The organism is Alphaproteobacteria bacterium, from assembly GCA_040905865.1.
Taxonomy (GTDB): Bacteria; Pseudomonadota; Alphaproteobacteria; order UBA8366.
Window position 1 is genome coordinate 1 of the sequence record JBBDQU010000051.1, and the last position, 57,671, is coordinate 57,671.

A 57,671-nucleotide genomic window follows, 5' to 3' on the forward strand; every position below is an offset into this window, starting at 1 on the left:
CCCGGCTCGTCGATCATGCCGGGCAAGGTCAACCCGACCCAGGCCGAGGCGCTGACGATGCTCTGCGCCCAGGTCATGGGCAACAATGTGACCATCACCATCGCCGGGGCGAGCGGCCACCTGGAACTGAACGTCTTCAAACCGGTGATGATATACAATCTGCTGCAATCGGTCGGGCTGCTGGCCGATGGCTGCCGCAGTTTCGCCGATAACCTGGTCGCCGGGATCGAACCGGACCGGGCGCGCATCGCGGCGCTGGTGGATGAATCGCTGATGCTGGTAACCGCGCTCAGCCCCCATATCGGCTATGACAGCGCCGCGAAAATCGCGAAGAAGGCGCAGGCCGACGGCACCTCGCTGCGTGACGCCGCGCTGGCGCTGGGCCTCGTGACCGAGGAACAGTTCGCGCAATGGGTCGTGCCGGCCGACATGACCCGCCCCGACGGCTCCTAGTTTCCAGCGATAACATCGCGCTGCGGAGACCGGAAACGCGCATACAGCCGACCGAAATCGCCCTGCACCCGGATCAGCGCCGGCACGACGAACAGCACCAGCAGGGTCGTCACCATCAGCCCGAAGACGAGCGTCACCGCCATCGGGATCAGGAATTGCGCCTGCAGGCTGCGTTCGAACAGCAGCGGCGTCAGCCCGCCCATGGTCGTGGCCGAGGTCAGGATCACCGCCCGCAACCGGTCCCGCGTGCCGGCCACGATGGCGTGCTCCATATCGTCGCCATCCGCGATGCGTTCGTCGATGCGGCTGACCAGGATGATCGAATCGTTGATGACGATGCCGGACAACCCGACCAGCGCCATCATGCTGAGGATCGTGAGGTCGTAGTCCAGCAGCCAGTGTCCCAGCGTCGCGCCGACAAAGCCCAGCGGAATGATCGCCAGCACCGCCAGCGGCCGGAAGTAACTGGAAAACACCCAGGCGAGGATGATGTAGATGCCGATCAGCCCGACAATCGCCCCGGCGCGCATGTCGCCCAGGGTTTGCGCCTGTTCCTCCGCCTTGCCGGCGAAACTGACCGCCACCCCATGGCGCGCGGCGATGTCGCGGATTCCGTCATTCTCCAGCGCCGACAGCACGTCGTCGGTTGAGGAGACCTGCTCATCGACATCGGCGGTGACGGCGACCTGCCGCACGCCGTCCTCGCGCAGCACCTGGGAAAAGCCGCGCTTGCCGGTCTGCGAGACAATCTCCTCCAGCAACACCTCGGCGCCGCCCGGACCGCGCAGGTAGAGCCCGTCGAGACTCGCCGTTTCGGCGCCGCCGCGCGGGAAACGGACCCGGATCGTGACTTCCTCGTCGCCGCGCGCGAACCGCTTGGCGACCGCGCCTTCAAAGGCGTCGCGCACCTGCCGGCCGACGGTTTCGGTCGTGAAGCCGAGCGCCCGGCCGGCCGGCGTGACCTCCAGCACGGTTTCCGGTTTGCCATAGGGCAGGTTGTCGGAAATCGACTCGACGCCGGGATATTCCGCCAGCAGCGCCCGGGTTTCCTTCGACGCCGCCTTGAGCGACTCCAGGTCGTTGCCGGAGAGACGGACATCCACCTCCCGCCCCGGCGGGCCGCCCTGCGCCGAGCGGATGGTCAGGAATTCCAGCGCCGGCAGCGCCACCGCCCGCGCGCGCCAGGCCTCGACGATCGCGCTGGTGCGGATTTCGCGCTGGTCAGACGCCGCCAGTTCGACCGCCACGCTGCCCACATGATCGCCGCTGGCGGGAAACCCCGCGCCCTGCTCGCCGCTGGGCGCGCCGACCTTTAGCAGCACCATGCGGACCAGCCCGCCCCTGCCGCCGGACAGATCCTGTTCCGCTTCCAGCAGGCTTTGTTCCAGCCCTTCCAGCATTTCCAGCGTGCGTTCGCGTGGTGAGCCGGCGGTGAACTGGACATTGGCGTAGATCGTATCCGCCTCGGGCGAGGGAAAGAAGGTAAAGCCGACGCGGCCGCCGGCGACCAGCCCGATACTGAGCAGCAGCCCGCCGACGGCGCACGCCAGGGTTACATACCGCCAGTTGACCGCCAGTTGCACCCAGGACCGGAACGGCCCGTCCCGGAAGCGGTCGAAATTGCGGTTGAACCACAGCCGCGCGCGCCACGGGCGGGCGCGGCCCGGTTTCAGCGCGCCGCGCATATGGCCCGGCAGCACGAAGAAACATTCGACCAGACTGGCCACGATCACGGCGATGATCACCAGCGGGATCGCCTGGATGATCTGGCCGATAATGTCCGATATCACCAGCAGCGGGATGAAGGCGGCGATGGTGGTCAGCGACGAGCTGAAGACCGGCGCCGCCATGCGCTGCGCGCCCGTCACGGCGGCTTCCAGCGGTTCCATGCCGTCGCCGGCGCGGGCGGCCGAATGTTCGCCGACCACGATGGCGTCGTCGACGACGATACCCAGCGCCATGATCAGCCCGAACAGGCTGATCATGTTGATCGACTGCCCCGTCATGTGCATGACCGCCATGGTCGCGAACAGCGATGTGGGGATGCCCATCGCGACCCAGAACGCCGTCGGCGTGTTCAGGAAGATGAACAGGATGGCCAGCACGAGGATCAGCCCGCCGCCGCCATTGACCAGCAGCAGGTCGATGCGGCCGCGGATCAGTTCCGCCTGCACATCGTATTGCTCCACCTTCAGGTTGGGCGGCAGGGTCGGCAGGATTTCCGCCAGGTAGTCGTCCACTGTTTTCGCCACCACCAGCGCATCGGCGGTGGTCGACCGCTGGACATTGAGGTCGATTGCCTGAAAGCCGCGCCGCCAGGCGGTCTCGCCGCCATCCTCGAAGCGTTCGCTGACCTGCGCGATGTCGCGCAGCAGGATCTTCTGCCCGTTTTCCAGCGCCCGCACCTCGATCCGGCCCAGCCCCCGCGCGTCCTTTCGTTCGCCGACGCTGCGAATCTGCCGTTCCGCCGACCCGGTCGTGTCGCCCGAAGGCAGGTCCTGCGAGGTCTCGCGGATGCGCGCCGCGACATCCCCCAGGGTCAGGTCGGTCTCCAGCAGAATTTCCGGCGGGATTTCGACCCAGATCTCGTCGTCCCGCGCGCCGAACAGGGTGATCTTGTCGATGCCCCGCGCCAGCAGATCGTCGCGCATGCGCTTGGCGATGGCCTTCAGCGACGCTTCCGAATAGGGACCGGAAATCGACAGACGCGAAATCAGATCGTAGCGGACCGCGTTATTGATGACCGGGCTCTCGCTGTCTTCCGGCAGGGTCGTCACCTGCCCCACGGCGGTTTCCACATTCGACAACGCCGATTGCATGTCGGCGCCCGGGTTGAATTCGATCAGGATGCGCGCGCGCCCTTCGGTGGAGGAGGACCGCACCCGCTTGACGCCGTCGAGAAAACGGACTTCCGATTCGACCGCCTGGACGATATTGGCGTCCACATCCTCCGCGCTGGCGCCACGCCAGTCGACGCTGATATTGACGAAATCCAGACCGAAATCGGGAAAAAACTGAACGTTCATCTGGCGCAGCGAATACAGCCCGCTGACGATCATGATCAGCATCAGCAGGTTCGCCGCTGTCCGGTGGCTGGCGAACAGCCGGATCAGCGAGAACCGGCGGCCGGTGTCGCCGGGCGTATTGTCCGTCATCGCTGCGAGACCAGGACGCCGGCGCCGACTTCGGGAAAGCGGGTCACCAGCACCGCCTCGCCGTCCGCCAGCCCGCCGCGCAGCACCACGTCCGATCCCAGACGCGCCACCACTTCGGTCCGGCGCGCCGCCAGCCGGTCATCCACCACGACATAGACCGTATCGTCGCCATGCAACGCCGATTCCGGCAATCGAACCACATCCCTGTATTCCGGCCCCGGCATCTCGATCCGCACGAAAGCGCCCGGCCGGAGGCTGGTATCCGGCCCGATGTTCAGCAGGCTGGCGTACAGGCTGACGCCGCCGCTGTCCGCCTGGATTTCGCTGCCCTCGCGCACCAGCCATGCTTCCAGCGGATTGGCCGGATCGCCGCCGCGCCAGTAGACCCTGGCCTTCCGGCCCCGGAACCCGCCATCGGCATTGAGGGCGGAAAATTGTGCATTGCCGATATTGAACCGGACTTCAAGCCGCGATGAATCGATCACGGTCGCGACCCGGTCGCCGGTGCCGAGCCGCTTGCCGATCGCTGCTTCCACATCCAGCACGAAGCCGTCGAACGGCGCCAGCAGGCGGGTTTCCTCCAGGTCCCGCTGTGCGCGGCGCAGGGCGACTTCCATCCGGGCGACGGTCGCCTCCTGCTGCGCCACTTTCGCCTGCCAGGTGGCGATGGCGCGCTCGCGATCGGCAAGTTCCTGCTCGGCCTGGCTGAGCGCGAGGCGGGCATCGTCCAGCGCCTTGTCCGACGACGCGCCAGACCCGCGCAGCTTTTCGCGCCGCGCCACGTCCCGGCGACGGATGTCCCGCTGCGTCCTGTCATGGGGCAGTTGCGCCTTCACCCCTTCATATTCGGCGCGGATTTCGCGCAGCCGCGCCTGCGCCTCCTCAAGCTGCGCCGTCGTCTCGGCGACGGCGGCGCGGTATTCGAACGGGTCAATCGCCACCAGCAGATCCGCGCGCCGGACAATGCCGCCATCGCGGAAATTATCGCCGACCGCCACAATCCGCCCGGCGACCAGCGGACGCAGTTCCACTTTCCGGCCCGCCACAACCTCGCCGAACAGCTTGAGGTCCGGCTGGATATCGGCGATACGGGCAGGAACGGTTTCGACGACCCATGACCGTTCCTGTACCGCATTGCGCACCGGTTCAGGTTTGGAACCGATCAGCGCATAAACGCCGCCTGTCGCGCCGGCAAGCACCACAGCCGCCAGGAAGATGTGCAGGCCGACCCGCATGGTCAGCTTTCCTCTCCGTTCGGTCCCACCGGCAACGGCAGGCCCAGCGACCCCAGAATCGACGGAATGACCGTGTCGGCGACGAGCGCGATACGCGCCGGGGTGTATTCGTCCCAGCCCAGCCGCGCGAACACGATTGCCCGGCAGGCGCCGAACGACATGATCTGACCGATAAACGCATGAACCCGGATCGTGATTTCGGGATCCTGCTTGTCCCGGCCGAGCGCCGCGGCCACCAGCGACGCCACGGCGTCATGCATGGGATTGATGCGGTCCGCCAGAATCATGGCGAACTCCCTGGATGGCTGGTGGAATTCGCGCAGCAGGAAGGGCATCTGCCATTGCAGCACCCGCCCCCCCAGCACAGCAACATAAAGGGCGCGGACAAAGCGCGCCGTACAGGCCGCGAGTTTTTCCCGGTCGCCGCCCGCCGCCGCCACGTCTTCACGCAATTGCCGGATGATGGGGCCGAAATGGGGCCCGATATCGTCGATCAGCCGCCTGACGGTTTCCTGATACAGGCTGCGCTTGCCGCCGAAATGGTAGTTGACCGCGCCCAGGTTGACCTTTGCCGCCGTCGCCAGGTCGCGCATCGACACGCCGTTATAGCCGCGTTCGGCGAAAAGCCGGCCCGCATTGTCCAGGATCCGGTCGCGGCTGTCGGCGCCGCCGGGCCGGCCACGGGCCCGGGATTCGCCGCCGGAGTCCGGTTCGGGATTCGCGCTGACCGGTGTTTGCCTATCGAGCGTATCGTCCATTCTATCCGACGGTTCTGTCCTGCAAATGCTGCGCCGGCATTATTTGGTCAAACGTTTGAATAATCAAGGTGCAGTTTTTGCGCAATTCAGCCATGCGTTAAATGCATATCGATGTACACAAACAGCCGCACCGCGCAGCAATCTTGACCGCTGCCATGCGGCGTGTAAAAAAACCACTCCACATTCACGCGGCCGCGCCATCGTCGGGAGGCAATGCGACGGTACGGTTGCGTTTTCAGTCCTTATATTGCCTGGGAGTTTCAGATGACAGATACGGATTACGACGTCGTCGTCGTTGGTGCGGGAAACGCCGCCCTTTGCTCGGCGCTTTCCGCGCAGGAAAGCGGCGCGAAGGTTCTGGTGGTTGAACGCGCCCCGGAAGAGGAAGCCGGCGGCAACAGCCGCTATACGGCCGGCGCGATCCGTTTCGCCCATGAAGGGGTCGAAGACCTCAAGACCGTTGTCGACCTGACCGAAGAGGAAATCGGCAACGCGGATTTCGGCACCTATACCGAAGACCAGTATTACGACGACCTGTTCCGCCTGACCCAGTTCCGCAGCGACCCGGAACTCTCCGAGATGCTCGTCACCAAGAGCCTCGAGACCGTGCAGTGGATGAAGTCCAAGGGCATCAAGTTCCAGCCGAGCTATGGCCGGCAGGCCTTCAAGGTCGACGGCAAGTTTCGTTTCTGGGGCGGGCTGTGCGTCGAGACCTGGGGCGGCGGCGAAGGGCTGATCGAACTGGAAACCAAGTCCTGCGGCGAACGCAGCATCGAAATCCAGTACGAAACCCGCGCCATGTCGCTGTTGTATGACGAGGAAAAAGTCAACGGCATCAGGGTCAAGCACAAGGGCAAGGTCCGGGATATCCGCGCCAAGGCGGTCGTGCTGGCCAGCGGCGGCTTCGAGGCCAATGCCGAAATGCGCACCCGCTACCTCGGCCCCGGCTGGGAAATGGCCAAGGTTCGCGGCACCCGCCACAACCAGGGCGAAGGCATCAAGATGGCGCTCGATATCGGCGCCATGTCCTACGGCAACTGGTCCGGCTGCCATGCGGTGGCCTGGGACGTGAACGCGCCGGAATTCGGCGACCTGACGGTCGGCGACAATTTCCAGAAGCACAGCTATCCGCTGGGCGTGATGATCAACGCCCACGGCAAGCGCTTCGTCGACGAAGGCGCGGATTTCCGCAATTACACCTATGCCAAATATGGCCGCGAAATCCTCAACCAGCCTGGCATGCTGTGCTGGCAGGTCTTCGACCAGAAGGTCACCAGCATGCTGCGGGACGAATACCGCATTCGCCGGGTCACCAAGGTCACCGGCAACACGCTGGAGGAACTGGTTGAGAAGATGGAAGGCGTGGAGCCGAAACAGGCGCTGAAGACGCTGAAGGAATACAACGCGGCGGTGGACACGAAAACGCCGTTCAATCCGGCTGTTCTGGACGGCCGTGGCACGCCCGGCCTCGAAATTCCGAAAACTAACTGGGCGAACACCCTCGACGAGGGCCCGTTCGAAGCCTATGGCCTTGGCTGCGGCATCACCTTCACCTTCGGCGGCTTGCGGATCAATCCGGAAACCGGCGGTGTCGTCGATACCGACCTGCAGGAAATTCCGGGCCTGTATGCGGCCGGCGAACTGGTCGGCGGCCTGTTCTACTTCAACTATCCGGGCGGCACGGGGCTGATGTCCGGCGCCATCTTCGGCAAGCTGGCGGGCGGTTCCGCCGGCCGGAGCGCGATGGGCTGACCCGCCGCCGCGCACAAGCGACACAGAATCGCCGGCTGCATTGTCTTGCAGCCGGCGTTTTCATGTCCGGGCGGGGTCAGGCCAGCGCGGGCGCCTGCTTCCGCGCCACAAACCCCGTGGCGACGCCGATAGCCAGCAGGATTCCGGAAACCGTCGCCAGTTCCCAGTTGGTCACGCCCAGCACCTCATTGCCCGGCGTCGCCAGCGTGATACCGCCGATGCCGAGCGCCGCCCGACTGATCCAGCCGGTGACGCCGCCGCCGAGATTGCCCAGCAGGACGAGATAGCCCTGCAGCGCGCCGGAAACGAACACGATGCCGATCATCGCCTTGGCGAAGACCAGCGCCGTCTGTTCCAGCGGCCCCTGCCAGATGAAGGCCGGGTCGAAGACGAAAAAGAACGGGATGAAGTAGATGATGCTGCCAAGCCGCATCGCCTCGAACCCGACCGACATCGGCGCCGCCCTGGCGATGGGCGCCGCCGCATAGGCGCCAAGGGCCACCGGCGGGGTGATGAAACTCAGCATGCCCCAGTAGAAGATGAACATATGCACCGACATCGGGTTCATGCCGCCCTGGATCAGCGCCGGCGCCAGGGCAATGGCCAGGAAGACATAGGCCGCCGTGACGGTCATGCCGATCCCCAGCACGAAGCTGGTGAACGCCCCCATCAGCAGCAGGATCACGTTGGATCCCCCGGCTATGGACAGCAGGTCGCTGGCCAGGTTGCCGATCTTGCCGGTGACTTCCAGTGCGCCGACAATGATGCCGATCCCCGCCAGCAGCGCCGCCAGTTCGGCAAACAGTTTTACCGTCGAGGTGATGAAATCGACCAGTTTCGCCCGGTTCCAGCGGTAATAGGGAAAGACCTGGTTCAGGACAATCAGCAGGACTGTCGCGTAATACGGCGCAATGGTTTCCTGGTTCAGGAAGACCAGCATCCAGACCAGCAGTGCAAAGACGGCAATGAAATACCAGCCCTTCTTCATGGTCTCCTTCAGGCTCGGCATTTCCGCCGGCGGCAGGCCGCGCAGATTGTGACGGGCCGCATAGGCGTCGATCTGCATGAACAGCCCGAAGAAATACATCGCCGAGGGGATAATCGCCGCGAGCGCCACGTCGCGGTAGGGCACCTCAAGGAACAGCGCCATGACGAAAGCCGTCGCGCCCATGATCGGCGGCATCAGCACCCCGCCCGTGGACGCGCAGGCCTCGACCCCGCCGGCATAGGCGGGCCGGAATCCGACCCGCTTCATCGTCGGGATGGTCATCACGCCGGTGGTCAGCACATTGGTGACCACGCTGCCGCTCATCGAGCCCATCAACCCGCTGGCGAAGATCGCGACCTTCGCCGGCCCGCCCCGGACATGGCCGAGCAGCGCGAAGGCGAGGTTGAGGAAGAAGCTGCCGCCGCCGGTATGCTGCAGGGCGACGCCGAAGATCAGGAAACCGATGACGATATTGCCGAAGGCGCGCATCGGGATGCCGAAGATCGCCTCCTCGCCCATCGCGAAGCGTGTGCCGACTTCCTGCCAGTCCGGCGACGACGCAAGCAGGATTCCCGGAAGCTGGTCTGCCACGAAAGGATAGATTGAAAAAATCGCGACGACCGAAACGATGGCGTAGCCCCCGACCCGGCGCGTCGCGTCCAGCACCAGCGCCCAGAGGACATAGGCGAGATAAACCGCCTCGATGTTTTCCGCCGGGACCTCATATTCCCAGCCTTCGTCGAGGATCCGGCCGCCGTTCCAGACGAAATACAGGCCGACCCCGATGGTCGTGACGAACAGCACGACATCATACCAGGGCACGCTGTTCTTTGGCGCGCCGCCGTATGCGGGCCAGTAAATGAAAACAAAGGGCAGCAGGGTCAGCAGCAGCAGATAAAGATACTGGAGGCCCAGCAGATTGAAATTGAATCCGAGATCCTGACTGAACCGCCAGGGAATCCCGCCCAGGAAATCGCTGTCCGACATCAGCCGCCCGATACTGAACAGCTGATAGACCGAAAGCCCGATGGACAGGAACGCCGCGGTCAGCAGCGCGTAATGCCAGAATCCGGCAAGCTGGCGATGGCGCGAAATTTCCGCCACCGCCGCCTTGCCTTCGGGTGCGCGCAGGCTCATGGCCTGTCTTTGAGTCCGTCGGTTCCCGTCAGTCGAAAACGACGGCCATGCCCATCGCGTTCAGCGCCGCCGCCCGTGCTTCGAGCCAACCGGCCTCGAAATCCGCAGCAGGATTCGCCGAATACGCCTTCCAGGCATCAGTCAGCGTTTTTTGCCTTTTCACGGCCTGGGCCTGGTGCGCTTCCATATCCGCGGTCCAGACGCCGGCTTCCTTCCAGTATTTCACCGCGCCGTCATGCCAGGGAATGACCCACTGAAACCCCTGCCGATCTCGCGCCCAGCCGTCGACGCCCGGCGCCGCTGTCTTGAAATCGTCATAGCTCGTATCGATGGCCTTGACCAGGCTGTAGACCGTCGCCGAATCGTAATCGTCATTGGTCAGCAGCACCGGATAGAAATAGCCGGAGCCCTCCCATGGGTTCTCCCTGGACATGCCGGGCCCCTGCGTGGCCATATGCCGCTGCATCCAGGGCGCCGCGCCCTGCAGGCGCTTCCAGCCCTCGGTATCCTTGTGGTCCATCCGCAGGTAGGCCACACCGCGCGGTGACGCGTCGATACGTGAAATATGCGGCGAGACCGTGGAGGACGCGGCCGCGTCGACCTGACCGTTGATGATACCGTCCAGCGACGCCTGGAACCCGCCAAACTCGACCTTCTTCACGTCGTCCCAGGTCAGCCCGCCGAAGCGCAGCGCCGAGGTGGCATTCTGGTTCAGCGCCGGCGCGCTTCGCACCCAGGCAACGCGCTTGCCCTTCAGGTCCTTGTAGTGGGCGACCCCGATATCCTTCGCCACGGCGAGGCCGATTCCGGCGCCGCCGATGGAGGCGAAGACCATGCGGATGGGTTGCGGCCCCCAGGTCTTGGCGCCGAATTCGTAAACCCCTTCCTGGGCGAAATAGAGGGCGATCCCGCAGGCGCAGAAATCGGCCTTGCGGCCCTTGATCGGCAGCATGCGGGCGATGTCGTTCTTGCCCGTCTTGATGTTGACCTGCGAATTGAACTTCGATTTCAGCATATTACCGAGCGCAACAGACTGCTGATATCCGGTCGAGGTCGTGCCATAGGCCGTCCACGTCATCTGCGCCGGCAGCTTTACATCATCCGCCTGCGCAGCGGCTGCGCCGAGCGCCATAACGGCGCCGAATCCGAGATTCCTGATAATTTCGTACATGTTACCTCCCTAGGGTTCCAGGTCCGTCAAGCGGACATTTGGCGGGCCCGCTGTTCGACGGACCCATTCGCTTTTTGCGATATTACTGTAACGTTATATGCAAAGTTCCGGTTGCTGCAACCGTTCATGGTGTCAGGGGGCCGGCACACTATACGAACAGGCCATACAGACGATGATACCGCCACCGAAAGGAACACGACCATGACCCGACGGTTCGTAACCGCGCTCATGCGGCATGAGACCAATACCTTTTCGCCGGTGCCGACTCCGGTGCGGGATTTCGGGCGGATCGGCCCCACTGACGGGCCGGCGCGCGGCGACGAGGCGCTGCGGGTCTATCGCGGCACCAACAACCCGGTCGCCGCCTATATCGACCTCGCGGCGGCGGAAGGCGCGGAGCTTGTCTTCCCCATCGCCGCCAATGCCCATCCCAGCGCCCCCGCCCCCGGCGAGATCGTCGATATCTGCGCCGAAGCGATCTGCGAGGCCGTGGCAAAGGGCTGCGACGCGCTGTTCCTCGACCTGCACGGCGCAATGGTCACGCAGGACCATGATGACGGCGAGGGCGCGTTGCTGCGCCGCATCCGCGCCGTCGCCCCCGACCTGCCCATCGCGGTGGCGCTCGATTTCCACACCAACCTGTCCGCCGCGATGGTCGACAACGCCACGGTCATCGCCGGCTACCGCACCTATCCGCATATCGACATGCATGAAACCGGGGCGCGCGCCGGACGCACCCTGATCCGCGCGCTGAACGGCGAGGTCGACCCGGTCATGGTCTGGCACTCGCTACCCGTCCTCACCCATATGAACCGGCACGCCCCCTCCATGCAGCCGATGCGCGACATGTATGCGAAGGCCATCGCGGCGGAATCGTCGGGCGCCGTGCTGAACGCCTCGGTCTTCGGCTGCTTCCCGCTGGCCGACATCCCGCATGTGGGGCTGAGCGCCATTGTCGTCGCCGACGGATCGCGCGACGACGGCGAGCGGCTGCTCTACGATATCCTGCGCGAGGGCTGGGACCGGCGCGACGAATTCGTCTTCAATGTCGAGCCCGTGGCCGATTCCATCGCGAAGGCGAAGGCGCTGGACGACGGCCCGGTGCTGCTGATCGACCATGGCGACAATACCGGTTCCGGCGGCAACCAGGATGTCATGGCGGTGCTGGCGGAGGTCATGCGCCAGGGGCTGGAAAACGTCTGCGCCGGACCTTTCTGCGACCCGCAATCGGTCGCGCGGATGATCGACGCCGGCGTCGGCGCGACCGTCACGATCCGGCTTGGCGGCAAGGTGGACATGCCCGCCATGGGGCTGCGCGGCGAACCGCTGGAAGTCACCGGTATCGTGCGGCGCATCACCGACGGGCAGTTCACCGTGACCGGGCCGATGTTTACCGGCGTGGCGCTGAATATCGGGCGCTGCGCGGTGCTGGATACCGGCAGTGTCGAAATCCTGGTCAGCGAGGGCCGCTACGAACCCTTCGACACCGGCGCCTTCACCCATGCGGGCATCGATCCCGCGCGGAAGAAATACGTGCTGCTGAAATCCCGCCAGCATTTCCGCGCCGGGTTCGAACCGCTGGCCCGGCACATCGTCATGGTCTCCGGCCCCGGCGCCTGCACCTCGGATTACAGCCTGTTCCCCTGGAAGAACCTGCGCCGGCCGATCTACCCGCTCGACCCCGGGACGGAATCCAACCTGCCGACGCAGAGCTGAGCAAGACGATTGCGGGCACGGTTCACGCGGATAACCGGCCCTCCCCTGGTCAGAGGTGCTTCACCACCTTCTCGCTGAGGATTTCCAGCGCTTCCTCGAAGCTGGGCAGGCTGGCATCCGAGGGCGCCACGCCGGCGTCCACCGTGCGGGCGTGGGATTCGCGGGTGCGTTCGCTCATCAGCGGCCGGATGCCCAGTTCGACCAGATTCTCCTGCGCCTTGTCCATTTCCTCCATGCGCCGCCTGGCGTGCACCAAATGGGTCGTGGTCAGCGACTTCACCATGCCGGCGAAGGTGCGTTCGTCGATATCGGAGAAACAGGCCAGCACCTCGTCCACCAGCCCGGCGCGATGCGCCGCGACCATGCATTCGACGCCCAGCGCCTCCATCCCCTTCACCATGACCGAGCGGATGATCTTGACCGAGGAGGCGTCGCCGGCGCGGTCGCTCATCACCTCGACATTGAAGCCGAAGGGTTTCAGGAACGCCGCCGCCCGTTCGGCCGCCGGGCCCGAGACGACGAAGGGCACCCTGTGCCCCGACGCGGCGAATCCGCCCATCGCGGCGAAATCCACATAGTCGATCCCGGCCTTGTACATTTCCTCGGCGATGGCGACCGTCTGCGGCCCGGTCAGCGTGTTGACGTCGAAGAACAGCGTGCCCGGTTTCAGCACCTCGCGTGCCGACAGCGCCGCGTCCTTCGCATCGACCCCGGTCACAACCGAAAATACCGCCCCCGCATCGGCCAGCCTGCTGGTGTAGCTGCCCTCGATCTCGACGCCGATGGCGCGCGCGCGGTCGTTGATCGCGGCGCCCCGCACATTGTCGCCCAGCGCGGTGTCGACCGACAGGATGCGCCGCGCCGGATTACCCTTGCGCCAGACCTTCGCCAGCCCGGTCGTCAGCGCCGTTCCCGCCTCGCCGAGGCCCAGGGTGGCAATAGCCGTTATGCTGTCGATATCGTTATTCGCCATTGCCTTGTTTCCTCCTGGATGTTGCGTATGCGGCGCGTCAGTTATTTTTGGCGCGGCAAGATACGCCCGTTACCGCGGCGCTGACAATATGACCCCGCCCGCCGCGCGGATTACCCCGGTGATGGCGCCCAGCCGTATATCCGTTGCAGGGTCCCACCCATCAGCGCCGCGCGTTCGCCATCGGTGATCCGGTCGGTCAGGCGGAAAGGCTCCACCCCCTGTTCGTAACTGACGAGGTTTATCGCCCTCGTCCAGTCGGTGCCCCACATGCAGCGGTCGAAGCCGAAAGCGTCGAAGACCCGGCAGAGCGGGTCCCAAAGGTCGTTATAGGGAAACGGTTCATGCGACAGGGTGCAGGCGCCGCTGATCTTCACCGCGACATTCGGAAACCGCGCCAGTTCCAGCAGCTTCTGTATTTCCGCGAAGGGTTCCGCCGGAACCGGGGGGACGCGCGGCTGTTCCAGGCCCAGGTGATCGACCACCAGCCGCGTATCCGGGCGCCGCGCGGCCAGGATGGCAACCTGGTCCAGCCGCCCGACGCAGGACAGATTCACCGGCAGCGAATGGCGCGCCGCTTCGCCCAGCACCAGCCGGATTCCGGGGTCGTCCGGATCCGCCGAGGCCGCCTGACGCAGCATGATGCGGATACCGACCGTGCCGTCCAGCGCCGCCCATTCGGCGATGGTTTCCGCCACGCCGGGGTCCGACGTATCGACCGGTTTCAGCAGCGCAAAGCGCTTCGGATGCGCCAGCCGCACCAGGCGCGCGTAACTGTCGTCGAAGCGGTACATGGTGAAAGCCGATACCAGGATCGCGCCGTCGACGCCGACCGCATCCATCGCCGCCACCATGTCGTCGCCGGTCACCTCCGGCGGTCCCGCCAGCACCCCGTGCCAGGGCCGGCCCGGATGGTCCCGTTCATAGGCATGAACCTGCGCGTCAATCGTCAGCATGAATTCCCCTCCCCCGTTATTTCCTGTCACAGCCTATCGGTGCGGGGGCCGATGGGGCAATGGCGGGCGGATTGAGTGCGCGGCTCCCGGTGTTTACCCTTGGACGCGGAACGTTGCGAAAGGGCAAGGCGGAGGCATGGACAGTTTCGATTATGTGATCATCGGCGCGGGGGCGGCGGGCTGCGTGCTGGCCAACCGGTTGAGCGAGGACGGCGTGACCAGTGTCTGCGTGCTGGAAGCCGGCGGGAATGATCGCCACCCCTTCATCGCCATTCCGGCCGGATTCGTGAAAACCCTCTATGGCGACCGCTTCCTGTGGCCCTTCATGACGGAACCTTCGGAATCGCTCGGCGGGCGCAGTCTCGCCATTCCCCAGGGCCGGGTGGTCGGCGGCTCCAGCTCGGTCAACGGCATGGTCTACAACCGGGGCCAGGCGGCGGATTTCGATACCTGGGCGCAGATGGGCAATCGCGGCTGGGGGTTCGAGGACCTGCTGCCCTATTTCAAACGGTCCGAAACCCGGATCGGCGCGGGCGACGACCGGGTGCGCGGGCGCGGCGGCGAATTGCCCATTACAGACAGCGACTGGATCAACCCGGTCGCCGAAGCCTTCCTCGATGCCGCCGGGGCCATGGGGATTCCACGCGCGAAGGATTACAATTCCGGCTTCCAGTTCGGGTCCGGCTATTTCCAGCGCTACATCCACGAAGGCAGGCGCGTCAGCGCGGCCAGGGCCTTCCTGCGCCCGGCCCTGCGCCGCAGGACCGTCTCGCTGCGCATCCGCGCGCAGGTCGTGAACCTGGAAATGGACGGCGCCAAAGTCACCGGCGTGCGCTACCGCGACGGGTCCGGCGGCGACCAGGCGGTGCGGGCGCGTCGCGAGGTGATCGTCAGCGCCGGGGCCGCAAATTCGCCGAAGCTGCTGCAGATATCCGGCATCGGCCCGGCGAAGCTGCTGGGCGAACTCGGCGTGCCGGTGCGGGCGGCGCTGGACGGCGTCGGCGAGAACCTGCGCGACCATTACTCGGTGCGGATGGTGGCGCGGGCGAAAAATGTCCTGACCATCAACGAATACGCCAGATGGCCCCGCCTGCCGCTGGAGGTGATCAAATGGCTGCGCGGCAAGCCCAGCGTGCTGGCGCTGTGCCCGACCATCGCCTTCGTGCATGCGAAGTCCCACCCTGATCTCGAAGAAGCCGACATGCGCATCCTGTTCACGCCCGGCAGCTACCAGGACGGCAAGACCTATGTGCTGGACGATTATCCGGGCATGACCTGCGGCGCCGCCCAGCCGCGTCCGGAAAGCACCGGCCATGTCCGCGCCCGCTCATCCGATCCGGCCGACCCGCCGGTCATCCAGCCGAATTACCTTTCGGCGGAGGTCGACAGGCAGATCACCCTGGCCGGCCTGCGCCTCGCCCGCGAGCTGATGAAGAGCCCCCAAATGGCGCCCTATTTCGATGCGGAAACCCTGCCCGGGCCGCAGGCGCAAAGCGACGACGAGTTGCTCGACTTTGCCCGGCGGCGCGGCAATACCGGCTACCACCTGGTCGGCACCTGCAGCATGGGCCCGGACCCGGCGCGCGGCGCGGTGGTGGACGACGAACTGCGGGTGCACGGCGTACAGGGGCTGCGCGTCATCGACGCCTCGATCATGCCAAGGCTGCCGTCGGCGAACACGTTCGCATCCACGATCATGATCGCGGAAAAAGGCGCGGATATGATCCGGGGCCGTCGTGAAGCGCGTGCCTGAAGCAGGCGAGTGAGCTACCGCTCGTTTCGCTCGCTTTCATGCGCCTCGTAATATGATCGCAGGACGGCATTCATGCGGGTCTGGTATCCGCGCCCCTGCGATTTGAACCACGCCACCACATCGCGGTCGAACCGCACCGTAAGACGTTCTTTCGGTCCGTCCGGGAATACGACTTTCGCCGTCTTCCAGAAATCCGCGCCCAGGGTTTCGCCTTCGGGCGCATTCTCGCGTGTCCGGTCGGGCATGTCCGCCAGATCATCCACCGATACGGTTGTCATATGCTTCCCGCTCATGTCGTCCTGCCTTCCACGCCGAAATAATCCGGCGGCTTCCGCCGCGCCAGGTATAAATCACGACCATGTAAAATCCGTCCCAGTGACCGACGGCGATCCATCTGGATTCGCTGTAGGGCCCCCGGCTATCGGGCCGTTCCAGAACGGGCCGGACGAAATCAATCCCGTGCTTTGCAAGATTGCTGCCGCGCTTGCGCTCATCCCATTCGAAGGGCATGATAAGTTGTATGTACAAATATATGTTATGTCAATGACGGCGGATAGCGGGATTGCGCGCGTGTCGGCAGGGACGTTAAATGGCGGCGGTATACGTTCCATGCCCATAAACGGACCCACGACGCCCATGACCACCTCACAGACTCACGCCACGCGGACTCCCGTCACGGTCAGCGATACCGACCTCGACGCCATCATCATCGGCGCCGGTATTTCCGGCATGTACCAGCTCTACCGGCTGCGCGAACTGGGCATGAAGGTGCGGGTGTTCGAGACCGGCGGCGATGTTGGCGGGACCTGGTACTGGAACCGCTATCCGGGCGCGCGATTCGATTCCGAAAGCTGGTCCTACGGGTTTTCGTTTTCGAAGGAACTGCTGCAGGAATGGGACTGGCCGGAGCATTTTGCCGCCCAGCCGGATACGCTGCGCTACCTGAACCATGTCGCCGACAGGTTCGACCTGCGCCGCGAAATGCGCTTCAACAGCCGCGTGCAATCCGCGCATTTCGACGATGACGCCACCCGCTGGACCGTGACGCTGGAAAACGGCGAGCAGGCCAGCGCGCCGATCCTGATCACCGGGCTGGGCCCCCTTTCCGCCTATACCCTGCCGAACATTCCGGGGCGCGACGACTTCAGGGGTCGCGCCTTCCACACCGCCCGCTGGCCGCATGAGCCGGTCGACCTTGCGGGCAAGCGGGTCGGCATCATCGGCACCGGGGCCTGCGCGATCCAGGCGATCCAGACCATCGCGAAGGATGTCGGCCACCTGACCGTCTTCCAGCGCACGCCGAACTGGGCGGCGCCGCTGCACAACCGGCCGATCACGCCGGAGGAACAGGCGGATATCAAGTCGCGCTATGACGAAATCTTCGCCCGCTGCCGCGAGACGGTGGCCTGTTTCATCCACAACCCGGACCCGCGCACGACGCTGGAGACACCGCCGGAGGAGCGCGAGGCCTTCTGGGAGAAGCTGTATTCCGAGCCGGGCTTCGGCATCTGGATGGGCAACTTCCGTGACATGATGATCGACGAGGAAGCCAACGCGCTGGTCAGCGAATTCGTCGCAAAGAAGATCCGCCAGCGGGTGCATGACCCGAAGATCGCCGACCTGCTGACGCCGAAGAACCACGGCTTCGGCACGCGCCGCCTGCCGCTGGAGAGCGGCTATTACGAAGTCTACAACCAGGAAAACGTGACCCTGGTGGACATCAACGCGACGCCGATCCGGCGCATCACGGAAAAGGGCGTGCGGACCAGCGACACGGAACACGAATTCGACATCCTGATCTACGCCACCGGCTTCGACGGCGTCACCGGCCCCTATGACCGCATCGACATCCGCGGCCCCGGCGGGCGGCGGCTGAAGGACGACTGGCGGGCGACCCCGCGCACGCTGCTGGGCGTGCAGGCGGAGGGCTTCCCCAACCTGTTCATGGTGCTGGGCCCGCATACCGCGCGCGGCAATATCCCGCGCAATATCGAGGAACTGGTCGACTGGATCACGGGCATGATCCGCTTCATGCGCGAGAACGGCCACACAAGGGCCGAACCGCGCAAGGAAGCGGTCGACGAATGGGCCGGCGCGGTCGAGCGGGCCAGCGAAAAGCTGCTCTCCAGCAAGATCGCCTCCTGGCAGACCGGCGTGAACCGGAATGTCGCGGGCAAGCAGGTGCCGCGCGTGCTGGGCTATAACGGCGGCGCCGTGCGCTACCGCAAGAAGGCGGACGCGGTGGCGGAAGGCGGGTACCGGGAGTTTGAATTCCGGTAGACGCTATACCGCGCAGCAGGAAGCCGTTACCGGCAGGCTCGGCGCGATCCGCTTCTACCCCGATGGCAGCGCCACCGGCGGGCACCTGACCCTGGCGCGGATGGCCGGCGGGGACAATGTCGCGGCGACAACGGGACCGGCCATCAGGGTATCGGTCGACTGGCTGACCGGTCGGGTCGATGTGGAGGATTAGCCGCCGGCGCCAGCCGGCCCGCCCGCCCCGGCGCGGGACGGAAGGCGGGTTTACGGTGATCGAGGCGCTGGTCGCCTTCGCCATCCTGGCGGGGGTGCTGGGCGCCGCCTACGGCATCTACGCGGACGGGCTGCGCCGTACGGCGCGGGTGGCGGGTATTGCCGAGGCAACAGCGGAAGCGGAGAACCTGCTGGCGCGGCTGGGGGTGGAACTACCGCTGGAAGACGCCGCCGGCAGGACCGCGTCGGGCGGGCGCTGGCGCATCGCGGTGGCGCCCTTTGACCCGGACCGCCCCCTGCCGCAAACCGACACCGCCCCGCTCATCCCCTACCGCGTTACGGTCATTGTCTCACCGCCCGGCGGCGGCGAGGTGCGACTGGTCAGCGTGCGGCTGGGGCGGGTGCGTTAAAAAGGTTTATCACGCACAAAACAAGACCTGACCCCGCCCAGTATAAGAATGAGCTACCCCGGCTACACACTTATTGTTTCTTTTCTTGAATCACACAGTGCCCGATCACCTGCAATGTACGAGTGTTCGTTGAAACGATTTCAAGTTCTTGTCCAGACTCAAATGGACGCGCTTTTTCAAGCTCACTCACAAACAGAATTTGGCCATTGAAGGGCGCTCCCTTCTTTGCATCCAGATCGATCTCTGGCCGAATGTAAGCAACCAAGACCTTGCCTTCAAATCGGATCATTTCACCGGAAGGAATGATTTCACCGCGAGCGTCTCTGGCAAAATGTCGAGGTTCCCTATAGGTAATGATCGCCTGATATTCGCTCATACGTGCCTTCCTATCAGCGTCATTGCGGAAGTGGAATGGCGCCCACAATCTGCGCCTTACCCATATATGACAGCAAATTATTTGGGAGAGCAATCGCTGTCACACGACCCATCGCCGGTATATCTGCAAGTGAAATGAACATGTTATTGTCGAGTAGATTTGACGGAATTTGTGCACTAATAACATGCAGCGGAGGAACAAACCATCCCTTCCCGTTGGTTGCAAGACTATTACCGAATGCCGTCGCGGTGACAGGATCCTGCCAAAAATATTTCACCATGGCACCATTCGGACTTGGCAGCAGCCTCATGTCATTTATCATCAAGGAATTTAACTCCCCCATATCAACCGTTCGGTACAACGTAACGATTGGCGGTGTTGCATCAGTTGCTTGAATCCCAGCTTGCGCAAACTGTCTATTGGGATTTCTCCTATCTGAACCAGATGGTTGCACTTCTCGACCAGCATCCCTTCTCACTCCTTTTGCCACATGGAACGCCACGTAAGTAAACGCGCCCGTTATCGCGCCATTCGCAAATTTCCCACCGCCAAGTTCAGCTGCCACGCCACCGGACACCGCGGAGAGCACCGTTCCAATAGCCTTGTTTCCTTGTGCGATCTTGCTGGCGACCGGGGCAAATCCCCGCGTGAATGCCGCGGCGGCAAAGCCGGATACAAAACTGCCGCCCTGCAACTCGCTGCCAATTCCGCCCACAACGCCGCTGGCGACGGTTTGGGCGACGTTTGCCAACTCCCCAAAGGCATCGGCAAACGCCTCCCCCGCAATGGCATCCAGGCTGCCCGCCGAGAGTGCCCCGATTATCCCCGCCCTGATATCGCCGCCGGACGATATCATCCCCGAGATGAAGCCCGCCGCGAAGGCATTTATCCCTGGAATGAAAGCTACACCGATGGACGCCGCCATCCGCACAATCTTGTTCTTGAACACCTTGCTGAACAGCTTCTTGACCGCCTTGAACAGCCCCTTGAAGAAGAAGCCGGACGGGTCGGTCATCGACAGCGGGTTGTTGAGCACGTAGCTGTAGCGGTTCAGCGCCTGCGGGTTCTGGATCGACTGCACGTGCGGGTCCGCCGACAGGAAGCGCCCCAGCGTCGGGTCGTAGACCCGGCCCCCCATATGCACCAGCCCCACATCGTCCAGCATCTCATGCCCGGTGAAGCCGCGCTTCGTGGCCGTCGCCACGACCTGCGATGTGGCGTCCAGCCAGTCCGTCACATAGCGCCGCTTGCCATGCGGATCGTAGGACAGCTCCTCCGCCAGCCCGCCCGACGCATCGGTGATCGAGGCCGGCGGCAGGGCAACTGCCAGACGGCCCTGCAGGACGGTTGTTACCCCAGCCGGTCGCCGCCGAACCCGATATCGCGCCGCGCGGTGGAGATCGTCACGGTGAATCCCGCGATGACATCGACCAGGGTCAGCAGCACGATCAGGGCGAAGCTGCCGGTGCCCATGGCCGGGACGAGGATGAGTTCCAGCAGCGCCGCCACGAACAGCGCCATCGACAGGGCGTGGTCGGCGATGGAGGCGCCGGTGGTGCGGGTCGATTTCAGGATCTCGAAGTAGAGCAGGATCAGGCCCAGCCCGACCAGCGCCTCGCCGGTCGTGATCGTCAGGACCGTATTCGAGGGCAGGCCGAAGGACAGCGCCATCGCATTCAGCGGCGTGCCGGTCATGAAGACGAGGACATTCCAGATCGCGACGACAATGAACAGCAGCGGGATGGCGCGGAACATGGCGGAACCTTTCCTGTGAACCGTTAGGCAGGTGACCCGCCAATTAAAGGGACAGCATACTTAACCTATATCTCCGCTCACCCCGTCTTTTCCAGCAGCGCATCCAGGTGCCGGTGGAAATGCACCGCCGCCGCCTCGTAGCGCCCGAAGGTGAAGTGGGTATTGGCGTTCGCCGCCATGCCGCGCTGGATGGCGCAGGCGGCGGCGCGGTCCTCGATCACGCCCGTGTCCTTGACGAAATCCGCGTCGCGGTTCGATTTTTCCACCGCGTCGGGCGCATCGCCCGTCAGCGGCGTCCGCATCCGGTAAATCACCATCTGCGAGGCGCCGGGGCTGACCGGTTCATGGATGACCATCTGGTAATGGCTGGACAGCATCGACAGCCGCGTGTTGGGGAATATCTGATGGGCATAGGTCACCATGCCCGCGGCGCGGCGTTCCGCCGCCGGGATGTCGCGCAGCTTGCCGATGCGCCGGAAGGGAAAGGTGACGCGGGCGTTGGGGCCGTCGGTTTCCACGACGTTCAGGTTGTCGAAACCGTAGGGGTAGAAGCTTTTACTGTGCAGCGACTTGATGTGATACCCCTCCATCCCGGTTTCGAGCAGCAGCTTCCAGTTCGATTCATCGGTGATGGTGACATGCTCGAACACCTCCTGCCCCGGCACGATCAGGTCCGGCAGGGTTTCCAGCGCGCCGTCCGACAGCGGCGCGTCCTGCGTGATAAAGACCAGCCCGCCGCGCTCGGTCGCCCTGACCGGGACCAGCCCGTGTTCTTCCATCGCGAGGCCTGGAAAGCCCTGGTCGCCGGGAATATGTTTCAGCCGCCCGTCCAGCCCGTAGGCCCAGGCGTGATAGGGGCAGACGAAGGCGCGTGCGCTGCCGCTGCCTTCCGCCACTGCCATGCCGCGATGCCGGCAGGCATTGCGGAAGGCGCGGACCACGCCGTCATCGCCGCGCACCGCGATGAGCGGCGTACCCGCCGAGGTCCGCGCGACGTAGCTGCCGTTTTCCGGCAGCGCGGCGGACGGACAGAAAACCAGCGGCAGCCGCCGCAGCAGCGCCACTTCCCGGGCGAAGCGTTCCGCCGACCGGTAATTTTCCACCGGCTCGCGCCAGACCTCGTCGCCCAGATCGGTGCTTTTCGCATCGACATGGTCGAGAACCCGTTGAATGACCTGAGTATCGTCCAGAAACGGCGCCATCTGATCGCATCTCCCAACAGCCTGAATCAGGTCAGTCTATTGGCATCGGCAGGCGCGCTCAATACGCGTTGCGCCGCAAGCGAATGGAGTGAAATGGAAAGAACCGCATGCGGCGGGTCCCGCTTCCTCCCGAAGCGAAACCCGCCGCGATGCGTAACCCTGCCTTACCGGAAGCCTTCGATTTCTTCCGTCGCCCAGGCGATCACTTCCGCCGCTGTCCTGCCCTGCACCATCCGCGCCACCATGGACGGATAGATATAGCGGCTCCAAATCTGCACGGCCGTTTCGACCGGCGCATTCGAACCGACGATATAATGGTCAGCCTTGTGATGCGCCTTCAGCGGGTAGTTGTAGATCGTCCCCTGCGGCGGGCCGATTTCCTTCCAGACGTCGAAGTCCGACATGGAGACGAATGGCGGAATGTCGTAACCGGCCGCCGGTACGGAGGTTTTTTCGACGTTTTCACGCTGCATCACGTGGGTCATCAGATCCTTTGCGGCCGACTGGTTGTTCGCCCATTCCCAGACGCCCCACATATACGGACGATGCGGCACGAGACGGCCCATCTTGCCCTTCGGGTTCGGGAAGTGCCAGCAATCCTCCGCGATTTCCGGCTTGTCGCGCTTGGCCACCGCATAGGCGCTTGGCGGGTTCCAGATCATCGAGGCCTGACCGGAAATCAGCGCGCGATTGTTGGCGCCGTCGTCATAGCTGATCTGTTCCGCCGGCAGGTACGGGATAATCCGCGCGACATAATCCAGCACCTCTTTCACCGGGTCGGAATCGACCGTGGGATTACCGTCGGCATCGGTCAGATGGGCGCCAAAGGCGCCAAAGGTCGCGCCCCAGGTCTGGTTGGCGTCGGTGCTGTTCGAGCCGCAACCGAGCGCAAGGGGCTGGCCGCCGGCGTGACAGGCCTTGGCGATTTCCAGCATCTTTTCATAGGTCCACTCTTCCGAACCCGCGGTCGTCTCGTCCCTGGCCGGATACCATTCGGTCACGTCCACATTCGCGTATTTCTTGAGCAGCGAAATGCGGGCGACGACCGGCAACGGCGCCGAACCCCACGCCACCGGAACGCCTTTCCATTCGCCATCGACGATGCCGAGATATTCGGTGGCCTTGCTGACGGGGCCATATTGCTTGATCAGTCCCTTGACCACATCGTCGACGTTGATCAGCTTGTCCGCGTATTGATGCGTGTTGTACTGATCGAAGGCCATGATGTCGTGGCCGGCCCGGGCCTGCGCTTCCGCCGCCTGGGTCAGGATCATCTTGTTGCCTGCGGAAGGGATAAAATCGAGCTGGATTTCAACCTTGTTCTTCGCGCCCCACTCATCCATGATTTCCTTCATGAACGGGTTGGTTTCCTTGACCCAGTGATCCCAGATACCGACTTTCAGTGTGCCGGCCGCATGGGACGTCTGCATATGCACCAGCGGTAATGACGCCGCGCCAACGGCGCCGGCCGTGGCTTTCAAGGCAGTCCGTCGGGTGATTTTTTTCATTTTTGACATAACGTTACCTCCCTAAAATAGACAATGTTTTCAACTTCTGATCGTCGATCACCGACCGGATGACCTCGCCGGTTCGCGGAGATCCGGATACTGTTGTCGCACGGCTCTCTTGCGGAGCCTGTTTCTGCCGTTCCAGCCAACCGGACATCCGCCCGACATCGCCTTTTCCTGACATAACCAGCGGACGGACGATCCGACCGCCCAATATCAAACCACGTCGCCCGAAGCCGGATCGATCAGGTGCATGTTGTTCATGTCCACATGGAGCGGCAGCATTGCATTTGCCTTGGCGGGCGTATTCGGCTCGACCCGCGCGCACATGGCGTCACGACCGATCATGAAATGCACCATGGTCTCCATGCCCATGGGCTCGACCACATCCACCTTGACGTCCAACGACGTCACACCCGGTTTCGGATTGGCCTTCACCTCGGTCATGTGTTCGGGGCGCAGGCCAATCGTCATTTCCTTGTCCAAATATGGCGAATAGCGTTCGCGTCGTTCCTCGGGAATCGCCAATGAGACGGATTCACTGAGCTGCGCGGTGATCCCGCTGCCGTTCCGCACGATGCGGCAGGGAATGAAATTCATCGCCGGCGAGCCGATGAACCCGGCCACGAACCGGGTCTTGGGATTATGATACAGTTCCTGCGGCGGTCCCACCTGCTCAATGGTGCCGTGGTTCATCACGACGACCCGGTCCGCAAGCGTCATCGCCTCGACCTGATCATGGGTCACATAGACCGTGGTCGTGTTGACCTTCTGGTGGACCAGCTTGATTTCGGTGCGCATCTGCACGCGAAGCTTGGCGTCAAGGTTGGACAGCGGTTCGTCGAACAGGAAAACCTGGGGGTTGCGCACGATCGCCCGGCCCATCGCCACGCGCTGGCGCTGCCCACCGGACAGGGCCTTGGGCTTGCGTTCGAGCAGCGATTCGATATCGAGAATACGCGCCGCCTCGTCCACCCGCTTCTTGATCTCGTCCTTGGAGAACTTCCGCAGCTTGAGGCCGAAGGCCATGTTCTCGAAGACACTGAAATGGGGATACAGCGCATAATTCTGGAAAACCATCGCGATGTCGCGATTACGCGGCGGCACGTCGTTGACGATGCGGTCGCCGATCAGGATGTCGCCGGCGGAGATATCCTCCAGCCCGGCGATCATGCGCAGGGTCGTGGACTTGCCGCAGCCCGAGGGACCCACAAGGACGACAAATTCATGGTCCTCGATCTCAAGATCAATTCCCTTAACCGCCTGCACATCGCCTTCATAGAGTTTGAAGATTTTGCGGATCGAAACCTGGGCCATCCTGTGCTTCCCTGTCTACTGTTTGTCTATATGCCGTTTCCCGTTAAGTTGTTTACGCACGTTTCTTTTCTTTAATTTTTCTGCTTTTTCCAAGCCGCGCAGCGTTGCGGCATCAGCCCTTGGTCGCGCCGGATGTCAGCCCGGAAATGTAGTAGTCCATCAGGAAGGCGTAGATGATCACCGGCGGCAGCGATGCGATCAACGAACCCGCCATCAGCTTGCCCCAGGCAAAAACGTCGCCGCGGATCAGTTCGGTGACGATGCCGACCGTCAGCACCATCTGGTCCGAACTGAACAGGAAGGCCAGCGGGTAGAGGAACTGCCCCCAGCTGACCGTGAACGCGAAGATCGTCGCCGCGATAATGCCCGGCAGGGCGACCGGAATGAATATCTTGATCAGCATCTGCGGGTAACTGGCGCCGTCGATCAGCGCGGCCTCGTCGAGTTCCTTCGGGATCGAACTGAAATACCCGATCATGATCCAGGTGCAGAACGGTACCGTCAGCGTCGGATACAGCAGCATCAGCGACCAGGTGTTGTTCATCATGCCGATCGCGCCGATGATCTTGAACATGGGAATGAACAGCAGGCTCTCGGGCACCAGATAGGTCAGAAAGACGCCCGTCGCCAGCGCCGCGCTACCCCAGAACCGCATTCGGGCCAGCGCAAAGGCCGCCATGATCGAAATGACCATGCTCACCACCACCACAACCGCGGTGATCTTGACGGAATTCCAGATGAAAACCTGGAAATGGTCATCCGTAAGCAGTTCCACAAAATTCTGCAGGGTCGGATTCTTGATCAGCCACGGATTGCCATCGCGCGAGGACACTTCCTCCGAGGTCTTGAGGCTGGTGGTGACCGTGTAGATCGGCGGGATCAGGAACATGAAGGTAAAGAGGGTCAGCGCGGCGTAGCTGCCCCAAAGCGCCCAGCGCCGTTCGTTCTTCAGACTCTTCCCGCCCATGTTACGGGTGATTTCGGCGTCCGCGACTGCTGCTGTTGTGACCGTCATGACTACAACTCTTCCTTGGTCCGCTTGGTGACGTCGTTCAGTATGAAGTATGCGAAGAGTGCGAGGATCGGCAGCATGAACAGGCTCACCGCGGCGCCAAGCGGTATGTCACCCGACTGGATGCCGACCTGGAAGGCATAGGTCGAAAACAGGTGCGTCGTATCCTGTGGACCGCCATTAGTCAGGATTCGGACGATGTCGAAATTGGCGAATGTCAGGATCAGGCTGAACAGCACCGTGATGGAAATGATATTCCGCATCATCGGCAGCGTGACATGGATCAGCTTCTGCCAGGCAGAGGCGCCGTCGATGGACGCGGCTTCATAAAGCTGCTCCGGCACGGATTTCAGCGCCGCCAGGTACATGATCATGAAGAACGGCGTGCCGACCCAGACATTGACCGTGATGACCGCGATACGCGCCCACCAGGTTTCGCCCAGCCACGGAATGGTCGGCCCGCCGAACACGTTCAGCGCCCAGTTGAACGCCGAATAGGACGGATCGAACAGCCACCACCAGGTCAGGGTCGACATGGCCGGCGGGATGACCCAGGGCAGCAGCAGCAAGCCGCGATAGACGCGCTGTTTCTTGCCGGGCACGTTGTGCATCAGATGGGCCAGGATGAAACCGAAAAAGGCCTTGAAGATGACCGCGACGACGGCAAAGAAGCAGGTCTGGAAGATGATCATCTGGAACGTCGAACGTTTCAGAAGGAACGTGAAATTGTCGATCCCGACAAAGGCCGTCATCTTCTTGTTCAACATCGACAGGAAGACCGAATATACGGACGGATACGCGACAAGCCCGACGATCACCAGGATCAGCGGCAAGGTCATCAAAAATGCGATTGTCGACTTTCGGCGCAGAATTTTCCGTAATCCGCCGATGCTGCCCTCATCGGAATACTTGGCCGGATCATACCCGGCCTGTGCTTCGGTGGCCTGCGCCATAAGCGAACACCTCAATTGCTGTGCCCAACAGCCGGTCAAGGCTTCGAGCACCAAACAATAACCTGTCCAAATCGGCGTTTATTTTTCCCCGCCGAACGTCAGCAAGGCTCGCCCTATTTCTGCAAGGATAAGCATACTCCCCCACCCTTGGCAACACTCATTGACGATCAAATGACCGGCGCCTCCCTCATTTGTAATGCGGCAATTTGTCCGGGTTGCCATCCCTGCGCCACTGGCGACTGGAAATGAACCTTTATAAGGCTATAGCGCCGGACGGATCGCGCCGCGGCGCCACGCGCCTTCAATATTCGTCGAACATCCGCTGGATCTCGGCCGGGTCGGCTGTCGCCGTCAGCGCCAGCATCAGCAGGACTCGCGCTTTCTGCGGCGAGAGGTTATCCGCCAGCACCGCGCCCGGCGCGCGCCTGGAGGGAATGTCGGCGACCCTGCCGCTACCCGCACGGGTACTCTGGGCGATAACGACGCCTTTTCCGGCGGCGGCGCAGAGCGATTCGAATTCCGCCGGCGTGCTGGATCCGGGCGCCATCGTCGCGGCGACAATGCCCCTCGCCCCCGCGGCGACCAACGCGTCGATCACGGTCCCGTCGGCCCCCGCATAGGACAGCGCGATATCGACCCGGGGCAGCACTGTCAGGCCGCGCGCATCGAATTCGGTGTCCGGCATGCGCCGCCGTTCAGGCATCCGGTACCATGCGATCCGGTCGAAATCCGCGTGTCCCAGCAGGCCGAAATCCGGGCTCCGGAATGTCTGCAGGCGCAGGGTCGAAGTCTTGGTGACCTCGCGGGCGCAGTGGATTTCATCGTTGAGCAGCGCCAGTACGCCCCGGCCCCGCGCGGCGGGATCGGCGGCCGTGCGGATCGCGTTGACCAGATTCATTCCCGCATCGGTGCTCAGGCCTGAGGCCGGCCGCTGCGCCCCGACCAGCACGACCGGCAGGTCGGCCTTGACCGTGAGGTTCAGGAAATAGGCGGTTTCCTCCAGCGTCGCCGTGCCGTGGGTGACGACGATCCCGGCCAGCGTGGGATCGTCCGCCGCCAGTTCATGAATCTTCGCATTGATGGCCAGCCAGTCCGACGGGCCGACTGCCGTGCTGGGAATCGCGCGCAGACGCACCGGCACGACATCCGCCTGTTCCAGCGTTTCGGGGAAGGCGTTCAGCAGTTCGTCGACCTCGTAGATCTTCCTGTTTTCGCCGTAGCGAACGATGTCCAGAGCATTTCGCCCGACGGACGAAATCGTCCCGCCCGTCCCGATCACCGCCACCCGTGGTTTGCCGTTGCTCATGTTCGATCCTTTCCTGTTACGATGGGATTTCGCTACTGACCTGCACGCTGATCGCGGCGCCATGCGCCGGCGGAAATATCAGGCAGTCGATTGAAGCGCGGCCGGGCGGGGCAAAGGTTCCCTTGGCCGATAACCGTTCAGTCAGCAATTTGCGCTCCGGCACCCTGAGCGCCTGCCGAACCGTATCGCGGGCGACGACGTTTTCCTTCAACAGGACACCGATGGTCGAAATCCGTTCCCCGGCCAGCCTTTCGCCGGTTTCGATCCGGCATCGCGGCCTAGGATGAAGGCAATGATACAGGCGGCAACGCTGAACCCGCACCGCTTCATCGGAGTGATTCGCCGCTTCGGTCCGGCACCAGGTCGAACGATACTGTCACCCGTTCGCCGTCCCGGCGGATCGGAATGGTGTGGTGATAGAGCGACGAGGGGAACAACACGATCTCCCCGCGCTGCGGGCGATGCAACAGGCGCGGATAATCCGGGTTGATCAGAGGATAATGATCCCTGTACTGCCCGAAGACGATGGCGCCGTCGTCGGGATCCGGGGCATCCACCAGTTCGACGTAGATCACGCCGCTCAGCCAGCCGGACGGGTGAATATGCGCCCGCTGGTGACCGTTCCGATGCAGCCGGACCGACCAGCCCGTCAGAGCAGGTTGCTCCGGCCACATGTCAAGAAACAGACAGCTTCGATTATCGTACCGTTTGCGATAGAGCGCGATTTCACGCTCGATAATCCGCTGCAGTACTGCGACAGACTCCTTGCCTCTGGAAAAAAGATTGCCATGCGTCTGGAAGCCATAACGCGTAGTGCGGGAATCAGGCGTCCATAACGCCGGAACCTCGCGCAATTCCCTGGCTAACGCCCTCAGGTAAGATTCCAGGTCATCCACGTGATCGCCGAGTTGCCCGACACTCACGAATTCAAGGGGGTCGGGACAGAAAGGGTGAGGATCCTCCTGGCCGATCTGGCCGTATATATGCCCGCACGCGGCTGCAACGCTAAGGTTCAGCTTGTCTCTGTCCAGGGTTTCCCGGACGCGCCTGTCGAACTCGTCATAGCGCTGCTGTGCGTAGAGGCATGTCAGCGCCTCCGCCCGCGCCTTCCGGCTATCCGCCTGATCGAAGCTGCGCCGCGCCTCTTCGTATCGCTTCAGATGGACCAAAACCGATGCAAGGTTTTCATGCGTGTTCGTATCATCGGGGCGGAGTCGGAGCGCGTCACGATAGCTCGAAATGGCTTGCTCGAATTCTCCCTTGCCACGCAGCGCATCGCCCAGGTTCCTATGAGCCTCGGCAAATCCCGGATTAATCGCCAGCGCCTTGCGGTAACTGGAGATCGCCGAATCCAACTTATGCCCTTCCGCCAGAATTTCGCCCAATGCATTGTTAAAGTCCGCATTGTCCGGATGCCATTTCAGCAGTTCCCGATAGCTGGCTCCAGCGTCGTCGAGATCACCGTTGGCATAGAGAGCGTTCCGCAGGGCAATGTTTGCATCGAGGGAATCCGGATTGATCTCCAGCGCCCGGCGCGCACAGGAGACGGCTCCTTCAAGGTCGCCACGCGCGCCCAATACCAGGCCCAGATTGTTATGGGCGTCGGCGAAATGAGGATCATGTTCTACGGCCAAGCGAAAAATTGCCTCAGCCGCATCGAGGTCACCCTGACTGTGGTGGATGATGCCTATGTTGTTGTATGCGGCGGCGAGGCCAGGCATTAGCGTAAGAGCCTGCCTGTAGCTGGCGGCGGCACCGTCCAAATCGCCCTTCTCTTTTTTAGCGACACCCAGATTGTTGTGGAACTCGCCGTTCCCGGGCTCAATGCGCACAGCATCGCGTAAATTGGCGATGGCGCCATCCAAATCACCGCCGGCCAGAAGCGCATTGCCCAGATTGTTGCGAGCGGCGGCAAAACGGGGATTCAGCGCGACGGATTTTCTGCCGGTCTCGATGGCTTCATCCGTTCTACCGGCTTCTTTCAGGCAGTTGCACAGGTTGGAGAGAATCGTCGCGTCATCGGGCTTTTTTTCGGAAGCCGCCGTCAGTTCACGGATCGCAGCATCCAGTTTTCCGCCGGATGCGTACACAACCCCGAGCAATCCCTGGATGGTGCCGAGATCCTGCGGCTTCAGCGGTTCCGCGAGAAGGCGCCGGAGCTTTTTTTCCGCGTCCGCAAACCGCGCGGCGCGCGCGTCCTGCAGCGCGGAATCGAGCATTTCCTGTATACGCATTAATAGCCTCTAGTAGCTTTACGTTTTCGCCCAATGCGACGACAGCCCTGACGGGTCACGTTTTAGCACCGCCGCCGGACCGCGAACAGACCGGCCGGGGCAAGGCGCGACGGTCGGCGGGTCCGCCTTACTTGCCAACCCGCCGGGATGGGGTCACAGTAATCGGCAGACTACCGCGCCGCACAGGCCATAGCGGCGCGCAATATCCGGTTTCAGCGATGGGGGAGAAATAAGGATGAGTTACGATCTGATTGTCAAAAACGGCATGGTAATCGACGGTTCCGGCGGCCAGCGCTATCGCGCGGATGTCGGCGTCAAGGATGGAAAGATCGCGACCATCGGCCGGATCAACGCCCCCGCGGACGAGGTGATCGACGCCGAAGGCCATGTCGTGACTCCCGGCTTCGTCGACGGCCATACCCATATGGACGCGCAGATTTTCTGGGATTCGCTGGGTTCGTGCTCCTGCTATCACGGCGTCACCAGCGTGGTGATGGGCAATTGCGGCTTCACCCTGGCGCCCTGCCGCGAGGAAGAGGTCGATTATGTCTTCCGCAACCTGGAACGCGCCGAGGATATCAGCCGCGACGCCATGCTGGCCGGCATCAAATGGCAGTGGGAGACCTATCCGGAATACCTGGATGTGATCGACAGGCTGCCCAAGGGCATGAACTACGCCGGCTATGTCGGCCATTCGGCGCTGCGCACCTATGTGATGGGCGAGCGCGCCTTCGACGAGCAGGCCACCGAGGACGACCTGAAGGCGATGATCGCCAATGTGCAGGATTCGGTGCGCGCCGGCGCGATCGGATTTTCCACCTCGCGCAGCCCGGCGCATCTGCGCCCCGATGACCGCCCGGTCGCCAGCCGGACGGCCGACTTCTCCGAGGTCCAGGCCATCGTCAACGGCATGGGCGATGCCGGGGGCGGCATTTTCCAGCTTGCCATGGAGCGCGGCACCATGGACGAACAGAAGGCGTTCTATCAGTCGCTCATGGACCTCTCGCGGGAAAGCGGCTGTCCGATCACCTTCGGCTCGCTGACCCGCCGCGAAAGCCCCGGCCTGTGGCGCGACCTGTACGAGATCATCGCCAGGGGCAACCGGACCGGCTCGCGCATCTGGACCCAGGTGCAGGTGCGCGAGATCAACACCGTGCTGTCCTTTGAAACCCAGCTTCCCTATGACGGCTGGCCGGTCTGGCGCGACATCCGCAAGCTGCCGCTGGCCGAACAGAAGAAGGCGCTGCAGGATCCGGCGACGCGGGCGAAGCTGGTGGACGCCGCCAAAAGCGCCGCGCCGAACAAGACGGTCACCGGCGGCGAGGCCCGGCCGCCCGAATGGGACTGGTTCTATTACATGGACAGGGCGATGTACCCGCACCGCACGCTGGCGGATATCGCGCGCGAGCGGGGGGGGGCGGGGGGTCGACCCGGTCGACGCCTTCATCGACATCTGCCTGGAAACCGACCTGAAGGCGTTCTTCCGCCAGCCCATCGCCAACGAACTGGAATCCGACGCGCTGGAGATCATGAAGGACCCGAACTCGGTCGTGACGTTCTCCGATTCCGGCGCCCATGTTTCGCAGATCATGGACAGTTCGCTGCAGACGCACCTGCTCAGCTACTGGGTCCGGGAGAAGCAGGAATTCTCATTGGAGCAGGCGGTGAAGATGATCACCTACGACACCGCCACCGCCTGGGGCTTCCACGATCGCGGGCTGCTGCGCCAGGGCATGGCCGCCGATATCGTCGTCTTCGACCCGGAAAAGATCGAACCGCAGATGCCGACCATCGAATACGACCTGCCGTCCGGCGCCCAGCGACTGAAGCAGATGGCCGACGGCATCGCCGCCACGGTCATCAACGGCCAGACCGTGCTGCGCAACAACCAGCACACGGGCGCCCTGCCCGGCCAGTTGCTGCGCGGGCCGCTGGCGAAAGCCTCGTAACGAAAGAGGGCGGCCGGAGGGATTCCCATGGCCAACGGAACCGATCCGGTGGCGCGCGCCCGCGCGCTTGCCGGCGATATCGCCGCCGCGGCCGATGAAATCGAGCAGACGCGCCGCCTGCCCGCCGCCCTGCTGGCCCGGCTGCATGGGGCGCGCATGGCCCGCATGCTGCTGCCGCGCGCCTTCGGCGGCGACGAGGTCGAACCGGGCGTCTATCTGCGGGCGATCGAGGAAGTGGCGCGCGCCGACGCCTCGGTCGCCTGGAACCTGTTCGTCGCCAACAGCGCGGCCCTCCTGGCGCCGCATCTGGAGCCGGATACCGCGCGCACCGTCTTCGGCCCCGAAGATGCCCTTGTCGCCTGGGGGCCGCCGAACGCAACCGTCGCCGCGATCGAACCCGGCGGCTACCGGGTCAGCGGGCGCTGGGACTTCGCCAGCGGCTGCCGCAGCGCGACCTGGATGGGCGTGCACTGCATGGTGGCCGAACCCGGCGGCGCGCCCCGGCTGAACCGGTTCGGCAGGCCCGCGATCCATACCCTGCTGTTTCCCGCCGAACAGTCGACCCTGATCGACACCTGGGACACGATAGGGCTGCGCGGCACGGCTTCCGATTCCTATTCGGTCGAGGACCTGTTCGTCGCCGACGCCTTCACCGGCACGCGCGAGGAACCCGAAGCGCGGCGCGATCCGGGGCGGCTCTATGCCTTCCCGATGCAGGCCCTTTACGCCGTCGGCGTGGCCGGGGTCGCGCTGGGCGCGGCGGATGCGATGCTGGAGGCCTTCAAACAGCTTGCCGCCGACAAGACCCCGCGCGGGTTGAGCCGCCTGGCCGACAGCGCCGCCATCCAGAGCGGCGTCGCACTGGCCGAGGTCCGGCTTGGCGCGGCGCGCGCCTATGCGCTGGAAGTGCTGGCGGATGTATACGCCCGCGCGCCGTCGCAGGGCGCCATCGGGGTCGAGGACCGGGCCCGGGTGCGGCTGGCCGCCAGCAACGCCATACACGGCGCCATCGAGGTGGCCGACTGGGTCTATAAACGCGCCGGGGTCAGCGCGATCTTCCGGGGCGGGCCGTTCCAGCGCCAGTTCCGCGACATCCACACCCTGTCGCAGCAGATCCAGTCCCGCGACGCGCATTTCGAAACCATCGGCCAGGTGCTGCTCGGCAACCCGCCCGAGGTGTTCTTCTGAGATTCAGCGGTAGCCCCGGTGACGATCACGCCGCGTTTCGTGGCGGCGTCCTTAGCCACGGAATCGACGCCGATCCCGTGGCGCGAAACGATCGACAGGTTCGGCGGGACGTGGCGATGCGATCAGGGCCGGGACTTCCGGGAGGCCGCCTCGATGGCCTGGTCCAGTTCCCCCGCCTTTACCGCCCGGATGACGTGACGATACGCGGCCGGGAGATTCTTCAGGCTCTTCACCTCAATCGCCGTACCGCGCCGTGCGAGTTTCAGCGGAACCTTGTTGTAGAAGATCTGGGTATAGAATGTTCCTTCGGGAACCTGCTTCCACCATAGCCGCGGCCGCACCGGCACAACATTGTGGCCGCGCTTGCGTTTAAGCTGAAGCGGCTTCCCTTCCAGCGCCAGCGACGCCAGTTCGATCTGTTCCTCGATGCTTGCGATCAGTTTCTCGCGGCGGTATTCGACTGTGTCGCGCCGGTGTCGCGGCCGCGCCGCGACGATAACCCGGTTTGTGATATTGAGTTTGTCGAGATGTGCCATGTCCTTTCAGTTTAACACATTTCGCAAAAAATTGTTCCGCGCGCCTGACAGGGACGCAGCGGCGGCCGTTACACTGGCGGTTGCGTCGCCGCGAAGGTCGTGCGGTACATCAGGCGTCGCAGGGGCAGGTCGTAATCCTGGATCGCCATATGCTGCACGGTGCAATTGTCCCACAGCAGCACATCGCCGGGCTCCCAGCGGTGACGGTAGATGTATTCCGGCCGGGTGATGTGGTCGGCCAGCGCCGCGATCAGTTGCTGCGCCTCGCCGTCGTCCATGCCCTCGATTCCGGTGCAGTCGTCGCGCATGACATAGAGGCACTTCCGTCCGGTAAACGGGTGGGTCCGGGCCAGCGGATGGATGACCGGCGGGAATGCGGCGCGCTGCGCCGGGGTCACCGGCACCGCGCGGACCCTGCCGGCGAAATCGAACACGGCGCGCAACCCGTCGATCCGCTGCTTCATGGCGTCCGGCAGGTCGTCAAACGCGGCATGGGTGGCCGCAAAGCAGGTGTCGCCGAGGGTCAGCCCGTCCTGCACCGGCACTTCATGGGCGCACAGGATTGTCCCGCGCGGCGGGTTCGCCGTGTAGCACATGTCGCTGTGCCAGCGCTCGCCCGCCCGCTTCACCCCGATATCGCGGCCGCCCTGTTCGATATTGGAGACGACCACCACGCCGGGATGCCCCGGCACGCCATGCGTTTCGGAAAAGGTGTTGAGCGCCTGTTCGCCGAAATGGCCGGTGAAATCGAGCAGTTGTTCCGGCGACAGGAACTGGCGGCGGAAGAAGACGACGCCGTGCTCGTTGAACAGCCGCTCTATTTCGGCAAAAGCCGCCGGACCCAGCGGCGCGGCAAGGTCGACGCCGCGAATTTCAGCGCCGACAGGGGCGGATGTACGGACAACTTCGAACGGCATGCGTACCAGCCCTCCCACTGCCTCAGTTGCGCGGATTCGCCTGGTAACGGGTGTTGCGCAGCAGCCGGCCGGGCAGCGCGCCCACATGCTTCCCGTCCTCCATCAGGACCCTGCCGTTGACGATGGTCATGCGGATGCCTTCCGCCGGCTGGCGCATGCGCATGGCGCCGCCGGGGAAATCGTGCACCACTTCGTTCGGCAGCGGCCGCACCGTATCCGGGTCGAAGATCACGATATCCGCGACCTTGCCCGGCTGCAGCAGCCCGCGGTCGTGCAGCCCGAAGATATTGGCCGATTCGAAGGTCAGCCGCTTGATCGCGGTTTCCAGCGACATGGCCTTTTTCTCGCGCACCCACTCGGCCAGCAGCCTGGTGCTGTAGCCGAAGCCGGCCTGGAACTGCACATGCGCGCCGCCGTCGGACAGGCCGATCAGCGCATTCGGATAGTTCAGGATTTCGGCGACCGCCGCCTCGTCCGCGTTGACCTCGCTCTGCAGGAAATCGGTGTCCAGGTTTTCCTCGATGGCGAGGTCGAGCAGCGCGTCGATGACGCCCTTGCCCTGCGCCGCCGCAATCTCGCCGATGGTCTTGCCTTCCAGCCCCTTGTTCTTCGGCAGCACCGCGTTCGCCACGGCGATGTGGTCCCACCATTTCCTGGATATGCCGGTCGGGGTGAAGTCGATCTTGAACTCGACCGCCTCTTCATGAAGCTTCTTGCGGATTTCCGGGTCCGCATAGGCGCGCAGCTTTTCCGCGTCCGACGCGATCAGGATCGGGTGCCAGGTCGGCAGCCCCCGGAAGGACTGGCAGTTGTGCATGTTGAAGAAATCGGTGATGGCGTTCGGCGTGCACATGGGATAGGCGCGGATGCCCCTGGCCACGGTCTCGTCGATCTTCTTCATCTGCTCCTTCCACTGCCCCGGATATTTCAGGTTGTGCAGCAGCGTGTTGTAGACGACGGGGCGCCCGGTGGCTTCCGACAGGCGGCTCATCAGGCCCGTCTTCACCTCCGACCCGTTGCCGCCGCCGCTCTGGATGATGCCGGTGCCCAGTTCGCGCAGCACGTCGCAGATGGCGAAAATTTCCTTTTCTTCCGCCCACAACGCCGGCACGGGTACGCCCTGCGGATCGAAATGCCCCGCATTGCGTGAAATCGACAGGCCCAGCGCGCCCGCCAGCATGCCGTCGCGGACGATGGTGCGCATCTGTTCGATCTCGTCATCGGTCGCCGCGCGTTCCTGCGCCGCGTCGCCCATGACGTAGTAGCGGATGGCCGAGTGCCCCATCAGGTTGCCGACATTGACGCCGAGCCTGTTGTCCAGCACGTCCATGTATTCCGATACGCTTTCCCAGGAGATATCGACCTTGTTCAGCACGTCCATCGGGATCGCTTCGACATAGGACAGGAAGCCGGACAGTTTTTCCCGCGTGCCGGGCCGCACCGGCGCCAGCGATAGCGAGCAGTTGCCCAGGATGACCGAGGTGGCGCCGTGGTCGCAGGAATTGGAGCATAGCGGATCCCAGGTTACCTGCGCGTCGAAATGGGTGTGGTTGTCGATGAAGCCCGGCGCGACCACCAGCCCCTCGGCGTCGATTACCCGCTCAGCCGCGCCGCCCAGCTTGCCGATTTCGGCGATCTTGCCGTCCTTGATGGAAATGTCGCCGCGATACCCGGGCATGCCGGAGCCATCGATGATACGGCCATTGCGGATCAGGAGATCATACGCCATCGGTTTTCCTTTCGATATGGAACACGCAACGCGAGCAGGTCGCCCGACCGGGCCGACCTGCATATTCAGCGCATAGCGCCCCGCGTCTGTCCAGCCCCCCAACGGACGGGGATCGACGGGACCCGAATCAGAAGCAGAATCAGAAGCAGATGACGAGCCGCCCTCGCGTGCCTCCGGCCTCGAGCCGCCGGTGCGCCTCGCCGGCGCGTTCCGGCGGGTAGGTCTCGGCCACGCGCAGGGTCAGCACTCCGGCTTCCGCCTGTTGCCGCAGCGTATCCAGCTTTTCCCATTCGCCGTCGTAATTGCGCACCTGGGTCGGCGCGAAGCGGATGCCGCGCTGGCCATCGCCCGTGAACCCCCGCACGGCCGTGAAGGCGCCGCCGTCGCGTACCGCCGGGATCGCCTTTTCGTTCAGCACCGCGCCATCCGCCAGCCCGTCGACCCCGTCGGGGAAATGGGCGCGGATACGCTCGGCCACGTCATCGCCACGGCGCACCACGATATCGGCGCCGAGCGATTTGACGAGCGCTTCATCGGCTTCCGAGGCATCGGCGATCACGGTCAGCCCCTCCGCCTTCGCCAGTTGAACGACATAGCCGCCATAGGCCCCCGCCGCCCCGGTCACCGCCAGCACCTGTCCCGGCTTCAGCGCCAGCAGGTCGAGCGACTGCCGCGCGGTCAGCCCGTTCATCGGCAGCGTGCAGGCCTGGACCGTCGTCGTACCCGCCGGAATACGGGTCACCGAGCGGGCATTCAGGACGATCTGCTCCCGGTACCCGCCATGATCGGCTTTCGGGACCACGATCGCCATGACCGCGTCGCCGACCTTCACGCCGGTATCGACGCCGTCGCCGACCTCGTCGACGATTCCGGCCACGTCCATGCCCGGCACATAGGGCGGCGGGTCGACCTTTTGCACTTCGGCGCGCGACCCGTTGCGGGCCAGCGTATCGGTCGGATTCACCGCCGCCGCCTGGACCCGGATACGCACTTGTCCGGGCCCCGCATGGGTCTCCGGCACCTCGACGACTTTCAGGACTTCGGGACCGCCATGGGTCATCAATCCAACTGCGCGCATCAGGATATCCTTTCGTTGGTGCAGAGGCCGACAGTCAATGACGCGGCGGCGCAGGCGTCAAGCCGGGCACGGATCCCGCATGAAGTGCGGGATGACAGGTTATGTCGATTTTCCAGATGGTGGCAACTCTCGCCAACTGTCACCCCGCACCCGATGCGGGGTCCAGGCACGTCTTTAGCGCGCCCGGCCGTCAGGCCGACAGTCCGCCGTACAGATCCTTCCAGCCCGGATTTTCTCGTTCGATCAGTGCAACTTTCCACGCGCGACGCCAGCGTTTGATTTTCTTCTCCCGCAGAATGGCGTCCTCTATACGGCCATGCGTTTCGAAATAGACGAGATTCTTGACGCCATGTATTTGGGTAAAGCCCGCGACGAGGCCTTCGCGGTGTTCATAAACCCGACGGATGATGTCGTTGGTTACACCGGTGTACAGGGTACCGTATTTGCGGCTGGCGAGAATGTAGACGTAATAAGGCATGGCAAGTGCCGTCCCTTATGGAACCTGGTGCGGTTGGACGCTGGATCCCGCATCGGGTGCGGGATGACAGGCATCGGAGACTGGCACCGGCCCGCGATACTTTCCAGACCCGTCACCCCGCACCCGATGCGGGGTCCAGGCGCATCAACGGTGCGCCCGGCCGAGGTACACCGCCATACAGACCAGTCTTTACTCTTTTCTAAAACGTCAGTTCCTTCTCCCCCAGCGGCGCGAAATACCCGTCCACCATCGCGTCGCTCACCTCGCCCAGCGTCGCGGGCTGCCATTGCGGCTTCTTGTCCTTGTCGACCAGCAGGGCGCGGACGCCTTCGAAGAAATCGTGGCCGGCCATGCAGTGCTGGCTGAGGCGGTATTCCATCATCATGCAGGCGTCGAAATCCAGCGATGCGCCCTCGCGCAGCTGGCGCATCGCGATCTTCTGGCAGAGCGGGGATTTGTCCGCCATATGGTGCCGCATCCGGACGGCCCAGTCGGTGCCCTCGGCCGCCAGAGCGGCTTCGATTTCCTCGACACTATTCTTCGAAAAGCAGCGGTCGATGGCTTCGCGCTCCGCTTCCAGCGCCGAGGGGCCCGGTTCGGCCGCGCGGGCAGCAAAGGCCATGTCGAGATCGGCGCCGCCGCGCAGATCGTCGATCAGGGAGTCGTGTTCGGCCACCGGAATCAGGCTGTCGGCGATGCCCGCATAGAGGCAGTCCGCCGCGTTCAGTCGCGCGCCGGTCAGCGCCAGATACAGCCCGATGGCGCCGGGACAGCGAGGCAGGAAATGCGAGCCGCCGACATCCGGGAACAGCCCGATACCGGTTTCCGGCATGGCCAGCATCGTCCGTTCGGTGACGACGCGGCAATGGCCGTGCACGGACAGCCCGACCCCGCCGCCCATCGTCACCCCGTGCATCAGCGCGATATAGGGCTTGGGGAAATGATGGATCAGCCGGTTCATCCGGTATTCGGTGCGGAAGAAATCCTCGCGCAGTGTATTGCCGGGTTCGTTGCGGGATTCGGCCACGGCCACCACATCGCCGCCGGCGCAGAAGGCGCGGTCTCCCGCCCCGCGGATGACCACCGCGCGGACGGATTCATCCACCGCCCATTCGGCCATCCGGTCATACAGCGTATCGACCATGGCCATGGTCAGCGCGTTCAGCGCCTGCGGCCGGTTCAGGGTGATGACGGCGATGCCGTCGCGATTGTCGAAAAGGACGTCGGTGTTCCGGTTCATTCCTGCAGCAACCTTCTGGCTATGATGACACGCATGATTTCGTTGGTTCCTTCAAGGACCTGATGAACCCGCAGGTCGCGCACATGGCGTTCGACCGGGCAATCCCGCAGATAGCCGTAGCCGCCATGGATCTGCAGCGCTTCGTTGCAGATGGCGAAGCCGGCGTCGGTGGCGAAGCGCTTGGCCATGGCGCAGTATTGCGTCGCGTCCGGGTCGCCCGCGTCCAGCGCGGCGGCGGCCTTGCGGATCATCAGCCGGGCGGCTTCCAGTTCGGTCGCCATGTCGGCCAGCTTGAACTGCAGCGCCTGGAAATCCGCCAGCGGTCTGCCGAACTGTTTGCGCGATTTCAGGTGCTCCCGCGCGAGGTCGAGGCAGACCCCCGCCCCGCCCAGCGAACAGGCGCCGATATTGAGCCGTCCGCCATCCAGTCCCTGCATGGCGATGCGGAACCCCTCGCCTTCCCCGCCGATACGGTTGGATACCGGCACGCGGCAATCCTCGAAGATCACGGCGGCGGTTGGCTGGCTGTTCCAGCCCATCTTGCGTTCCTGCGCTCCGAAGCTGAGCCCCGGCGCATCCTTTTCCACCACGACGCAGGATATGCCCTTCGGCCCCGCTTCCCCGGTGCGCACCATGCAGAGATACAGGTCGGACGCCCCGCTGCCGGAAATGAACGCCTTGGACCCGTTGATCACATAGTGGTCGCCGTCGTGCACCGCCCTGGTCCGCAGCGAGGCGGCGTCGGAACCGGCGCCGGGTTCGGTGAGGCAGTAGCTGGCGAACAGGTCCATCCGCGTCAGCCGGGGCAGGAATTTCGCGCGCTGGTCGTCGTTGCCGAAGCGGTCGATCATCCAGCTCACCATGTTATGGATCGACAGATAGGCCGCGGTGGAAACGCAGCCGCCGGACAGCGCCTCGAACACCACCGCGGAATCCAGCCGCGACAGGCCCGAACCGCCATGTTCCTCACCCACATAAATGCCCGCCAGCCCCAGCGCCGCCGCCCGGCGCAGCGCGTCCTTCGGGAAAATCCGCTGCTCGTCCCATTCGGCGGCATGCGGCGCCAGTTCGGCGGCGGCGAAATTCCGCGCCATTTCCTGCACGGCGCGCTGGTCTTCGTCGAGGTCGCGGTCGGCGAGCGTCATGGTGTTCCTTCCCCCGGGGCTTGAGGCAATTCGAACCGGCGTTGCGGCATTGTAACCCCAACTCCCGCCCCGTAATATCGCCGCCGGAGGAGTATGACCATGCCCGATTTGCCCGACGCCCGCTTTCCGGTCACAAGGATGCGCCGCAACCGCCGCGAGGACGCGGTCCGCCGGCTCGTCGCCGAAAACCGGCTGAGCCCGGATGATTTCATCTGGCCGCTTTTCGTTATCGACGGCGAGAAACGGAAAGTCCCGGTCGATTCGATGCCGGGCGTCTTTCGCTATTCGCCGGATATCGTCGCCGAAGCGGTGCAGGAAGCCGCCGACGAGGGCATTCCGGCCATCGCGCTGTTCCCCTTCACCGACCCGGCGAAGAAGACCGAGGACGGGCGCGAGGCCTGCAACCCGGACAATCTGGTCTGCCGGGCGACGCGCGCGGTCAAGGCGGCGCTGCCGGGAATCATGGTGGTCTGCGACGCGGCGCTCGACCCCTACACCACCCATGGCCATGACGGGGTGATGAACGGCGCCGAAATCCTCAACGACGAAACGCTGGAAGTCCTGATCCGCCAGTCCATCGTCCAGGCCGAGGCCGGCTGCGACACCATCGCGCCGTCGGACATGATGGACGGCCGCGTCGGCGCGATCCGCCGGGGGCTGGACGAGGCCGGGCTGGACCATACGCGGATCATGGCCTATTCGGCGAAATACGCCTCCGGCTTCTACGGCCCGTTCCGCGATGCGGTGGGATCGAAAATGGCGCTGATCGGCGACAAGCGCACCTACCAGATGGACCCGGCCAACAGCGACGAGGCGCTGCGCGAGGTCCGCATGGACATCCAGGAAGGCGCCGACATGGTCATGGTCAAGCCGGGCATGCCGTATCTGGATATTCTGCAGCGCGTGAAGGAAACCTTCGCCATGCCGACCTTCGTCTATCAGGTCAGCGGCGAATATGCGATGCTGCGCGGCACGGTCGACCGTGGCTGGCTGGACGAGAAGGTGATCCTGGAATCGCTGCTGGGATTCAAGCGCGCGGGCGCGGACGGTATCCTGACCTATTTCGCGCTGGAGGCGGCGAAGACGCTGAACACCCGGCGCTGACGGTGCATTCGATGACAGTCACGATGGACGACATCCGCCAGGCCGCCGCGACGCTGGAGGGCGAGGTTGTCCGCACGCCGACCGTACATTCGCCCTCCCTGTCCGCCCTGACGGGCGCCGACGTCTTCCTGAAACTGGAAACGCTGCAGCGGACCGGTTCCTTCAAGGACCGGGGATCGCTGGTCAAGCTGAAGAGCCTGGACGCGGAACAGACCGCCCGCGGCGTCATCGCGGTATCCGCCGGCAACCACGCGCAGGGCGTCGCCTATCACGCGCAGCGGCTGGGCATTCCGGCCACCATTGTGATGCCCGAAGGCACGCCGTTCACGAAGATCCGCCGTACCCGGGAGTTCGGCGCAGAGGTGCTGCTGCACGGGGACAGCGTCAATGCGGCGGAACCCTTCGCCAACGACCTGGCCGCCGAGCGGCGCCTGACATTCGTCCATCCCTATAACGACCCGAAAATCATTGCCGGGCAAGGCACAATCGGCATGGAAATTCTGGCCGATATGCCGGATCCGGACACGATCGTCGTGCCGGTCGGCGGCGGCGGAATCATTTCCGGGATCGCGATAGCCGCGAAACATATCCGCCCCGCTACCGAGGTCGTCGGCGTCGAGGCCGAACTTTACCCGTCCATGTACAATATGCTGCACGCGCTGGAGCCGCCGGTCGGCGGAGTCAGCCTCGCCGACGGCATTTCCGTCAAATCGCCCGGCGCCCTGACCCTTGCCATCGTGCGGGAACTGGCCGCGGACATCCTGATCGTCAACGAGGCGGAAATCGAAACCGCCGTGCAGACCATGCTGACAACCGGCCGGACCGTCGCCGAAGGGGCCGGCGCCACGCCGCTGGCCGCGCTCTGCGCCAATCCGGAACGTTTCACCGGGAAGCGGGTCTGTCTGGTCGTTACCGGCGCCAATATCGACGCGCGGCTGCTGGCATCCGCCCTGATGCGCGGCCTGGCCCGTTCCGGCCATATGGCGCGGCTGCGGGTCACAATTTCCGATCAGCCGGGCACCCTGGCGCGGGTCACCGGCGAGATCGCCCGCGCCGGCGGCAATATCGTCGAAATCCTGCACCAGCGCATGTTCTATGACGTGCCGCTGAAACTGGCCGAACTGGACGCCGTCGTCGAAACCCGGGACGACGCCCATGCGCAGGAAATCATTGCGAAGCTCGAGGCCGCCGGCTTCCCGACCCGGCGGTTGCTGGATACCAATCGCCAGGGCTGAACCGGCACACGCGCTGTAAACACGCGAAATTGGCTGAAAGGGAACAGAATATTAACCATTTAGCGTATACTGTGCAGGCTGCGTTAACCATAACAGAACATTCGGGCTGTAATCTCGCGGAACGGGGCGTAAATGACTGTCATTGTCGGTATTCTTGTCGTAATCGGCTGCGTTGTCGGCGGATATATGGGCGCGGGCGGCCATATGGACGTGCTCTGGCAGCCGCTGGAATTCGTTATCATTGGCGGTGCGGGCATCGGCGGCCTGGTTATTTCCAATCCGCCCCATGTTCTCAAAGGCGTCGTCGCCGGTTATGGCAAGCTGTTCAAGGGCCCCAAATACAAGAAAGACGACTACCTGGAACTGATGACCATGCAGTATCAGGTCTTCCGCATGGCGCGCACCAAGGGCATGCTGGCGCTGGAGCAACATGTGGAAAACCCGCATGAGAGCACGGTGTTCCAGGCGTTTCCAGGATTTCACGGCGACCATCACGCGGTCGATTTCCTGTGCGATTACCTGCGGCTGATGACGCTGGGCACCGATAACCCGCATGAAGTCGAAAACCTGATCGACGCCGAACTGGAACTTCACCATCACGAGGCGGAACACGTTTCGCATGCAATGAACGCGATGGCGGAAAGCTTTCCGGGTCTGGGCATCGTCGCCGCCGTGCTGGGCGTCATTCATACCATGGGCTCGATCACGGAGCCGCCGGAAGTGCTCGGTCACCTGATCGGCGCGGCGCTGGTCGGCACCTTCGCCGGCATTCTGCTGTGCTACGGCTTCTTCGGCCCCATGGCGGCGGCGATGAAGGGGATCCATGATGACGAGCATGTGTATTTCTCCTGCATAAAGGCGGGGCTGATCGCCCATCTGCAGGGCTATGCCCCGGCGGTAAGCATCGAATTCGCGCGAAAGGTATTATTGTCGCACCAGCGGCCGAGTTTCGCCGAAGTCGAGGAAGCCTGTGGCGAACTGCCGCCCGTATAGTCCGGAAACGAGACCTGAACGAACCTGACGATGGCCGACGAAAAAGCACTCGAACCGATCTACATCAAGAAGAAGCTGAAGGCGAACCATGCGCCGCATGGGGGCGCGTGGAAGGTTGCCTATGCGGATTTCGTGACGGCGATGATGGCGTTCTTCCTGCTGCTGTGGCTGCTCAATGCCACCACCGACGAACAGCGCCAGGGCATCTCCAATTATTTCGAACCCGAGACCATCATTTCCGGCGACAAATCCGGTTCAAGCGGCATGTTCGGCGGGCTGGCGATCAACGCGGTGGGCACCCTGCGCTCCGCCGGTTCGCCGCCCAGCGTCTCCATCCCGCTTCCCACCGCCGGGGGACCGAAGACGCGGCAGGGCCAGGGCGAGGCGGTCCTGGTGTCCGAGGAACCCAACCCCGAAAGCGTCAATTTCGAGGCCCGCAAGCGCGAGGAGGAGGAATTCAACAAGGCCCAGGCGGACCTGCGGCTCGCCGTCGAACAGAGCGACGAAGCGAGGGCGTTTCAGGACAGCCTGCTGCTCGACAAGACCCCCGAAGGGCTCCGGATCCAGTTGATCGACCAGGAACGGGTTGCGATGTTCGAGGCCGGCAGCGCCCGGTTCACGCCCTATTTCGAGGCTCTGCTCGAGGTCGTGACACGAATTGTCCGGCGGTTCCCCAATCCGGTGGAAATCAGCGGCCATACCGACGCCGAGCCGACGACGCCCGACGCGGCCTATACAAGCTGGGAATTGTCCGGCGAACGGGCGAATGCCGCGCGCCGGGTCATGGTCGGCGCCGGCATGAATCCGGATCGTATCGCCGGCGTCGTCGGCCGCGCCGATTCCGACCCGCTGTTCCCCGCCGATCCGAAATCGCCGCGAAACCGGCGCATCAGCATCCTGCTGGTGCATCAGCAGCCGCCCGCGACGGACGGCTGATATGGCGGGCGACGCAAACGGCGGCGACGAAAAACCCGAACTGATCGTCAAGAAGATCAAGCCGCCGGGCCCCGCCCCCCATGGCGGCGCCTGGAAGGTCGCCTATGCGGATTTCGTGACGGCGATGATGGCCTTTTTCCTGCTGCTGTGGCTGCTGAGTTCCGCCACCGAACAGCAGCTGCAGGGCATCTCCAACTATTTCAAGCCGATCGGGGCCCGGACCGGTTCAAGCGGCGGCGAGGGCCTGTTCGGCGGCGTGTCCGGCAACGAGGCCGGGCCCATTCCGGAGCATTTGCAGGCGCCGCAGGTGGCTCTGACCTCCGACGCCACGGTCGGCTCCGAACAGGTCGAGGAAGCGGTGCAGCGACAGGACCTCACGGAAGACCTGCCCAATCTCACCAACGTCAAGCGCGAGAATGAGTCGAAGCAGTTCAAGGCCGCCGAAGCGGCCATCCAGCAGGCGCTGGACCAGGTGCCGGAACTGCGCGACCTGCATGAAGGGGTCAAGATCGAGATCACCGACGAAGGGCTGGAAATCCAGTTGATCGACCAGGACCGGGTTTCCATGTTCAAGGCGGGCGGCGCGGAGCTGCACGAACATACCCGGCAGCTGCTGCTGCTGATTTCCAGTGTGGTCGAGCGGCTGCCCAACAGGATTTCACTGTCGGGCCATACCGATTCCACGCCATTCCGCTCCCCGTCGGGCAAGTCCAACTGGGATCTGTCCATCGACAGGGCCAATGCGGGACGCCGGGAAATGCAGCGGAACGGCATTCCCATCGGGCGGTTCCAGAAAGTCGCCGGCATGGCGGACAAGGATCCCCTTTTCCCCGACGATCCCGCATCGCCGGGTAATCGCCGTCTGGTCGTCACCCTGCTGCGGGATCCCGACGACCCGAAGATCAGACTGCCGGAACCGCCGCGTATTTTCGGCGTCCAGTAACCCTTGTCGCCGGCAGCGGCAGGGCCAATCTAAGGTATCTGACAGAGATGACCGGACCGGAGAACGACAACGTGAAACCGCCAGTACTATCCGATGCCCGACTGGACTGGCGGAGCGCCGGCAAGTTCGGCATGAATATCGACCGGGACGAGCTTTATGAAGGCGTGGTCTGGCGGCGGGTCGTGGCGTATCTGATCGATGTCATGATCATGCTGGTCGTGTTCGCCGCGCTGTGGTTCGTTGTCTTCCTGTCATTCGGCATTCTGTCCGGCCTGATGGTTCTGGCGCCCCTCGTGCCGCTTTGCTACCACAGCCTGATGATCGCCGGCCCCCGTTCCGCCACCCTGGGGATGCAGTTCATGTCGCTCGAAGTCCGCGGCCAGGCGGGGCAGCGCCCTGAACTGCTGCAGGCCTTCGTAATGGTCGCACTGTTCTACCTGTCGGTCGCGTTCACCAGCTGGCTGATCCTGATCGCGGCGCTGTTCAACGACCGGCGCCATTGCGTGCATGACTATCTGTCCGGCACGGTCGTCATCAGAACAGACGACGGCGAATAGGCCATGAGCCAGGGCGGCGACGAATTGCGCGCACGACGAAAATTCAGTAGATTTTTCCGACGATGACATCGCAGGAAAAGCCGAATCCGCTGACCTTCTATCGCTCGGGCCCCGTCCCGTGCCCCTACCTGCCCGGCCGCGTCGAACAACAGCTGTTTACCGAACTTTCCGGACCCGATGCGCGGGAACGGTACGATACCCTGTCGCAGGGCGGGTTCCGCCGCAGCCACCATATCGCCTACCGCCCGTCCTGCCGCGGCTGCAACGCCTGCATCCCGGTCCGGATCGCCGCGTCCGAATTCCGGACCAGCCAGCGCTGGCGGCGCATCCTGCGCAACAACGCGGACCTTCGCTGGTACGACAGGGGAACGCGCACCAGCGACGAACAGTACGCACTGTTCCAGCGCTACATGGGATCGCGCCACGGCAGCGGCGACATGGCCCGCATGACCCGGCAGGATTATGCGGAGATGGTGGCGTCCAGTCCGATCGATACGGCGATCATCGAGTATCGCGACGGCGAGGGAGAGCTTGTCGCAGCCTGCCTCACCGACCGCACCGCCGACGGGTTCTCGGCGGTCTACAGCTTCTTTGACCCGGAACAGAAAAAGCGGAGCCTGGGCAGCTTCATCATCCTGTCCCTGATAGACCAGGCGCGCATCGAACGCCTGCCCTATGTCTATCTCGGCTACTGGATCGAGGAATCCCGCAAGATGTCCTACAAGAGCAAATTCGAACCGATCGAGGGTTACGGCCCCGCCGGCTGGCGTCCGCTCGACGAATTCAGGACCCTGTAGGCCGCTATTTGAATTTATTGTTCTTCGGGAAGCCGCGCGGCGGCAGCCGGCCGGCCTGCGCCCGTTTGCCCATCCATTCGCGCAGATCCGTTTCGGTCCGCGTCCGCTCGCCGCTTTGCCAAGTCAGCCCCGATTCGCTTTTGAACACAATGGCGTCCGCCAGCCCTCCGTCGCGATAGCGCTGCAGCAAAACCCCGCGGCCGCGCGCCATTTCCGGCAGTTCCGCCGCGTCGAACAGCAGCAGTTTCCGGTTTTCGCCGATCACGGCAACCGTATCGCCGTCCACGGGCGTACAGATCCTGGCCTCGACATCGCCGGAGACGTTCAGCACCTGACGGCCCGCCCGGGTCTGCGCGAACACCGCCCGTTCCTGCACCACGAAGCCCCGGCCATCGCTGGAGGCAACCAGCAGCTTCCGGTCCGGATTATAGAGGGACAGCGAAACGATATCGTGGCCCTGCGCCAGATCGAGCATCAGCCGAAGCGGTTCGCCAAAACCGCGGCCGCCCGGCAGCTTGTCGACGCCGAGCGTGTAGAACCGGCCGTCCGTCGCGAAGACCAGCACCTTGTCCGTTGTTTCCGCATGCAACACGAAACGTTCCTGGTCGCCTTCCTTGTAGCGGACGTCGCTCGTGTCCTGCAGGTGGCCGCGCGCGGCGCGAATCCAGCCGTTCCTGGAACACAGCACGGTCACCGGTTCGCGGTCGATCATGGCTTCCAGCGGCACGACCACATCGGACGGGACGTCGCCGATATCCGTGCGCCGGGCGCCCAGCGCCGATTTCGGCCCGTAATCCTTGCGCAGCGCGGAAATCTGCTCGGCTATCGCCTTCCAGCGCAGGTCCTCGCTGCCGAGCAGTTCGGTCAGTTCGGCCTGTTCCCCGCTCAGCGCCTTGTGCTCGTTGCGGATTTCCATTTCCTCCAGCTTCCGCAGGCTGCGCAGCCGCATGTTCAGCACGGAATCCGCCTGAAGCTCCGTAAGATCGAAAGTCGCGATAAGTTCGGCCTTCGGATCGTCCTCCTCGCGCACGATGCGGATGACCTCATCCAGGTTCAGATAGGCAACCAGATAACCGCCGAGGATTTCCAGCCGCCGCTCGATATTGGCGAGCCGGTGCCGCGTCCGCCGCATCAGCACGTCCTGGCGATGCGCCAGAAATGCGCCCAGAACTTCGCGCAGGTCCATCACGCGCGGCACCTGGTCCGCGTCGAGCACGTTCATGTTCAGCGATGCGCGGGTTTCCAGATCCGTCTGCCGGAACAGCGATTCCATCATCACGGTGGCGTCGATATTGCGGCTTTTCGGCTCCAGCACCAGGCGCACTTCGGTCGTGGATTCGTCCTGGATATCCCCCAGCATGGTCAGCTTGCGGTTGTTCAGAAGCTCCGCGACCTTTTCGATCAGCTTCGATTTCTGCACCTGGTAGGGGATTTCCGTCACCACGACGACATAGCCGCCGCCCCGGGTCTTTTCCGTATGCCAGCGCGCCCGCAGGCGGAACCCGCCGCGCCCGGTCCGATACGCCTCCAATACGTTCTCCCGGCTTTCCACCAGCACGCCGCCGGTCGGAAAATCGGGCCCCGGGATGAAGTCCGCCAGCTTGTCGATCGAGGCGTTCGGATGCCTGATCAGATGCAGCAGCGCATTGCAGATTTCGCCCACATTATGCGGCGGAATGCTGGTCGCCATCCCCACCGCGATCCCCGCCGCGCCATTGGCCAGCAGGTTGGGGAAATTCGCCGGCAGCACGACCGGTTCCGCGCCTTCGCCGTCATAGGTGTCGCGGAAATCGACCGCGTCCTCGTCGATCCCGTCCAGCAGCGCCTTGGCGATTTCGGTCAGCCGCGCCTCGGTGTAGCGCATCGCCGCCGGGTTATCGCCGTCGATATTGCCGAAATTGCCCTGCCCGTCGACCAGCGGATAACGGACGGCGAAATCCTGCGCCAGCCGAACCATCGCATCGTAGATCGCCGCATCCCCATGCGGATGATACTTGCCCATCACATCGCCGACGATGCGGGCGCATTTCTTGAAACCGGTCGTGGGATCGAGGCGCAATTCGCGCATTGCGTAAAGCAGGCGCCGGTGCACCGGTTTCAGCCCGTCGCGGACATCCGGCAGCGACCGCGACATGATCGTCGACAGCGCATAGGACAGGTAACGCTCGCCGAGCGCCTCGGAAAAAGGAGCGATCCGGATTTCACCGGCTTCGGAAGACTGGGCCATGACAGGAAACTCTAACCAGATAAGGCATTGGACATGCGCAGTATATGCCACATCTGGTATCAATCGTCGAGTTCTGCCGCTCCCTCCCGGAACTTTCTGCGCAATCCTTCGATCAGCCGTTCACGCGAATCGGGCAGGCGCAGGCCCTGCGGCCGATACACGTGCCGTTCGAGGAAATATCCGCTCAGGGCCAGCCCGTCGATGATGTCCCCCGGCCCCGCCGTCCCCCTGCCGGTCAGAAAGGTCGGCAGGGCCAGCAACCGGTCGCGGTAGGGTTCGCCGGCCGACAGGGACACCGCGCGGCCGCTGCGGGGCGAAACATAGGAGAGGTCGTCGGTCGTTCCCGTCGCCGCGCAGCAGGAGAGATCGAGGCCGAAGCCGAGTTCGCCCAGCAGGCCGGTTTCCCAGATTACCAGATGCGCCGCCCAGTCATCGCGATCCAGCGCCTCGATCACCGCGACTGTCGCCGCGAACAGCGCCGGATGCGCCTCGCGTTCGGCAAGGCAGACATCCAGCATCCGGCAGACCGTGTTCAGCGCCGCCAGGCGTTCCGCCCGGTCCAGCAGCCGTGCGGCATGGGCCGTCACGAGTTCGACCGTGAAATTACCGAGATGTTCTTCCAGCCGGGCGCGCCAGACCGCGGACACCAGATTTCCCTGTTCGAGCACGCCCCGATTGCGGCGCGACTGCCCGCCGCGCACGAGGCCGGAAAACCGGCCATGCATTTCGGTCAGCACGGTCAGAATCACGGACGATTCACCATGCCGGCGCGCCGAAAGCACTATGCCCTGATCGGTCCAGTCCATGACGCCGTTATACATCACGCGGATTTCCATATCGAACTGCTTGACGATGAAACCGATCGTGCCAGACTGTCGGCGATCATACCGAATGGAGGATGCCGGCATGGAAGCGACAGTCACCGCCCTGGCGCAACAGGCGGACAATCCCGGGCATGCGGCGCGGCTTGCGATCCGCGGCGGTGCGCACCGCACCCATACGGCGGGGCTCGCGCCCGGATACGTCCAGGCGAACCTCGCCATCATGCCGGCGTCGGATGCGCAGGCGTTCCAGACGTTCTGCCAGCTGAATCCCAAACCCTGCCCCATGCTGGCCATCGGCGCGCCGGGCGACACGAGCCTGCCCTCGCTGGGCAAGGATATCGACCTGCGCACCGACCTTTCGGGATACCGGGTTTTCCGGGACGGCCGGGAAATCGACGTGACCGACGATATCACCGGATACTGGCGCGACGACCTGGTATCGTTTCCGCTCGGCTGTTCATTTTCCTTCGAGGAGGCCCTGCTGCTGGACGATATCCCGCTGCGCCATGTCGAACGCAACGAATGCGTCGCCATGTACCGCACGAATATCGACACCGTCCCGTCCGGAAAGTTCGGCGGCAAACTCGTGGTTTCCATGCGGCCGATGAAACCGGCCGACGCCATCCGCGCGATCCAGATCACCAGCCGCTTTCCGAACGTGCATGGCGCGCCGATCCATATCGGCCTGCCCGAAGCCATCGGCGTGACGGATATCGAAAACCCGGCCTTCGGCGGCGCGCCGCCCCGCATGAAGGGCGATGAAATCCCGGTTTTCTGGGCCTGCGGGGTCACGCCGCAGGTTGCCATCGAACATGCCAGGCCGTCCTTCTGCATCACGCACCTGCCGGGGCACATGCTGATTACCGATCTGAAGAACAGCCACCTTTCGGTGATCTGACGCCGGAACGGGCGTCCGGATTAACCCTTGGGAAAGTCGAGCCCCATCACGCTGTAATGTTCCGCCCTGTCCTTCCAGTCGCGGCGCACCTTGACGTGCAGGAACAGGTGGATACGGTCGCCGAACATTTTCTCCAGTTCGAACCGGGCCGCCTCGCCGACCGCCTTGATGCGGCTGCCGCCCTTGCCCAGGACCATGCCTTTCTGGCTGTCGCGTTCGATAATGATCACCGCTGACACCTTGTGGCTGCCGTCCTTCAGCGTTTCCCAGGCTTCCGTTTCCACGGTCAGCGCATAGGGCAGTTCCTGATGCAGTTGCAGGAACAGCTGTTCGCGCACCGCCTCCGCCGCCATCATCCGCATCGGCATGTCGGATATCTGGTCCTCGGGAAACATCCAGGGGCCTTCCGGCACGTTGTCGGCGAAATACTGCGCCAGATCGTCGACGCCATCGCCATCCAAAGCCGAAATCATGAACGTATCGCGAATTTTGCCGCTGGCGTTGATTTCGTCCGCCAGGATCAGCAGCCGGGTGCGCGCGATCCGGTCGATCTTGTTCAGGATCAGCAGCGCACCGCCAGCCGGCAGGGCTTCGGCTTCGACGATCCGCCGTGTATTGGCGTCGTAGCCGCGCTCGCTGTCGACGACCAGCGCGATAATGTCCGCATCGGCGGCGCCCTTCCAGGCGGCCTCGACCATCGCACGGTCCAGCCGCCGCTTCGGTTCGAAAATTCCCGGCGTATCGACGAAGACGATCTGGGTCTGGCCGCGGATGGCGATACCCAATACCCGCGCCCGCGTGGTTTGCACCTTGGGCGAAACGATAGAGACCTTGGCGCCGACGATCTTGTTCATCAGGGTCGATTTTCCGGCATTCGGCGCACCGAGCACCGCAACGAAACCGAACCGCGTGGCGGGAGATTCAGACATTCGCTTCCATTATCTTCAGGAGGGCGGTGGCGGCATTCTGTTCGGCGACGCGGCGGCTGGCGCCGGTACCGACCGCCGCTTTTCCCGATTCGGTGGCGACCTCGATGGTGAATTCGGGCGCATGATCCGGCCCGGTGCGGTCCACGATCCGGTAAACCGGCAGCGGCCTTCCCCGTCCCTGCAGCCATTCCTGCAACGCGGTTTTCGCATCGACCGGCGGTTTCAGCGAACGGGACATCATCGGGGTCCAGTACCGCTTTATGAAGTTTTCGACGACCGGCAGGCCGCCATCCAGGTACAGCGCCGCGATTACCGCTTCGCAGACATCCGCCAGCAGGGACGGGTTGTCGCGGCCGCCGGAATCATCCTCGCCGCGGCTGAGAACCAGATGCGCGCCCAGACCGATTTCCGACGCCACCTCGGCCAGCGCCTCGCGCCGGACCAGCGCCGTGTACCGGCGGGCCAGCTTGCCCTCGGCCTCATCGGGAAACTGCCGGAACAGCAGTTCCGCGATGACCAGCGACAGGACCCGGTCGCCCAGGAATTCCAGCCGCTCGTAATTATGCCCGTGCTCGTCGCCGGCGCTGCCGTGGGTCAGCGCTTCATACAGCAGGCCGGGATCCCGGAAGGTATGCTGGAAGGCCGCCACCAGCCGGTCGGCCGCCCTGGCGCCCGGGTCAGTCGATACCATTGAACAGACGACCGTAACGTATCGAGACGGGCCATTTCCAGACTTCCCAGATGCGGGCCGCGCCATTGGTCGAGAAAAACAGGAACTGAGCCTTGCCGACCAGGTTTTCCGCCGGAATGAAGCCGACCTCGTCGAGCACGCGGCTGTCCTGCGAGTTGTCCCGGTTGTCGCCCATCGCGAAATATTGCCCCGGCGGTACGGTAAACACATCGGTGTCGTCGAGCCGGCCCGTATCCCCCTGTACTTCGAGGATCTGATAGGCGACGCCGTTCGGCAGCGTTTCCACATAGCGCACGACCATCGGCGGTCCCGGTTCGCCCAGCGCGAAATCGCCGATGCGGCGCCGTTTTACCGGTACGCCGTTGATATGCAGCACGCCGCTGACCACCTGGATGCGGTCGCCGGGCAGGCCGACGATCCGCTTGATGTAATCCGTTTCATTGTCCGTCGGCTTCTTGAACACGGCGACGTCGCCGCGTTCCGGCTCACTTTCAAATATCCGTCCCTTGAACAGCGGCGGGCTGAACGGGAAGGAATGCCGACTGTAACCATATGAATACTTTGAAACAAACAGATAGTCGCCGACCAGCAGCGTCGGCTTCATCGACCCCGACGGGATATTGAAGGGCTCGAAAAGGAAAGTCCGCAGGACCAGGGCGACAAGGATCGCATAAGTAACCGTCTTGATCGTTTCGACGGTTTCGCTGCCCGACTTAGACCCCGCCGCAGCCTTGGCTGCCGGGTCATTCTGCGCATTTTTGGACGCCATGGATCGCCTTTTCCGGAAGTGGCCCGTTTATGGTGTTCCGCTGCGGCCAGTGTCAAGGCTCGCCGCGACATCCGGCACTGCAAAAATGATCACGACCGCGTTCGCCAGCCCCGATTCATCGGTCAGCGACACCTCGACATGCGCCCGCATGCCGGGCGGCGTCAGCATATCCAGCCGTGCCCGCGCGCCGCCGGTCAGGGACATGGTAGGTTTTCCCGACGGCAGGTGCACGACCTCCATGTCGCGCCAGAACACCCCCTTGCGGAAACCCGTGCCAAGCGCCTTGGAACACGCCTCCTTGGCGGCGAACATCTGGGCGTAGCGGCCCGCGCGGTTGAACGGCCTGCGCTCGGCCCGCGCCTGTTCCTGTATGGTGTAAAGGCGCTTTTCGAACCGCCCGGCAAAACGCGTCAGCGTTTCCTCGATCCGGGATATATCGCAGAGGTCGGTACCCAGCCCGATGATCATGCGCTGCGCGCGCCCTGCGAACCGGCACGCGCCGTATCCATCAGCGACCGCATCCGGCGAATGGCCGAATCCAGCCCGCTGAATATCGCTTCGCCGATCAGGAAATGGCCGATATTGAGCTCCCGGACGGTGGTAATTTCCGCAATCGGCGCGACATTGTCATAGGTCAGCCCGTGGCCGACATGGCATTCCAGGCCGATCGCTTCCGCATGGGCCGCCGCGGCGACGATGCGCGCGAGTTCCGCGTCCCGCGACGCCCCGTCCAGGTCGGCATAGGCGCCCGCATGCAGTTCGACGACCGGGGCGCCGAGTGCGACCGCGGCATCGAGCTGTTTCGGGTCCGCCTCGACGAACAGCGAGACGCGAATACCCGCATCGGCCAGTGTCCGGATAACGGGTTGCAGGTGATTGTGGCCGCGAATGGCGTCCAGCCCGCCTTCGGTCGTACGCTCCTCGCGTTTTTCCGGCACGATACACACCGCATGCGGCAGGTACCGCAACGCGATGGCGACCATTTCCTCCGTCGCCGCCATCTCGAAGTTCAGGGGCGCATCGACCTCTTCGCGGATACGCCGGATATCGTCGTCGCGGATATGGCGCCGGTCTTCCCGCAGATGCGCCGTGATTCCGTCCGCGCCGGCGGCGGCGGCCATCCGCGCCGCGCGCACCGGATCGGGATAATCGCCTTCACGGGCGTTGCGGATTGTCGCCACGTGATCGATGTTCACGCCGAGGCGCAGTTTCGAATTATTCCGCATGGCGTTTCAACCTTCCTCGCAAGCGGGCAAATCAGCCCCGTTCGCGTTCGACGAGACCGACCGCCGGGTCCGCCCGCAGTCCGGCGATGATGTCGCTCAACTGATCGACATTGTTTACTTCAACGTCGATCTGCAATTCAAAGAAATCGGTGGAGCGGTCGCTGATTTTCAGGTTGGTGATGTTGCCCTGCCCGCGCCCGATAACACCGGTCAGGGCCGCCAGCGCACCCGGGCTGTTCGACAGGGTCACCAGAAGACGGCCGACATGTCCGCTGCCATCCCGCGCGCTGGCATCCCAGTGGACGTCCACCCATTGTTCGGGAACGTCGACGAAATTGGCCAGGGTTTCGCAATCCGTCGTGTGGATCGTCAGCCCCCGGCCCGTCGCGGCAATGCCGACGATCTGGTCGCCGGGCAATGGATGGCAGCAGGTGCCCAGATGGACCGCCATGCCCGGGATCAGGCCGCGAATCGGTACGGCGAATTCGTTCGGCTCTCCGCCCCCGGACGGGCCTGCCGCCCCGTTCGCGCCAAATTCCGATGCCCGGATCTCCGGAAAGGCGGATGTCACGACTTCCCAGCCGGTAATCTGCCCCGCGCCCAGCGCCTCGTACAATTCGCTCATGGAGCGGCAGGAAAACTTCGGCAGGATGCCCAGGACCGCCTTTTCCTCGAAAACCCGGCCCTCGCGGCGAAACGCCTTTTCGACGATCTCGCGGCCCAGCTTCATGTATTCCTCGCGCTGCTGCGAGCGGACGTACCGGCGTATGCAGGCCCTGGCCTTGCCGGAAATGACAAAGCTTTCCCAGGCCGGCGACGGCGTCTGGTCCGCGGAAGTCACGATTTCGACCTGATCGCCATTCTTGAGTTCGGTACGCAGCGGTGCGCGCTCGCCGTTGATCTTCGCGCCAATGCAGGTATTGCCGATTTCGGTATGGACGGCATAGGCGAAATCCACCGGCGTCGCCCCGCGCGGCAGTTCCTTGAGTTCGCCCTTCGGCGAAAAGCAGAACACCTGGTCGCTGAACATTTCCAGTTTGGTGTTTTCCAGGAATTCCTCCGGCGCCTCCGCCTGCTCCAGAATCTCCAGCAGTCCCCGGAGCCAGCGGTACTGCCGCCCGTCCTGCTGCACGCCCTGCTTGAAATGCCAGTGCGCCGCCAGACCGAGTTCCGCCACCTCATGCATTTCACGGGTGCGGATCTGGACTTCGATCCGCTGGTTTTCCGGTCCCATCACCGTGGTGTGCAGCGACCGGTATTCGTTCGGTTTGGGAATGGAGATATAATCCTTGAACCGGCCGGGCACGACGCGATACCGGCCGTGGATGATGCCCAAGGCCTGGTAGCACTCTTCCGGGGTTCCCACGACGACGCGGAATCCCATGATGTCCGAGAGCTGTTCGAAGGCGATGTGCTTGCGGCGCATTTTCCGCCAGATGGAAAACGGCGTCTTCTCCCGGCCCGACACCTCGGCGAGGACATTCCGGCCCGCCAGCGTCTCCTGGAGTTCGGCGCTGACGCGCCCGACAATATCGCCGCCGCGCTGTTTCAGAAAGCTCAGCCGCTTGGTAATCGATCCCCGGGCATCCGGGTTCAGTTCGGCAAAGGACAGGTCTTCCAGTTCGTCTTTCCAGTCACGGATGCCGATCCGCTCGGCCAGCGGCGCATAGATATCCATCGTCTCGCTGGCGATACGGTGTCGCTTGGCGTCGCTGCGGATATATTTCAGCGTGCGCATGTTGTGCAGGCGATCCGCCTGCTTGACCAGCAGGACCCGGATGTCCTCCGACATGGCCAGCAGCAGCTTGCGAAAATTCTCCGCCTGCTTTGCCCTGTCCGACACGGTTTCCAGCTGGCTCAGCTTGGTCACCCCGTCCACCAGCCGCGCGACCTTGTCGCCGAACAGCGAGCGGATATCCTCCATTGTGGCGACGGTATCCTCGACCGTATCGTGCAACAGGCCGGTGATGATCGAATCGCAGTCGAGCTTCTTTTCGGAAAGGATGCCCGCGACTTCGACGGGATGTGAAAAATAGGGGTCGCCGGACTCGCGCAACTGCAATCCGTGCGCCTTCATAGAAAATACATAAGCGCGGTTCAGGGCGCTTTCATCGGCGTCCGGATCGTAGCCGAGTACCCGCTCTACGAGCTCATACTGCCGCATCATGCGGCAATGCACCACGAGGCAGGCAGCATCCCGTCAGGATATCCGCCGCGGACCGGTCAATCGTCTGTATCGTCATCTTCATATTTTATCGCTGCCGGCGCGGCCATTTCGCCGGCTTCCGCCATGGCGGCGCCCGCCATGAGTTCGACCGGATCCTCGTCTTCCGGCTCGTCGATTTCCACGTGCTTTTGCATCCCGCGGATCACCGAGTTTTCCAGTTCCTCGATATCGATGGACTCTTCCGCGATTTCGCGCAGGGCGATGACCGGATTCTTGTCGTTGTCCCGCTCAACGGAAATCGGTGCGCCGGCGGAAATGCCCCGGCTGCGCTGCGCGGCAAGCACCACCAGTTCGAACCTGTTCGGAACCTTAAGAACACAATCTTCAACGGTTACACGAGCCATGGGGAAAATTCTCCAACGTCAGTCTTCAGAGCGGGCGCGGACTATAGGCATGTCCAGTCTGCAACACAATAGCTTTGCCTGCCGCAGCCGATTGTCAATATCTTCATGGTGACGACGGCAAA

53 protein-coding genes are annotated in these 57,671 nt (G+C 63.7%); 17 read left to right on the top strand and 36 right to left on the bottom strand.

What is annotated here, in order from left to right; all coding sequences use genetic code 11:
• Positions 1–453 (top strand): lyase family protein (locus WD767_10675; GenBank protein ID MEX2616550.1); only part of this gene is annotated, 453 nt, incomplete at its 5' end.
• Here WD767_10675 and WD767_10680 read toward each other — a convergent pair.
• The 3 genes from WD767_10680 to WD767_10690 are packed head-to-tail and all read right to left on the bottom strand — an operon-like array spanning position 450 to position 5,601.
• The gene (locus WD767_10680; GenBank protein MEX2616551.1) at positions 450–3,608 is read right to left on the bottom strand and encodes an efflux RND transporter permease subunit; all 3,159 of its coding nucleotides are present in this window, start codon (positions 3,606–3,608) and stop codon (positions 450–452) included. The two genes, WD767_10675 and WD767_10680, sit on opposite strands and share 4 nt — an antisense overlap.
• A complete protein-coding gene (locus WD767_10685) occupies positions 3,605–4,843 on the bottom strand; it encodes an efflux RND transporter periplasmic adaptor subunit (GenBank protein MEX2616552.1) in 1,239 nt (412 codons plus the stop codon). Before WD767_10685 ends, WD767_10680 begins: the two co-directional genes overlap by 4 nt.
• A gap of 2 nt (positions 4,844–4,845) precedes the next feature.
• Entirely contained in the window at positions 4,846–5,601 is a 756-nt protein-coding gene (locus tag WD767_10690) for a CerR family C-terminal domain-containing protein (GenBank protein ID MEX2616553.1), read from the bottom strand.
• A 264-nt stretch (positions 5,602–5,865) separates the two neighbouring features.
• Here WD767_10690 and tcuA point away from each other — a divergent pair, with 264 nt between their 5' ends.
• On the top strand, positions 5,866–7,353 hold the full coding sequence (gene tcuA, locus WD767_10695; GenBank protein MEX2616554.1) for an FAD-dependent tricarballylate dehydrogenase TcuA: 1,488 nt from the start codon (positions 5,866–5,868) through the stop codon (positions 7,351–7,353).
• 76 nt (positions 7,354–7,429) lie between these two features.
• On the opposite strand, the gene WD767_10700 is transcribed toward tcuA, so the two are convergent.
• Together WD767_10700 and WD767_10705 are read right to left on the bottom strand one after the other, a co-directional pair.
• Positions 7,430–9,478, bottom strand: a complete 2,049-nt coding sequence (locus tag WD767_10700) for a TRAP transporter fused permease subunit (protein ID MEX2616555.1) — start codon at positions 9,476–9,478, stop codon at positions 7,430–7,432.
• Between the two features lie 28 nt (positions 9,479–9,506).
• Complete coding sequence (locus WD767_10705; GenBank protein MEX2616556.1) at positions 9,507–10,649, bottom strand: TAXI family TRAP transporter solute-binding subunit; 1,143 nt, start codon at positions 10,647–10,649, stop codon at positions 9,507–9,509.
• 201 nt (positions 10,650–10,850) lie between these two features.
• Between WD767_10705 and WD767_10710 the strand changes: the two genes are divergently transcribed.
• Positions 10,851–12,365 carry a M81 family metallopeptidase gene (locus WD767_10710; protein MEX2616557.1) on the top strand — a complete coding sequence of 505 codons (1,515 nt, stop codon included), beginning with the start codon at positions 10,851–10,853 and terminating at the stop codon, positions 12,363–12,365.
• A gap of 49 nt (positions 12,366–12,414) precedes the next feature.
• On the opposite strand, the gene WD767_10715 is transcribed toward WD767_10710, so the two are convergent.
• Positions 12,415–13,338 (bottom strand): DUF1932 domain-containing protein, encoded by a 924-nt coding sequence (locus WD767_10715; protein ID MEX2616558.1) that lies wholly within the window; start codon positions 13,336–13,338, stop codon positions 12,415–12,417.
• Positions 13,339–13,448: 110 nt separating this feature from the next.
• Positions 13,449–14,291, bottom strand: coding sequence for an amidohydrolase family protein (locus WD767_10720; protein MEX2616559.1), 843 nt, complete (start codon positions 14,289–14,291; stop codon positions 13,449–13,451).
• 136 nt (positions 14,292–14,427) lie between these two features.
• Here WD767_10720 and WD767_10725 point away from each other — a divergent pair, with 136 nt between their 5' ends.
• The gene (locus tag WD767_10725; protein ID MEX2616560.1) at positions 14,428–16,044 is read left to right on the top strand and encodes a GMC family oxidoreductase N-terminal domain-containing protein; all 1,617 of its coding nucleotides are present in this window, start codon (positions 14,428–14,430) and stop codon (positions 16,042–16,044) included.
• 14 nt (positions 16,045–16,058) lie between these two features.
• On the opposite strand, the gene WD767_10730 is transcribed toward WD767_10725, so the two are convergent.
• On the bottom strand, positions 16,059–16,337 hold the full coding sequence (locus WD767_10730; GenBank protein ID MEX2616561.1) for a BrnA antitoxin family protein: 279 nt from the start codon (positions 16,335–16,337) through the stop codon (positions 16,059–16,061).
• Entirely contained in the window at positions 16,300–16,554 is a 255-nt protein-coding gene (locus WD767_10735) for a BrnT family toxin (protein MEX2616562.1), read from the bottom strand. Before WD767_10735 ends, WD767_10730 begins: the two co-directional genes overlap by 38 nt.
• Positions 16,555–16,680: 126 nt before the next feature.
• On the opposite strand from WD767_10735, the gene WD767_10740 reads away from it, so the two are divergent.
• From WD767_10740 to WD767_10750, 3 genes are read left to right on the top strand one after another with little or no spacing between them, the layout of a single operon-like run.
• On the top strand, positions 16,681–18,324 hold the full coding sequence (locus WD767_10740) for an NAD(P)/FAD-dependent oxidoreductase (GenBank protein ID MEX2616563.1): 1,644 nt from the start codon (positions 16,681–16,683) through the stop codon (positions 18,322–18,324).
• A complete protein-coding gene (locus WD767_10745; protein ID MEX2616564.1) occupies positions 18,311–18,517 on the top strand; it encodes a hypothetical protein in 207 nt (68 codons plus the stop codon). The genes WD767_10740 and WD767_10745 overlap by 14 nt, the downstream gene beginning before the upstream one ends.
• Positions 18,504–18,926: a hypothetical protein gene (locus tag WD767_10750; protein MEX2616565.1), complete on the top strand. Its 423-nt coding sequence runs from the start codon at positions 18,504–18,506 to the stop codon at positions 18,924–18,926. Before WD767_10745 ends, WD767_10750 begins: the two co-directional genes overlap by 14 nt.
• 70 nt (positions 18,927–18,996) lie before the next feature.
• On the opposite strand, the gene WD767_10755 is transcribed toward WD767_10750, so the two are convergent.
• From WD767_10755 to WD767_10805, 11 genes are all read right to left on the bottom strand, one after another.
• Positions 18,997–19,302: a hypothetical protein gene (locus WD767_10755; protein ID MEX2616566.1), complete on the bottom strand. Its 306-nt coding sequence runs from the start codon at positions 19,300–19,302 to the stop codon at positions 18,997–18,999.
• Between the two features lie 19 nt (positions 19,303–19,321).
• Positions 19,322–20,716 carry an RHS repeat-associated core domain-containing protein gene (locus WD767_10760; protein ID MEX2616567.1) on the bottom strand — a complete coding sequence of 465 codons (1,395 nt, stop codon included), beginning with the start codon at positions 20,714–20,716 and terminating at the stop codon, positions 19,322–19,324.
• Entirely contained in the window at positions 20,653–21,057 is a 405-nt protein-coding gene (locus WD767_10765; protein ID MEX2616568.1) for a hypothetical protein, read from the bottom strand. The genes WD767_10760 and WD767_10765 overlap by 64 nt, the downstream gene beginning before the upstream one ends.
• A 77-nt stretch (positions 21,058–21,134) precedes the next feature.
• Positions 21,135–22,259 (bottom strand): aromatic ring-hydroxylating dioxygenase subunit alpha, encoded by a 1,125-nt coding sequence (locus WD767_10770; GenBank protein MEX2616569.1) that lies wholly within the window; start codon positions 22,257–22,259, stop codon positions 21,135–21,137.
• Positions 22,260–22,423: 164 nt separating this feature from the next.
• On the bottom strand, positions 22,424–23,776 hold the full coding sequence (locus WD767_10775; GenBank protein ID MEX2616570.1) for an ABC transporter substrate-binding protein: 1,353 nt from the start codon (positions 23,774–23,776) through the stop codon (positions 22,424–22,426).
• 207 nt (positions 23,777–23,983) lie between these two features.
• Positions 23,984–25,084 (bottom strand): sn-glycerol-3-phosphate ABC transporter ATP-binding protein UgpC, encoded by a 1,101-nt coding sequence (gene ugpC / locus WD767_10780; GenBank protein ID MEX2616571.1) that lies wholly within the window; start codon positions 25,082–25,084, stop codon positions 23,984–23,986.
• A 112-nt stretch (positions 25,085–25,196) separates the two neighbouring features.
• Positions 25,197–26,099, bottom strand: coding sequence for a carbohydrate ABC transporter permease (locus tag WD767_10785; protein MEX2616572.1), 903 nt, complete (start codon positions 26,097–26,099; stop codon positions 25,197–25,199).
• A gap of 2 nt (positions 26,100–26,101) precedes the next feature.
• On the bottom strand, positions 26,102–27,049 hold the full coding sequence (locus WD767_10790; protein MEX2616573.1) for a sugar ABC transporter permease: 948 nt from the start codon (positions 27,047–27,049) through the stop codon (positions 26,102–26,104).
• Positions 27,050–27,350: 301 nt separating this feature from the next.
• Positions 27,351–28,355 carry an asparaginase gene (locus WD767_10795; GenBank protein ID MEX2616574.1) on the bottom strand — a complete coding sequence of 335 codons (1,005 nt, stop codon included), beginning with the start codon at positions 28,353–28,355 and terminating at the stop codon, positions 27,351–27,353.
• Positions 28,356–28,371: 16 nt separating this feature from the next.
• Positions 28,372–28,677: a hypothetical protein gene (locus WD767_10800; GenBank protein ID MEX2616575.1), complete on the bottom strand. Its 306-nt coding sequence runs from the start codon at positions 28,675–28,677 to the stop codon at positions 28,372–28,374.
• A 4-nt stretch (positions 28,678–28,681) separates the two neighbouring features.
• On the bottom strand, positions 28,682–30,589 hold the full coding sequence (locus WD767_10805) for a tetratricopeptide repeat protein (protein ID MEX2616576.1): 1,908 nt from the start codon (positions 30,587–30,589) through the stop codon (positions 28,682–28,684).
• A gap of 235 nt (positions 30,590–30,824) precedes the next feature.
• On the opposite strand from WD767_10805, the gene WD767_10810 reads away from it, so the two are divergent.
• Positions 30,825–32,636, top strand: coding sequence for an amidohydrolase family protein (locus tag WD767_10810; GenBank protein MEX2616577.1), 1,812 nt, complete (start codon positions 30,825–30,827; stop codon positions 32,634–32,636).
• Positions 32,566–33,726, top strand: a complete 1,161-nt coding sequence (locus WD767_10815; protein MEX2616578.1) for an acyl-CoA dehydrogenase family protein — start codon at positions 32,566–32,568, stop codon at positions 33,724–33,726. Before WD767_10810 ends, WD767_10815 begins: the two co-directional genes overlap by 71 nt.
• A 122-nt stretch (positions 33,727–33,848) precedes the next feature.
• Here the strand turns inward: WD767_10815 and WD767_10820 are convergent, their stop codons facing one another.
• The 7 genes from WD767_10820 to WD767_10850 all read right to left on the bottom strand — a co-directional run bounded on the left by WD767_10820 (position 33,849) and on the right by WD767_10850 (position 40,849).
• Positions 33,849–34,262, bottom strand: a complete 414-nt coding sequence (locus WD767_10820) for a DUF6641 family protein (protein ID MEX2616579.1) — start codon at positions 34,260–34,262, stop codon at positions 33,849–33,851.
• 68 nt (positions 34,263–34,330) lie between these two features.
• Positions 34,331–35,179: a TauD/TfdA family dioxygenase gene (locus WD767_10825; protein MEX2616580.1), complete on the bottom strand. Its 849-nt coding sequence runs from the start codon at positions 35,177–35,179 to the stop codon at positions 34,331–34,333.
• A 22-nt stretch (positions 35,180–35,201) separates the two neighbouring features.
• Entirely contained in the window at positions 35,202–36,908 is a 1,707-nt protein-coding gene (locus WD767_10830; protein ID MEX2616581.1) for an amidohydrolase family protein, read from the bottom strand.
• 139 nt (positions 36,909–37,047) lie between these two features.
• Positions 37,048–37,986 carry an NADP-dependent oxidoreductase gene (locus tag WD767_10835; GenBank protein ID MEX2616582.1) on the bottom strand — a complete coding sequence of 313 codons (939 nt, stop codon included), beginning with the start codon at positions 37,984–37,986 and terminating at the stop codon, positions 37,048–37,050.
• Between the two features lie 190 nt (positions 37,987–38,176).
• Positions 38,177–38,464: a GIY-YIG nuclease family protein gene (locus WD767_10840; GenBank protein ID MEX2616583.1), complete on the bottom strand. Its 288-nt coding sequence runs from the start codon at positions 38,462–38,464 to the stop codon at positions 38,177–38,179.
• A gap of 199 nt (positions 38,465–38,663) precedes the next feature.
• Positions 38,664–39,704 carry an enoyl-CoA hydratase/isomerase family protein gene (locus WD767_10845; protein MEX2616584.1) on the bottom strand — a complete coding sequence of 347 codons (1,041 nt, stop codon included), beginning with the start codon at positions 39,702–39,704 and terminating at the stop codon, positions 38,664–38,666.
• Positions 39,701–40,849, bottom strand: a complete 1,149-nt coding sequence (locus WD767_10850; protein ID MEX2616585.1) for an isobutyryl-CoA dehydrogenase — start codon at positions 40,847–40,849, stop codon at positions 39,701–39,703. The genes WD767_10845 and WD767_10850 overlap by 4 nt, the downstream gene beginning before the upstream one ends.
• Positions 40,850–40,948: 99 nt before the next feature.
• Between WD767_10850 and hemB the strand changes: the two genes are divergently transcribed.
• The 7 genes from hemB (at position 40,949) to WD767_10885 (ending at position 47,414) form a co-directional block, all read left to right on the top strand.
• On the top strand, positions 40,949–41,953 hold the full coding sequence (gene hemB / locus WD767_10855; GenBank protein MEX2616586.1) for a porphobilinogen synthase: 1,005 nt from the start codon (positions 40,949–40,951) through the stop codon (positions 41,951–41,953).
• Positions 41,954–41,964: 11 nt separating this feature from the next.
• A complete protein-coding gene (locus WD767_10860) occupies positions 41,965–43,188 on the top strand; it encodes a threonine ammonia-lyase (protein ID MEX2616587.1) in 1,224 nt (407 codons plus the stop codon).
• Positions 43,189–43,320: 132 nt separating this feature from the next.
• Positions 43,321–44,181, top strand: coding sequence for a flagellar motor stator protein MotA (gene motA, locus WD767_10865; GenBank protein MEX2616588.1), 861 nt, complete (start codon positions 43,321–43,323; stop codon positions 44,179–44,181).
• Positions 44,182–44,211: 30 nt separating this feature from the next.
• Positions 44,212–45,117, top strand: a complete 906-nt coding sequence (locus tag WD767_10870; protein MEX2616589.1) for a flagellar motor protein MotB — start codon at positions 44,212–44,214, stop codon at positions 45,115–45,117.
• Position 45,118: 1 nt separating this feature from the next.
• Positions 45,119–46,060 (top strand): flagellar motor protein MotB, encoded by a 942-nt coding sequence (locus tag WD767_10875; GenBank protein ID MEX2616590.1) that lies wholly within the window; start codon positions 45,119–45,121, stop codon positions 46,058–46,060.
• A 71-nt stretch (positions 46,061–46,131) separates the two neighbouring features.
• Positions 46,132–46,617, top strand: coding sequence for an RDD family protein (locus WD767_10880; protein ID MEX2616591.1), 486 nt, complete (start codon positions 46,132–46,134; stop codon positions 46,615–46,617).
• Between the two features lie 62 nt (positions 46,618–46,679).
• On the top strand, positions 46,680–47,414 hold the full coding sequence (locus WD767_10885; protein MEX2616592.1) for an arginyltransferase: 735 nt from the start codon (positions 46,680–46,682) through the stop codon (positions 47,412–47,414).
• A gap of 4 nt (positions 47,415–47,418) precedes the next feature.
• Here WD767_10885 and parC read toward each other — a convergent pair whose 3' ends face one another.
• Together parC and recO are read right to left on the bottom strand one after the other, a co-directional pair.
• Positions 47,419–49,641: a DNA topoisomerase IV subunit A gene (gene parC, locus WD767_10890; GenBank protein ID MEX2616593.1), complete on the bottom strand. Its 2,223-nt coding sequence runs from the start codon at positions 49,639–49,641 to the stop codon at positions 47,419–47,421.
• A gap of 59 nt (positions 49,642–49,700) precedes the next feature.
• Positions 49,701–50,549: a DNA repair protein RecO gene (gene recO, locus WD767_10895; protein MEX2616594.1), complete on the bottom strand. Its 849-nt coding sequence runs from the start codon at positions 50,547–50,549 to the stop codon at positions 49,701–49,703.
• On the opposite strand from recO, the gene WD767_10900 reads away from it, so the two are divergent.
• On the top strand, positions 50,548–51,363 hold the full coding sequence (locus WD767_10900; protein MEX2616595.1) for a putative hydro-lyase: 816 nt from the start codon (positions 50,548–50,550) through the stop codon (positions 51,361–51,363). The genes recO and WD767_10900 overlap by 2 nt on opposite strands.
• A 20-nt stretch (positions 51,364–51,383) precedes the next feature.
• Here WD767_10900 and era read toward each other — a convergent pair whose 3' ends face one another.
• Genes era through rpoZ form a run of 7 tightly spaced genes read right to left on the bottom strand, consistent with a single transcriptional unit; the run spans position 51,384 to position 57,549 of the window.
• Entirely contained in the window at positions 51,384–52,292 is a 909-nt protein-coding gene (gene era / locus WD767_10905) for a GTPase Era (GenBank protein ID MEX2616596.1), read from the bottom strand.
• Positions 52,285–52,983 (bottom strand): ribonuclease III, encoded by a 699-nt coding sequence (gene rnc / locus WD767_10910; GenBank protein MEX2616597.1) that lies wholly within the window; start codon positions 52,981–52,983, stop codon positions 52,285–52,287. The genes era and rnc overlap by 8 nt, the downstream gene beginning before the upstream one ends.
• The gene (gene lepB, locus WD767_10915) at positions 52,970–53,752 is read right to left on the bottom strand and encodes a signal peptidase I (protein ID MEX2616598.1); all 783 of its coding nucleotides are present in this window, start codon (positions 53,750–53,752) and stop codon (positions 52,970–52,972) included. The genes rnc and lepB overlap by 14 nt, the downstream gene beginning before the upstream one ends.
• 27 nt (positions 53,753–53,779) lie before the next feature.
• Positions 53,780–54,220, bottom strand: a complete 441-nt coding sequence (acpS, locus tag WD767_10920; GenBank protein ID MEX2616599.1) for a holo-ACP synthase — start codon at positions 54,218–54,220, stop codon at positions 53,780–53,782.
• Positions 54,217–54,978 (bottom strand): pyridoxine 5'-phosphate synthase, encoded by a 762-nt coding sequence (locus WD767_10925; protein MEX2616600.1) that lies wholly within the window; start codon positions 54,976–54,978, stop codon positions 54,217–54,219. Before WD767_10925 ends, acpS begins: the two co-directional genes overlap by 4 nt.
• 31 nt (positions 54,979–55,009) lie before the next feature.
• On the bottom strand, positions 55,010–57,145 hold the full coding sequence (locus WD767_10930; GenBank protein ID MEX2616601.1) for a bifunctional (p)ppGpp synthetase/guanosine-3',5'-bis(diphosphate) 3'-pyrophosphohydrolase: 2,136 nt from the start codon (positions 57,143–57,145) through the stop codon (positions 55,010–55,012).
• Between the two features lie 56 nt (positions 57,146–57,201).
• Entirely contained in the window at positions 57,202–57,549 is a 348-nt protein-coding gene (gene rpoZ / locus WD767_10935; GenBank protein ID MEX2616602.1) for a DNA-directed RNA polymerase subunit omega, read from the bottom strand.
• Positions 57,550–57,671 lie beyond the last annotated feature (122 nt).

Coding starts and splice junctions, on each gene's coding strand:
- WD767_10680 (MEX2616551.1), bottom strand. CDS start 3,608: ATGACGGACAATACGCCCGGCGACACCGGCCGCCGGTTCTCGCTGATC.
- WD767_10685 (MEX2616552.1), bottom strand. CDS start 4,843: ATGCGGGTCGGCCTGCACATCTTCCTGGCGGCTGTGGTGCTTGCCGGC.
- WD767_10690 (MEX2616553.1), bottom strand. CDS start 5,601: ATGGACGATACGCTCGATAGGCAAACACCGGTCAGCGCGAATCCCGAA.
- tcuA (MEX2616554.1), top strand. CDS start 5,866: ATGACAGATACGGATTACGACGTCGTCGTCGTTGGTGCGGGAAACGCC.
- WD767_10700 (MEX2616555.1), bottom strand. CDS start 9,478: ATGAGCCTGCGCGCACCCGAAGGCAAGGCGGCGGTGGCGGAAATTTCG.
- WD767_10705 (MEX2616556.1), bottom strand. CDS start 10,649: ATGTACGAAATTATCAGGAATCTCGGATTCGGCGCCGTTATGGCGCTC.
- WD767_10710 (MEX2616557.1), top strand. CDS start 10,851: ATGACCCGACGGTTCGTAACCGCGCTCATGCGGCATGAGACCAATACC.
- WD767_10715 (MEX2616558.1), bottom strand. CDS start 13,338: ATGGCGAATAACGATATCGACAGCATAACGGCTATTGCCACCCTGGGC.
- WD767_10720 (MEX2616559.1), bottom strand. CDS start 14,291: ATGCTGACGATTGACGCGCAGGTTCATGCCTATGAACGGGACCATCCG.
- WD767_10725 (MEX2616560.1), top strand. CDS start 14,428: ATGGACAGTTTCGATTATGTGATCATCGGCGCGGGGGCGGCGGGCTGC.
- WD767_10730 (MEX2616561.1), bottom strand. CDS start 16,337: ATGAGCGGGAAGCATATGACAACCGTATCGGTGGATGATCTGGCGGAC.
- WD767_10735 (MEX2616562.1), bottom strand. CDS start 16,554: ATGCCCTTCGAATGGGATGAGCGCAAGCGCGGCAGCAATCTTGCAAAG.
- WD767_10740 (MEX2616563.1), top strand. CDS start 16,681: ATGACCACCTCACAGACTCACGCCACGCGGACTCCCGTCACGGTCAGC.
- WD767_10750 (MEX2616565.1), top strand. CDS start 18,504: ATGTGGAGGATTAGCCGCCGGCGCCAGCCGGCCCGCCCGCCCCGGCGC.
- WD767_10755 (MEX2616566.1), bottom strand. CDS start 19,302: ATGAGCGAATATCAGGCGATCATTACCTATAGGGAACCTCGACATTTT.
- WD767_10765 (MEX2616568.1), bottom strand. CDS start 21,057: ATGTTCCGCGCCATCCCGCTGCTGTTCATTGTCGTCGCGATCTGGAAT.
- WD767_10770 (MEX2616569.1), bottom strand. CDS start 22,259: ATGGCGCCGTTTCTGGACGATACTCAGGTCATTCAACGGGTTCTCGAC.
- WD767_10775 (MEX2616570.1), bottom strand. CDS start 23,776: ATGTCAAAAATGAAAAAAATCACCCGACGGACTGCCTTGAAAGCCACG.
- ugpC (MEX2616571.1), bottom strand. CDS start 25,084: ATGGCCCAGGTTTCGATCCGCAAAATCTTCAAACTCTATGAAGGCGAT.
- WD767_10785 (MEX2616572.1), bottom strand. CDS start 26,099: ATGACGGTCACAACAGCAGCAGTCGCGGACGCCGAAATCACCCGTAAC.
- WD767_10790 (MEX2616573.1), bottom strand. CDS start 27,049: ATGGCGCAGGCCACCGAAGCACAGGCCGGGTATGATCCGGCCAAGTAT.
- WD767_10795 (MEX2616574.1), bottom strand. CDS start 28,355: ATGAGCAACGGCAAACCACGGGTGGCGGTGATCGGGACGGGCGGGACG.
- WD767_10805 (MEX2616576.1), bottom strand. CDS start 30,589: ATGCGTATACAGGAAATGCTCGATTCCGCGCTGCAGGACGCGCGCGCC.
- WD767_10810 (MEX2616577.1), top strand. CDS start 30,825: ATGAGTTACGATCTGATTGTCAAAAACGGCATGGTAATCGACGGTTCC.
- WD767_10815 (MEX2616578.1), top strand. CDS start 32,566: ATGGCCAACGGAACCGATCCGGTGGCGCGCGCCCGCGCGCTTGCCGGC.
- WD767_10820 (MEX2616579.1), bottom strand. CDS start 34,262: ATGGCACATCTCGACAAACTCAATATCACAAACCGGGTTATCGTCGCG.
- WD767_10825 (MEX2616580.1), bottom strand. CDS start 35,179: ATGCCGTTCGAAGTTGTCCGTACATCCGCCCCTGTCGGCGCTGAAATT.
- WD767_10830 (MEX2616581.1), bottom strand. CDS start 36,908: ATGGCGTATGATCTCCTGATCCGCAATGGCCGTATCATCGATGGCTCC.
- WD767_10835 (MEX2616582.1), bottom strand. CDS start 37,986: ATGCGCGCAGTTGGATTGATGACCCATGGCGGTCCCGAAGTCCTGAAA.
- WD767_10840 (MEX2616583.1), bottom strand. CDS start 38,464: ATGCCTTATTACGTCTACATTCTCGCCAGCCGCAAATACGGTACCCTG.
- WD767_10845 (MEX2616584.1), bottom strand. CDS start 39,704: ATGAACCGGAACACCGACGTCCTTTTCGACAATCGCGACGGCATCGCC.
- WD767_10850 (MEX2616585.1), bottom strand. CDS start 40,849: ATGACGCTCGCCGACCGCGACCTCGACGAAGACCAGCGCGCCGTGCAG.
- hemB (MEX2616586.1), top strand. CDS start 40,949: ATGCCCGATTTGCCCGACGCCCGCTTTCCGGTCACAAGGATGCGCCGC.
- WD767_10860 (MEX2616587.1), top strand. CDS start 41,965: ATGACAGTCACGATGGACGACATCCGCCAGGCCGCCGCGACGCTGGAG.
- motA (MEX2616588.1), top strand. CDS start 43,321: ATGACTGTCATTGTCGGTATTCTTGTCGTAATCGGCTGCGTTGTCGGC.
- WD767_10870 (MEX2616589.1), top strand. CDS start 44,212: ATGGCCGACGAAAAAGCACTCGAACCGATCTACATCAAGAAGAAGCTG.
- WD767_10875 (MEX2616590.1), top strand. CDS start 45,119: ATGGCGGGCGACGCAAACGGCGGCGACGAAAAACCCGAACTGATCGTC.
- WD767_10885 (MEX2616592.1), top strand. CDS start 46,680: ATGACATCGCAGGAAAAGCCGAATCCGCTGACCTTCTATCGCTCGGGC.
- parC (MEX2616593.1), bottom strand. CDS start 49,641: ATGGCCCAGTCTTCCGAAGCCGGTGAAATCCGGATCGCTCCTTTTTCC.
- WD767_10900 (MEX2616595.1), top strand. CDS start 50,548: ATGGAAGCGACAGTCACCGCCCTGGCGCAACAGGCGGACAATCCCGGG.
- recO (MEX2616594.1), bottom strand. CDS start 50,549: ATGCCGGCATCCTCCATTCGGTATGATCGCCGACAGTCTGGCACGATC.
- era (MEX2616596.1), bottom strand. CDS start 52,292: ATGTCTGAATCTCCCGCCACGCGGTTCGGTTTCGTTGCGGTGCTCGGT.
- rnc (MEX2616597.1), bottom strand. CDS start 52,983: ATGGTATCGACTGACCCGGGCGCCAGGGCGGCCGACCGGCTGGTGGCG.
- lepB (MEX2616598.1), bottom strand. CDS start 53,752: ATGGCGTCCAAAAATGCGCAGAATGACCCGGCAGCCAAGGCTGCGGCG.
- acpS (MEX2616599.1), bottom strand. CDS start 54,220: ATGATCATCGGGCTGGGTACCGACCTCTGCGATATATCCCGGATCGAG.
- WD767_10925 (MEX2616600.1), bottom strand. CDS start 54,978: ATGCGGAATAATTCGAAACTGCGCCTCGGCGTGAACATCGATCACGTG.
- WD767_10930 (MEX2616601.1), bottom strand. CDS start 57,145: ATGATGCGGCAGTATGAGCTCGTAGAGCGGGTACTCGGCTACGATCCG.
- rpoZ (MEX2616602.1), bottom strand. CDS start 57,549: ATGGCTCGTGTAACCGTTGAAGATTGTGTTCTTAAGGTTCCGAACAGG.